The sequence below is a fragment of the Lysobacter antibioticus genome (assembly GCF_000731095.1).
GTDB lineage: Bacteria > Pseudomonadota > Gammaproteobacteria > Xanthomonadales > Xanthomonadaceae > Lysobacter > Lysobacter antibioticus_B.
Genome location: NZ_JMTZ01000043.1, coordinates 1 through 57671, shown reverse-complemented (window position 1 = coordinate 57671; position 57671 = coordinate 1). Strand labels below are relative to the sequence as shown.

Below are 57671 nucleotides of genomic sequence, written 5' to 3'. Positions count from 1 at the left end.
CTGGTGGCGACCACGGTGATCGAAGTCGGCGTCGACGTGCCCAACGCTTCGTTGATGATCATCGAAAACGCCGAGCGCCTCGGCCTGGCCCAGTTGCATCAGCTGCGCGGACGCGTCGGTCGCGGCAGCGCCGCGTCGAGCTGCGTGCTGCTGTATCGCTCGCCGCTGTCGGGTCTGGCGCGGCAGCGCCTGGACACCATGCGCAAGACCCACGACGGTTTCGTGATCGCCGAGAAGGATCTGGAACTGCGCGGCCCCGGCGAACTGCTCGGCACCCGCCAGACCGGCCTGGCCGGCTTCCGCGTCGCCGATCTGGCCCGCGATGCCGACCTGCTGCCGCTGGTGCAGGAATTGGGCGAGCGCCTGCTGAAGACCTCGCCGGAGCTGGCCGAACGCATCGTCTCGCGCTGGGTCGGCGGTGCGGCGAGATACGCTTCGGCCTGATCGCCTCGGCCTGATCGTCGAGGGCTGTCGCGGCGGCGCCTGAGCGCCATCGCCAAGACCGCAAGCCGGGCACAATCGAACACTCCCCGCGACGGCAAACAATGGCATAGTGTCCCGCCAGCTGGAGCGCCCCACCCGGATGCCGGGAGCCCTTCAAAACGCGGCCACGCAATGGTTCGGCCCGGCTTTCGACCGGCTGCACCCCTTGCTGCAGGCGCTGCATCGCAGCGGCGGGACCCTGGGCGGGCAGGTCGCTCTTTCCACCGGAACCGGTCCGGCCGGGTACATCGGCCGCCGTCTCGCCCGACGCCTCGGCATTCCGATCGATCGCGCACGCCGCGGCTTCCGGGTCGACATCGTCCATGACGCGCAGGCCATGCAGTGGCGACGCCGTTTCGACGACGGCAGCGAACTGATCTCGGTGTTCCGTCCGGTCGGCCGTTATCCCGATGGCCATTGGCTGGAAAGCACCGGCCCGGCGCGGATGAAACTCGGTGTCGAACTCGAGGACGGCGGCTGGCGCTGGCGTTTGCGCGGCGTCGAAGTGCGCGGCGTGCCGCTGCCGCTGTTCCTGTTTCCCCGCACCGATGCCTACAAGCGCATCGAAGACGGCGAGCATTACCGCTTCGCCGTCGCTTTCTCCCTGTTTCCCTTCGGCGAGCTGTTGCGCTACGAAGGCGCGCTGCACGCTGTCCCGGCCGACGCGGCCGTTACCGACGAACGAGTGGCTTCATGACTGATCGCATTCCCCTGCTTATCGATACCGACCCCGGCGTGGACGACGCGCTGGCGCTGCTGATGGCGTTCAACGATCCGCGCCACGAACTGGTCGGGCTGACCATCGCCGCCGGCAACGTCGGCCTCAAGCACACCGTCGCCAACGCGCTCAAGTTGTGCGAAGTGGCCGGCGTCGACGTGCCGGTGTTCGCCGGCGCCGATGCGCCCTTGCTGCATCCCTCGCCGGACGCGGGCTATGTGCACGGCCAGGACGGTTTCGGCGACGTCGGCTACGAAGCCGCCCAGCGCCAGGTCGAAGCCGAACACGCCGCGCTCGCGATCATCCGCCTGTCGCACGAACACGCCGGCAAGCTGTTGCTGGTGGCGTTGGGGCCGCTGACCAACGTCGCGCTGGCGCTCAAGCTCGATCCGACCCTGCCGCAGCGCATCGCGCGCCTGGTGGTGATGGGCGGCGCGGTGACCTGCCAGGGCAACATTACCCCGGCGGCGGAGTTCAACATCTACTTCGATCCGGAAGCCGCGCACATCGTGTTCGAAGCCTTCGAACACATCGACCTGGCCGACTGGGAGGCGGTGATTGCCCACGGCCTGCATCACGAACGCGTGCTCACCTGGTTCCAGACCGATTCGGCGCGCGGCAAGTTCTACGAGCGCATTTCCGAGAAGACGCGGATGTGGTCGATCGACCGTCGCGGCGATCATTGGCATGCCGCCGACGCCCTGGCGATGGCGTTCGCGCTCGAACCCGACGGCGCCCAGGACGTGCAATCGCGGCCGGTCTCGATCGAACTTGAAGGCACCCACAGCCGCGGCGCGACCGTGGTCGACTGGCGTCGCCAGGAAGGCCGCCCCGACAAAGTCGCGATTCTCATGAAATATGATCACCAGCGCTTCGAAACCCTGATTCAGAAGGCACTGGCCGCACACCCTCGCAGAGGAGAGTAGGCGTACGGCGAAAGCAGCAGGAGCGCGGAAGGTCATCTCCCGGGCGTCGTAACCAGCGGAGGAGGAACGCGAAAGCTCATCTCCACCGCCCCAGCCCGGCGCAAGCCGGGAAGCAGGGGCCACCAGCGGGCGACGCCCCAAGCCTCGCCCGCGATCGCCGGCCAGGTGCCGCCGAATCAGGCAGGAAGCAGGGTAGGTCCAGCCCCCCCCCGCCTCATTCAGCCTCGCCGCCGCCGATTGGTTTTTCCGGCCAAATGGACTTGCACGCCCCCCAATCCGGCCGCTATACTGCCCGACTTTCCCGCATACCTAAGGTTGAGTGCCATGAAGGCAGGCATCCATCCCGAATACCGTAACGTCGTGTTCCAGGACGTCACCACCGACTTCCAGATCCTGACCCGTTCGACCCTGTCGAGCAAGGAAACGATCAAGCTCGACGGCACCGAGTATCCGCTGATCAAGGTCGACATCTCGTCGGCGTCGCACCCGTTCTATACGGGCAAGCACAAGATCATGGACACCAGCGGTCGCGTCGACAAGTTCCGCAAGCGTTACGCGCAGAAGTAATCGCGTCGCAATCGCTGTGCGCACAACGGCTGCCCGAAAGGGCGGCCGTTTGCGTTTGCGTCGTCATAGGTTCCGGTGAACGACGGTGCAACCGCGACGGTTCGCGCTGCCGCGTCCTGGCGGTGTTTAGCAGCTGCCGGGCCGCGGTGCTCGTCCCGCCCCGGGACACCTTCGTCGCGCGCTGGTTCGAGCCGGCGACCGCCTCGCGACAGGCTTTCCGCCAAGCCGCGACAAGCCCGCCCGCGTGCGCCGGCGCGAGGCCTTCCGGGGCCTGCCTCAGGGCCGAAAACCGGCCTCGGCGATGAAACGCTGCGTGGCCGCCATGCGCCCCTCCCGACCAAAGTCCGAGCTTGGGCTCAAGAAGCGTTGTGCGATAATTCAGCATCGCAGTTCAAATGCGACCCCCGTCCCCCTCCTGCCGCGGCCTTCCCTGCGGCAGGCAGATTGAGGAGTGTTTCGTGTCCGATGATTCCAAAAAAGCTGGCCTCGATCAGGTCACCCTGACCGCCGGCGACAAGAGCGTGATCTTGCCGGTGCAGCACCCGGTGTTGGGCGCTTCCTGCGTCGACATCGCCAAGCTGCCGAAAGAAACCGGGATGTTCACCTACGACCCCGGCTTCACCGCGACCGCCAGCTGCAAGTCGGCGATCACCTACATCGACGGCGATGAGGGCGTGCTGCTGTACCGCGGCTACCCGATCGAACAGCTCGCCGAGAAGTCGAACTTCCTCGAAGTCGCCTATCTGCTGATGAACGGCGAACTGCCGACCGCCGGCGAGTTCAGCAAGTTCGAGCACGAAGTCACGCATCACACGATGATGCACGAAGCGTTTCGTACCTTCCTGTACGGCTTCCGCCACGACGCCCATCCGATGGCGATGCTGGTCGGCATGCTCGGCTCGATGGCGAGCTTCTACCACAACGAACTCGACCTGGAAGATCCGGAACAGCGCCGCCTGGCCGCGATCCGCCTGATCGCCAAGGTGCCGACGATCGCCGCCGCCTGCCATCGTTATTCGATCGGCTGGCCGATCCGCTATCCGAAGAACAGCCTCGACTACACCACGCGCTTCCTGCACATGCTGTTCGAAGTGCCGAGCGAGCCGCTGGAGCTCAACCCGGTCGCCGCCAAGGCGATGGACCTGCTGTTCATCCTGCACGCCGATCACGAGCAGAACGCGTCGACCTCGACCGTGCGCCTGGTCGGTTCGACCGGCGCCAACCCCTACGTCAGCGTCGCTTCCGGCGTCGCCGCGTTGTGGGGACCGGCGCACGGCGGCGCCAACGAGGCCGTGCTCAAGATGCTCAACGAGATCGGCCGCCCCGAGAACGTCAAGGGTGCGATCGACAAGGCCAAGGACAAGGAGTCGGGCTTCCGCCTGATGGGCTTCGGCCACCGCGTCTACAAGAACTACGATCCGCGCGCCGCGCTGGTCCGCAAGATGACCCACGACGTGCTCGGCGAGCTCGGCGTCAACGATCCGCTGCTCGAAGTGGCGATGAAGCTCGAAGAAGCCGCGCTCAAGGACGAGTACTTCGTCCAGCGCAAGCTCTACCCGAACGTCGATTTCTACTCGGGCATCATCTACAAGGCGCTCGGCATTCCGGTCGAGATGTTCACGGTCATGTTCGCGATCGCGCGCACCGCCGGCTGGGTCTCGCACTGGCTGGAACAGCAGAACGACCCCGAGAACAAGATCGGCCGTCCGCGCCAGATCTACACCGGTCACGCGACGCGCGACTACGTCGGCGCCGACCAGCGCTGATCCGCGTCCGCATCCCGGATGCGAAAACGCCCCGCTTCGGCGGGGCGTTTTCGTTTGCGCTTCGGCAACGGCATCGCCGAGGCGGCGCCGTTGTGGCGCGGCGCCTTACTCGATGACGCAATCGGTCAGATTCAGGTACTCGGTGCCGGACGTGAAGCCGACCGTGCAGGTGGCAGTGAAGGCCGTGCCGGGCGGCAACGCGGCCAGCTTTCCGTCCTCGCCGGTCAGGCGCGCGTATTCGACCTCGCCGTCGGCGTCGGTCGCGGAGGTGAGCGAGGTGTCGGCCATCGAGGTGCTCTGTTCCAGCACCACCGCGGTGAAGCGTACGGCCTGATCGTACTCGGGCATCGACAGCGCGCTGTGGCCGGCCTCTTCGTAGCTTTGGTAGAGCTTGGACAGGCTGATCGCCGGTTTGTCGGCGGCGAGGGCGGCCGACGAAAGCGTCGCCAGGCACAGCAGTAGAGTTCCATGAAATCGCATGATGCTTCCTTGGGTGGCTGCGTAAAGAATCGTCATTGTGCCGTTGGTCCGTGGCGGCGTCTCGTTCGTCATCGGGCAAGTTTCACGGAAACCTCGGCTCGGCCGGACGAGGGGCTGCCGTGGAGTCCGGAGGGCGTTGCGCGGCGTACGCTTATTTGAGGTCGGGAAAGCGTTCCAGCGCGCAGTGCGTCAGCCGCTCGGACAGTTGCGGATCGCGTTCCTCGAAATAGTCGGCCATATCGCGTTGCGCGCCTGGGTCGCCGGCTTGCGCGGCGCGCCAACGCAGCGCCCTGGCCAGATCCCGCTCGGTGGACGAGGCTTGGCCGTCTTCGTAGCTGGCGATGGTGCCGTGCAGCTCGGCGAGCTTGTTGTAGCCGGCCGGCGCGCCGCGTTGCAGCAGCCAGGCGACCAATGGCTGGGCCGATTCCCAGTCTTCGCCATGCATCGCCACGTTGAACAGGGTCGCGACCGCGCGCCAGTTGCCCAACTCGGCGGCTTCGATCAGCAAGGGCTCGCCCTCGGCGGCGTACGCACCGATGCTACGGGCCTGGGCGTATTTTTCCCGCGCAGCGGCGGTGATTTTCGGAAGCCCCGCATTGCCGGCATCGCAGGCGAAGTTGTCGGCGACCAGGCGCGCGGCGGGCGTGCGCATCCACGCCTGCTGGTCGCGCATCGCCTTGGTGAGGATCGAGACGACGCGCTTCGGGCTCATCGCCGGGCGTATCCAGGCCGTGCGCGCGGCCAACCGGCGCTTGCGTTCGCGTTCCTTGCGTTCCTCTTCGGCGCTCTGTTCTTTCTGCGCCCGGGTGTCCTCGCGCCGCCCGATTTCGGCGCAGGCCTCGAACCGCGCCGGCGGCAGCAGCCAACAGGCGGCGGCGACCTTGACCGGGAACCGGCCCCAGAGCATTTCCAGAGCGTAGTGCTCCTGGCCGGCCTGCTCGGTCACTGTCACTCGCGCGGAGTCGTCGGCCAGGCCTTGGACGAGGACGGTTCCGTCGGCCAGCTCCCAGCGATAAGGCTCGGCTTGCAGGCGCGCTTCGAGTTGCAGTTGACGCGCGCCGGCAGCGGGAGGCTGTTGCGCGAATGCGGCCGATACCACGCCCAGCGAACACAGCGCGACCGCCATGGCAGACAAGCACGGACGGCCGAGGCGATGGGTCATGGTAGGGCGCTTCCTGCTAAGGATCGATGCGGATTTATACGCGTTACGGCAGCGGCGGGGTGGGGCCGGCGGTCGTCGCTATGGAGTCTTTGCGGCCGCTTGCAGGTCGCGGATGAAATGCGCATATGCGCTGCGGTCGTCGGCGGCGCCGGGCGCGATGCGTTCGCGTTGCGCTTGCGCCTGGCGCATGGCCTGGTCGGCACTGAGGCTGCCGTCGAGCACGCCGTCGCGCAGTTGCCGCATGCGCTGCAGGCTCAGGCCGGAGGCGCGGACGTATTTGTCGTTCTGGGCCAGAAAGAAGCCGATCAGCGCTTGCGGCAGGCGCGCATCGTCGACGATGTCGCGACGGCCGTATTCGTAGATTGTCGCCTGCTTCCACGGGTCGAAGCCGCGGGTGCCGAAGCTGTCGTACTGGCTCAGGAAAATCTGCGTGGTCGGAACCACGATGCGGGTTTCGCCTGGCGTCGTGGGAATGCGCCAGACCGCGACGGTGTGGTTCGCCGTCGGCCAGAACAGGCCGACATTGCGCACGCCACCGCGGCGGGCGAGGAAGGCGTACAGCGCGGACAGCTCGTCGCATTCGGCGGTGGCGGTGATGCCGGTCGGGGTCGCGCTGCGCCGGGCGCGCCATTGGGCCCAGATCGCGTCCGAATTGGGTTCGCGATCGGTGATCGCCCAATGCAGGTTCCAGTAACCGCCGTCGCGAGTGGCTTCGAACAGCAGGCGCAGATAGGCGTAGTCGGCGTAGGGCAGTTGTGCGGCACTCAAGCTCTGGGCGGCGCGCAGGGCGTCGTAGTCGGCGCGCACGGCGGGGCTGGATTGCGATGCCGCGGCCTGCGTACGCAAGCGGGCGACCAAACCGGCGACGGTGTTCGGTTCGGTCGGTGTGCTTGTGTTCGATGCGGTGCGTTGCGCCGGCGGCGTCGCTGCTGCGACGAACGACACGGCCGACAGGATCAATCCGCCGAAGAGCAGGCGAATGCCGGACGCGATGACTTGCATCGCTGCGGGGCCGCGTCGGGGGTGGTCTCGCATGGGTTCGGTCCTTCGAACGGTTTTGTCGGGCTGATACGGTTTCGTATTCGTTGGATCGTATTCGTTTGATGCGCACACGGCCGCATGGCGCTTGGCTCATCTCGTGCCGCTATCCCGCGAAGGCGTGGCCCCTGGGGCTCGGTCGCGACGTGGCTCTGAAGTCTCCGGATCCCCGCCTTCGCGGGGATGACGGCTAGGTAGCGTCGCGAGGGCGTTCAGGCGCGCGGCGATGACCGGGCCGCCGGGTCGGGCGTTCTGTGGGCCGAGGCGAGCCGGAGGGTTCTGCCCGCAACGGCAGCCGCGCTACGGCGCGTTATCCTCGCTCGAACTCGGAAATTTCCTCGTCGGCCAGCAACTGCCGCAATTGCGCCGCCGAGGCGCGTTTCATCGGTTTCTCGTCGACGTTCGACAACGGCGCCTGGCGCAGCACGTCGAGCGGCAGCACGGTCAAGTCGAAGGTCAGGTCCTCGGCACCGAACATCCACACCGGGAAGTCTTCGCTGCGTTCGCGGTCCAGGCGCAGGCGGCGTTCGCGGGCTTCGGCCGGGATCAGATGGTGATCCAGGAACATCGACACGGCTTCGGGATCGTCGCTGTACAGGTGCAGGGCGACCGGGCTGCGTGCGTCGGCGGTGCCGTCCAGCACCGGTCCGACCAGGCGCGGCTCGAATTCGGCGAAGAACTCGAGCGCGCGCAGCGCAGCCTCGCGGCGTTGGCGCAGGCCGTTGAGGTTGTCGCGTTGGAACAGGCGCTGGTACTCGCGCAAGGCGTCCTCGATCTCGCGGTTACGCGGCAGCGAAGCGTCGTCGAAGATGCCCAGGCGTTCGGCGGCCTTGAGCTTGGCCTGGTGGTAGTCGCGGATGCCGCTCTCGGCGATCAGGCGGGCCGCTTCGTGGGCGAGGCGATGGCGACGTTCGCGAATGCGGGTCTGCGCATGCTGATGTGCGTGCTGTCGGGCCTGGTGCATCTCGACCTCCGGGCTGGCACGTCACGGCGAGGGCGCTCGCCGCGGCCGGGTAGGGCTGGCATGACCAAACCTAGCACGTTCGTCGGTCAGGGCAATGTCCATGCGGCCCGCCGTCGCCGCGGCAGGGTGCGAGGCGCCTGATTCAGCAAGATACGACCTGGCAAACGCGACCGGGCAAGACGCCAGGCCAGGCGCGGACGATCCGAGCCGCGCGATGGCGCAAAGAAAAGGCCGCACGCGCTGCGTGCGGCCTTGGCCGGGGCCTTGCCTGGGACAGGCGATCAGAAGATGTCGTAGGACTCTTCCGACGGCGCCGATTCTTCGTTGCCGTAATCGGTATAGGTTTGCATGCGCTCGAGGTCTTCGGCCTTGACCCACTCGATCACGCCGCCGGCGCCGTCGGGAATCAGTGCGCCGTTGCCGGCGACGGAGACCTTGACCATGCCCTGCGGCGGTTCGTTGACGGCGAGCGGCTGATCCTTCAGCGCCACCCGCATGTAGTCGATCCAGATCGGCAGGGCGGCCTTACCGCCGTATTCGCGGTAACCCAGCGACTTGTAGTTGTCGCGGCCGACCCAGACCGTGGTGACGTAAGGGCCGCCGAAGCCGGAGAACCAGGCGTCGCGGTGGTCGTTGGTCGAACCGGTCTTGCCGCCGACGTCTTCGCGGCCGAGCACCTTGGCCGCGGTGCCGGTGCCGCGCTTGACCACGTCGCGCAGCATCGAAACGATCTGGTAGGCGATGCGGTCGTCGATCGCGCGCGGCGCCAGGTTCATGCTCGCCTTCTCGGCCGCAGTCAGCTCCTTCTTCGGCGCGGCCGGCTTGTCCTCGGCCTTCTTGGCCTTCGGATCGGGCTTCTTCGGGTCGGGCTTGGCCGTGTCGCCGGTGCCGCCGGCGGGACCCAGGTCGAAACCGTCGACGACCGTGCTGACCGGTACCGCGACCGAGGTGCCGCCGCGGCCGCCGCATTCGGGGCAGGCGGTGGCCGGCTTTTCCTTGAACACCACGGCGCCGGCGCGATCCTTGACCTCGTCGATGAACCACGGGGTGATGCGGAAACCGCCGTTGGCGAACACCGAATAGCCTCGTGCGACCGACAGCGGCGTCAGCGAGGCGGTGCCGAGCGACATCGACAGGTTGGGCGGCAACTGCTCCGGGTCGAAGCCGAAGTGGCTGATGTACTTGCGGGCGAAGTCGACACCCATGGCGTCGAGCAGGCGCACCGAGACCAGGTTGCGCGACTGCACCATCGCTTCGCGCACGCGCATCGGGCCGGCGAAATTGCCGCCGTCGTTCTGCGGGCGCCACAGGTGGCCGCGGCGGTCCTTGAACACCACCGGGGCGTCGAGGACGATCGAGGCCGGGTTGTAGCCGCGCTCGAATGCCGCCGCATACACGAACGGCTTGAAGCTCGAGCCGGGCTGGCGGCGCGCCTGGGTGGCGCGGTTGAACTTGGCGCCAGCGAAGCTGTAGCCACCGGAGAGCGCGCGCAAGGCGCCGTTGCTCGGCTCCAGCGACACCAGCGCGGCCTGCGCCTGCGGCAGTTGGTCGAGGCGGTAGCTCACCACCGGCGGCTTGGCCGGCGCGGCCGGTACGACCGGTGCGGCCGCCGCGGTGCCGGTTTGAGCGGCCGGAGCGACTACCGGTTCGGTCACGGTCTCGGTGCGCTGGATGCGCACCACGTCGCCACGCTTGACCAGGCTGCCGGGGCTGCGGCCGCCGAAGCCCTGCTTCTCGGTGAGGGTCAGCTCGGTGCCGTCGCCGAGCACGACGTTGGCCTGGCCGCCGCTGCTGCCGAGCACGACCGCCGGCAATAGATTGGCCTGGGCCGGGATGCCGCGCAGGCGCTGGCGCGCGGTCGCGGCGTCCTCGCCCGCGGCGAGATCGAAGTGCTGCTCGACCCCGTGCCAGCCATGGCGGCGGTCGTAGACCGACAGCCCGTCGCGCACGGCCTTGTCGGCGGCGACCTGCAAAGTCGGGTCGATGGTGGTGGTGACGTGATAGCCCTTGGTCAGCGCCTCGGCGCCGTAGCGGGCGATCATTTCCTGGCGCACCATCTCGGCCACGTAGGGCGCGTAGACCTCGACCGGGCGCTCGTGCGGGCTGGCGTGCATCGGCACGGCCTTGGCCTGCGCGGCTTCGTCGGCGCTGATGAAGCGCTGCTCGGCCATGCGGTCGAGGATGTAGTCGCGGCGCAGCTTGGCGCGGTCGGGATTGCTGAGCGGGTTGCCGCTGGACGGGAACTTCGGGATGCCGGCCAGCGAGGCCATCTCGTCGAGCGAGAGCTCGCTCATCTTCTTGCCGTAGTAGAACTCGGCGGCGGCGCCGACGCCGTAGGCGCGGTTGCCGAAGAAGCTCTTGTTCAAGTACAGCTCGAAGATCTCGTCCTTGCTGAGCTCGCGCTCCATGCGCATGGCCAGCAGCATCTCGCCGAGCTTGCGCTTGTAGCTGTATTCCGAGCTCAGGAAGAACTGGCGCGCGACCTGCTGGGTGATGGTCGAGCCGCCCGGGACGCGCTTGTCGTCGGTGGTCGCCAGCAGCCAGATCGCCCGGCCGATGCCCTTGTAGTCGATGCCGTGGTGCTTGTAGAAGCGGGCGTCCTCGATCGCGATGAACGCCTGCTTGAGCCGCTCGGGCACGTCCTCGATGGCGATCGGGTAGCGCCGGGTCTCGCCGAACAGCGCCATCAGGCGGCCGTCGCGGGCATAGACGTACATAGGCTCCTGCAGCTCGACCGTGCGCAGGGTCTCGACGTCGGGAAGCTTGGGGACGATCAGGTAGTACAGGGTGCCGAGCGCGATGGCGCCCAGCAGGACTGCGCCGATGAACGCATAGAGCGCCCAACGCAGCCAACGGCGAATACGGGACATCGAATCGGATTCCGGAGTCGGTGGTCGTGACGGGCAAGTATAGAGGAGCGCGGATGGCGGCCCCGGTTCCGGCGCCAGCCGACCGGCGGTGGGCGACGGAACCCGCCCGGGCGAGTAGGGTGGTGGCGCGACCACGCGCCGCAGGGCGGCCGCGATGGGGGCGATTGGGGGCAATCGGCACGGAACGGGATGACGGGTAGTCGGGCTGGGGAGGGCCCGTGGTGTTGCGCCGTCTTGCACGCAGTCGACAGACTGACGGTGGGGGTCACGTGACGTTGCGGGTCAAAAAAGCACGACTGGGTTGGCAATCGTGAAAGAAGTGGTTGCCAGCCTGTGAAAAGTCCGTTATCTAAGCCGGGGCCACACGAAGTGCGCGTAAGCGCTTGTGGCATGGGGAGATAACTGTGGGACTCATCACGAAAAGCCAGCCGGCATTGGTCGGCGTGGACATCAGTTCGACGGCGGTGAAGCTGTTGCAACTCTCACGAGTCGGCAATCGCTACCGCGTTGAGCACTATGCTGTGGAACCGCTGCCGCCGAATGCGGTGGTGGAGAAGAACATCGTCGAGGTCGAGGCGGTGGGCGAGGCGATCAAACGTGCGGTCGCGAGGTCGGGGACCCGCGTCAGGCATGCCGCTGCGGCCGTCGCCGGTTCCTCGGTGATCACCCGCGTGATCGGCATGCCGAACGACCTGGAAGGGGACGAGTTGGAGTCGCAGATCGAGCTGGAGGCGGCCAACTACGTGCCGTACCCGATCGACGAGGTGAACCACGACTTCGAGGTGCTCGGCCCGATGCCTGGCAGCCCGGACATGGTCCAGGTATTGCTCGCGGCGTCACGTTCGGAGAATGTCGAGGTTCGCGCTTCGGCGCTGGAGCTCGGCGGACTGACGCCCCGCGTCATGGACGTGGAGGCGTTCGCGATCGAGAACGCCTTCGCGCTGCTGGCCGACACCTTGAGCAGCCCGCGCGACGGCCTGGTCGCCCTGGTCGACTCCGGCGCGACCATGACCACCCTCAACGTACTGCGTAACGGCCGCAGCCTGTACCACCGCGAGCAGGTCTTCGGCGGCAAGCAGCTGACCGACGAGGTCATGCGCCGCTACGGTCTGAGCTACGAGGAAGCCGGTCTGGCCAAGCGCCAGGGCGGGCTGCCCGAGAGCTACCAGGCCGAGGTGCTGGAGCCGTTCAAGGAAGCGATGGTCCAGCAGGTCAGCCGTCTGTTGCAGTTCTTCTACGCCGGCAGCGAATTCAACCGTGTCGACCAGATCGTACTGGCCGGCGGCGGCGCTTCGATCCCGCGCATCGCCGAGATGGTCGAGGAGCAACTCGGCGTCCCGACCACGGTGGCCAACCCGCTCGCGCACATGACCCTCGGACCGCGCGTCCAGGCGCATGCGCTCGCACAGGACGCCCCCGCGCTGATGATCGCCTGCGGCCTGGCCCTGAGGAGCTTCGACTGATGGCACGCATCAACCTGCTCCCGTGGCGCGCCGAACGGCGCAAGGCTCGACAGAAGGAATTCGGCGCCATCCTCGGCCTGTCGGCCCTGGTCGCCGTCGCGCTTTCGGTGCTGATCGTTTTCTACTACAGCAGCGAAATCAGCGGTCAACGCAAGCGTAATGCCTTCCTCGATGCGCAGATCGTCGAGGTCGACAAGAAGATCACCGAGATCGAAGAGCTCGACAAGAAGAAGGCCAAGCTGCTCGCCCGCAAGGAAGTGATCGAAAAGCTGCAGTCCAACCGTTCGCAGATGGTCCATCTGTTCGATTCGCTGGTGCGCACCATCCCCGATGGCGCCGTGCTCACCGCGATCAAGCAGGATGCGGAAATTCTGACGCTCGAAGGCCGGGCCCAGTCCAATGCGCGCGTCAGTACCTATATGCGCACGCTGGAAACCTCCGGCTGGATGACCAAGCCCGACCTGACCATCATCGAAGCCAAGGGCAACGAGAAGGGGCTGCCGTACGAGTTCAAGCTCCAGGTCACGCTCGCTAATCCGAACGCGCCCAAGGACGAGGACGGCGACGGCATTCCGGATGCGCCGGTCGCTACGGCCGAGGCTACCGATGCGACCGCCGGAACGGCGCCAGCGGGTGCCGCGCCTGCCGCTGCAGCTACGCCGCCTGCCGCCGCGCCTGCCGGTGCCGCGCAACCGGCCGCCGCGCCGGCCAAGCCGGCTGCTGAAGCCGCTACGCCTGCTGCCGCGCCGGCCAAGCCCGCGTCGGCGCCCACCAAGACAGGAGCCGCGTCGTGAGCAGAAAGGCTTCTATGAAGAACCTCGACATCAACAACATCGGCGGTTGGCCGCGAAAGGCCCAGATCATTTTCTGCGCCCTCGTCGGCGTAGTGATCATCGGCCTGGCCTGGTGGCTGTTCGTCAGTGACAAGCGCGAAGAACTTGAGGGTCTGGAGCGTAAAGAGAGCGATCTTCGCACCACCTTCGAGACCAAGCAGGGCCGGGCCGCCAATCTGGAGCCGCTCAAGCAGCAGCTCGTGCAGATGGAGCAGCAGCTCCAGCAGATGCTGCGCCAGCTGCCGAGCAAGACCGAAATGCCCGACCTGATCGTCGACATCTCGCAGACCGCGCTCGCTACCGGCATCTCCAACGAGTTGTTCCAGCCCGGCGCCGAAGTTCCGAAGGAGTTCTACGCCGAAAAGCCGATCGCCTTGCGCATGGTGGGCACCTACCATCAGTTCGGCGCCTTCGTCAGTGGTGTGGCCTCGCTGCCGCGCGTGGTCATCATGACCATGCACGACATCTCGCTGAAGCCCAAGGGTAAAAACAGTAAGGACGCGGTCGGCGGCATCACGCCGAACAGCCCGCTGGAACTGGCCGGTACGGTCAAGACCTATCGCTATCTGGATGAAGAAGAGATGGCTGCGCAGAATCCGCCGGCCGACGGCGCGGCCGCAGCAAGCGGCAAGGACGGCAAGGCCAATGACAAGAAGGAGGAGGGCTGAGATGCGTACGCACTTCGTTCTCAATCGTTCTTTCGTCGGTGCCCTGTGCGCCGTCGCTATGGCGCTGCTCGTCAGCGGCTGCTTCCGCAGCATCTCGAGTACGCCGGGCGACGCGCCCAACCTCGAGAAGTGGGTGGCCGAGGTCAAGGCCAAGCCCGCGCCGCCGCTGGATCCGTTGCCGGTCATGCAGCAGTTCGAGACCTTCGAATACGCCGCGCAGGACCTGCGCGATCCGTTCAGCACCGCCTTCACCGACGAGGACGACGGCTCCGGCCTGCGTCCGGACAAGGTGCGGCGCAAGCAGTTGCTCGAACAGTTTCCGCTCGACGCTCTGGACATGGTCGGCACGCTCGGCCGCGGTAGCGGTACGGTGGCGCTGGTGATGGCGCCCGACAAAGTGACTTATCGTGTTCGACCCGGTGCGTACATGGGGCAGAACGACGGTCGTGTGACCGCCGTGACTGAGGAGCGCATCGACTTGGTGGAACTGGTGCCGGACGGCGCAGGCGGTTGGCTGGAACGTCCAGCTTCCGTGGCGCTCGAAGATCAATGATTAGGGGATAGCATGATGATCGTACTCAACGCCAAATCCATGCCGTCGGCTCGACGCCCCATGGCTTCCGGTCCGCGCATGGCCGGACTCGTCGTCGGCCTGCTGGCTGGCATCAGCGCCGTCCACGCGGCGCCGCCTGCGGCTGCGACCACGGCACCCGCTGTCCAGGCGCCCACGGTGCAGGTCGCGCCGACGCCGAGCAACGACCCGAGCAAGCAATTGCCGGGCACGATCTCGGTGGCCAACATCGACTTCAAGCGCGGCGACGGCGGCTCCGGCAAGCTGATCGTGCGTTTCAACGGCGACGGTGCACTGCCGGACCTGCGTAACCAGGGCTCCGAAGTCCTGGTCAACGTCGGCAATGCGCAACTCCCCGCTTCGTTGCAGCGTCCGCTCAACGTCAGCGATTTTGCCACGCCGGTACAGCGCGTCGAAGCGCGCACCAGCGGCACCGGGACCCAGTTGGTGCTCAACACCAGCGGCGCCTACGACACCATGGCCTACCAGACCGGTCGCGAATATATCGTCGAGGTCGTGCCGCGCACGGCGGCGGTGGGCAATCGCGCGGTCGGTGCGGCCGGCGCCAAGTCGGCGGCGAGCGCAGCGGGCAGCACCACGGGCTCCACTCAGCCCGGCGTGGTTCGTTCCTACTCCGGTCGTCCGGTGACCTTCAACTTCCAGGACGTGCCGGTACGCACCGTGCTGCAGTTGGTCGCCGAAGAGTCCAACCTCAACATCGTCGCAGCCGATACCGTGCAGGGTAACGTCACCCTGCGCCTGGTCAATGTGCCGTGGGACCAGGCGCTCGACATCGTCCTGCAGGCCAAGGGCCTGGACAAGCGCCGCAGCGGCAACGTGGTGTGGGTCGCTCCGCAGGCCGAGGTCGCCAAGTACGAGCAGGACCGCGAAGACGCGCGCATCGCTCTCGATAACCGCGTCGACCTGACCACCGAATACATCCAGATCAACTACCACAACGCCGCGCAGATTTATAAGGCGTTGACCGAGGCCAAGGGCATCGGCGGCAGTGGCGGCGGCAGTGGTGGCGGGGAAAGCGGCGGCACGCAGGAGAACGGTTTCCTCTCGCCGCGCGGCCGCCTCGTCGCCGACGAGCGCACCAATACCTTGATGATCAGCGACATTCCGAAGAAAGTCGTGCAGATGAAGGAACTGATCCGGGTCATCGACCGTCCGGTCGACCAGGTCCTGATCGAGGCCCGCATCGTCATCGCCACCGAAAGCTTCGCCCGCGACCTCGGCGCGCGTTTCGGCGTCTCCGGCCAGAAGGGCGACGTGATCACCAGCGGTACGCTGGAGAGCATCAACAACTACCGCAACACCGCAGCCCAAAACAGCTTGATCGAAGGCAAGGCCGCGGCACTGACCCGCGACGGTAACGACGCACAGGCCCGCGGCGATGCCGCCGGCGCCACCGCGCTGTTCAACCAGGCCCGTTCGTTGCTGCAGACCCTGACCAACCCGGCCTTCCTTTTCCCGGCCAGCCTCAACAGCAATGTTGGCATCGCCAATCCGGCCGGTGCGCTCGCCTTCACGATCCTCGGCAAGTGGGTCAACCTGGACATGGAGTTCAGCGCGATGCAGACCGAAGGTCGCGGCGAAGTGGTTTCCAACCCGCGTGTGGTCACCAGCAACCAGCGCGAAGCGGTGATCAGCCAGGGCCAGGAAGTCGGCTACGTGACGATCTCGCCGCAGCAGGGCGGCAACAGCATCCCGATCCCGAACGTCCAGTTCAAGGACGTGCTGATGGAGATGAAGGTCAACCCGACCATCACCAACGACGGTCGCGTCTTCCTCAACATGAACGTGAAGAAGGACGAGATCGAGGGCTTCGTCGATACCTCGATCGGTCAGGTGCCGCAGATCAACAAGCGCAACATCAACACCGCGGTGCTGGTCGAAGACGGTCAGACCGTCGTGATCGGCGGCGTCTACGAGTTCCGCGATCGCACCGACCTGTCCAAGGTGCCGTTCCTGGCCGACATTCCCTTCCTCGGCAATCTGTTCAAGAAGAAGAGCCGCAGCAAGGAAAAGGCCGAGCTGCTGATCTTCGTCACCCCCAAGGTGATGAAGGTGACCCAGCGCTGATCCACGGCGTCGAGCGTCCGACCCGAGGACGGGCGGACAGATCAGTCGCATCGCAAAGAGGGCCTTCGGGCCCTCTTTGCATTTCTGCTCGCGGTTCGCACAAGCTGAATGACGGTCGGGACCGCAACCCGGCCGCGGTCGCCTTCGAACCGTCGCGCGAGGATCGCCGCAGCCGGCTTTAAACGGCGGCAATCAAGCACTTGCGTCGTACATCGCGTGGATTCGACGCGGCCAAACCGCGTTCGCGGCTGCTGCGGTTTCGAACCCTTAATCGCGCTTTTTGAACCCCGATGGCGAACTTCGGTCAAAATCGGCCTGATCTCGCCTTCGATCGTCATTGGATACCGGATGGACAGCAGCCTCGATCGCACCCGTGACACCGTTCCCGCGCAGGCCGGCGCCGAGACCGCGCGCCTGCACGATGCCTTCCGCGCCCTGCGCGATGCGCTCGCGCTGGAGATCGTCGGTCAGGCCGAACTGATCGAACGGCTGTTGATCGCCTTGCTCGCCGACGGCCATCTGCTGGTCGAGGGCGCGCCGGGCCTGGCCAAGACCAGTGCGGTGCGTGCCCTGGCCTCACGCCTGGAAGCCGATTTCGCCCGCGTCCAGTTCACGCCCGACCTGCTGCCGGCCGATTTGACCGGCACCGAAGTCTGGCGCCCGCAGGAGGGCAGGTTCGAGTTCCAGGCCGGGCCGATCTTCCACCCGATCCTGCTTGCCGACGAAATCAACCGCGCGCCGGCCAAAGTCCAGTCGGCGCTGCTCGAGGCCATGGGCGAGCGCCAGGTCACGGTCGGCCGTGCGACCTATGCCTTGCCGCCGTTGTTCCTGGTCATGGCGACGCAGAACCCGATCGAGCAGGAGGGCACCTTCCCCTTGCCGGAAGCGCAGCTCGACCGCTTCCTGATGCATGTGCGCATCGGCTATCCGGAAGCCGCCGCGGAAACCGAGATCCTGCGCCTGGCCCGCGAACGCGCCCGCCAGACCTTGCAAACCGCGACCACGCCGGTCGAGAAGATGCCGCAGGCCGACGTGTTCGCCGCGCGCGCGGCCGTGCTCGACCTGCATGTGGCGCCGGCGGTCGAGCGTTACCTGATCGAAATCGTGCTGGCTTCGCGCGACGCCGCGCGCTACGACGCGGCGCTGGCGCGACGCATCGCCTGGGGCGCCAGCCCGCGCGGTTCGATCGCGCTGGAGCGTTGCGCCCGCGCGCATGCCTGGCTCGCAGGCCGCGATTTCGTCACCCCCGACGACGTGCGTGCGATCGCTCCGGAAGTGCTGCGTCACCGCATCCTGCCGAGCTACGAGGCCACCGCCGAAGGCTGGGACGGCGACCGCCTGCTCGGGGAATTGCTCAAGAAGGTGCCGTTGCCTTGAGCGCCGCGATGCGCGAATCGGGATCCGGGATTCGTAACGGCGACATGCGCGCAAGCGGAATGGGCCGATGAGCGAAGGCATCGTTCCGGGGCTGGCGGAACTGGTCGCGCTGCGCGCGGCGGTCAGCGGGCGCCGCAGCGCGCGCCTGGGCCGTCACGGCGTCAGCGGGCAGGCCTTGTCGCCGTTGCGCGGGCGCGGCATGGAATATGCGGAGTCGCGAGAGTATTCGCACGGCGACGATGCACGTCATATCGATTGGCGCCTGACCGCGCGTACCGGCCGCGCGCATACCAAATTGTTCCAGGCCGAGCGCGAGCGCTTGACCTTGATCGTCGCCGACACCGCGCCTTCGCTGTATTTCGGTACCCGCGTACGCTTCAAGTCGGTGCAGGCGGCGCGCGCGGGTGCGGTCGCGGCCTGGGCCGCGGCGCGCGACGGCGACCGCATCGCCGCGCTGCGCGGCAGTCTGCGCGAACCGCCGGTGACGCCGGCTTCGGGCCCGCGCGGCGCCTTGCGCGTGCTCGATGCGATGGTGCGCTGGTATGCGCAGCCGCCGGCCGACGATGCCGGCCTCGAGGTCGCGCTCGATCACGCCGCGCGCTTGTTGCGGCCGGGTTCGCGCTTGATCGTCCTCGCCGACCCGGCCAGCATCGCGGCCTTGCCGCAGCGCCGCTGGCCGGTGCTCGCCCAACATCATGAAGTGATCGTGCTGCTGCTGACCGATCCGATCGAAACCGAGCCGCCGCAGACGGCGTTGCCGTTCAGCCGCGATGGCCAGCGGGTCGAACTCGATCTCGGCATCGATGCGCAACGCAAGCGTTGGCACGATCAGTTCGTCGCGCCGGTACAGGTCGCGCTGGAGAAACTGCCGGCGCGCGGCGTGCGCGTGCAGGCCTTGTCGACCGAGGCGCCGAGCGAATCGTGGTTGCCGCTGTTGGGCCGTTCGCGGCCGTTGGTGGCGTGATGGATGCGACCTTGCCGCTGCGCGATGTCCACCAACCGGATGCGCCGTCCCTGTGGCCGCTGGCGCCGGGCTGGTGGATGCTGATCGCCGTGGTCGCGATCGTCGCGCTGTCGGTATATCTCTGGCAGCGTCGCCGGCAACGGCGGCGGCGCGACATCGCGCGGGTCTTCGATCAGGCACTCGAAGCCGTCGCCACGCCAGCGGCCGAAGTCGCGGCGATGTCGGAGCTGTTGCGTCGCGCCGCGCGTCGCCACGATCGCGAGGCCGATCGCCTGCAGGGCGAGCAGTGGCTGGAGTTCCTCGATCGCGGCAGCAAGCGCAGCGACTTCGTCGACGGCCCCGGGCGCCTGTTGCTCGACGGCGGCTATCGGCGCGAGGCCGATGCGGCCCAGGTCGCGGCCTTGCGCGAACTCGCCAGGCGACGCTTCCTGCGCTGGATGGGGGCGCGTTGATGTCCTTGCTCAGCGATTGGCGCGAGTTGTTCGCCTGGCCCTGGTGGCTGTTGGCCTTGCCGTTGCCTTTGTTTGCGCGTTGGCTGTTGCCGGCCGCGCGCGATGCTTCGGCCGCACTCAAGGTGCCGTTCGGCGAGCGCCTGGATGCGATCGCCGCCGTCGGCGGACGCAGCCTGCGCGGCGGCAGTGCGGGTTGGCTGCTGTGGCTGGCCTGGGCCTTGTTGTGCATCGCCGCGGCGCGCCCGCAGCAGCTCGGCGAAGCGGTGCAGCCGCCGCAGGCCGGTCGCGACATGATGCTCGCCCTCGACCTGTCGGGCAGCATGAGTGAGCCGGACATGGCCCTGAACGATGCGCCGGTGGACCGCCTCACCGCCGCCAAGGCGGTACTCGCCGACTTTCTCGATCGCCGCGTCGGCGATCGCATCGGCCTGATCGTGTTCGGTCGCCAAGCTTACGTGCTTACGCCTTTGACCCTGGACCGCGACACCGTGCGCGACCAGCTCAAGGACAGTGTGGTCGGCCTGGCCGGGCAGGAAACCGCGATCGGCGACGCGGTCGGCCTGGCGGTCAAGCGTCTGCGCGAGCAGCCTTCCGGCCAGCGCGTACTGATCCTGCTGACCGACGGCGTCAATACCGCCGGTGCGCTCGATCCGAACAAGGCCGCCGAGCTCGCGCGCGATCATCAAGTGCGCATCCACACCATCGCCTTCGGCGGCGACGGTTCCTTGTCTCTGTTCGGTTTCAAGATCGCGGTGCCGGGCGGCGATCCGCTCGACGAAACCTCGTTGCGCGCCATCGCCCAGACCACCGGCGGGCGTTTCTTCCGCGCCCGCGACACCGCCGAGTTGGCCGGCATCTACGCCGAGATCGACCGCATCGAACCGGTGCAGCGCCCCGGCAAAGCGGTGCGGCCACGCATCGAACGCTATGTCTGGCCGTTGGCGGCCGCGTTCGCCCTGGCCCTGTTGGCCTTCGCGTGGCCGCGACGGAGGCTGGCATGAACCCGTCGCTGTGGCTGCAGAATCTGGCGCCCTTGCAGTTCTTGCGTCCGCATTGGCTGTGGGCCTTGCTGGCGCTGCCGTTGTTGGCGTGGGTGTGGCGCCGTCGCCGCAATCGCAGCAGCGTGTGGCGCAGCGCGGTCGATCCGCATCTGCTGCCGCATCTGCTCGACGGCCGCGACGGCCGTCGTTCGCGTTTCGCCGCGGCGACGGCGTTGTTCGCCTATGCGCTGGCGGTGCTGGCCCTGAGCGGGCCGAGCTGGCGCCAGAGCGAGCAGCCCTTGTGGCAGGGCAGCACGCCCTTGGTGATCGCGCTGGACCTGTCGAGCCGGACCCTGGCCGGCGACCTGCCGCCGACGCGGCTGGCGCAGGCGCGAGCCAAGCTCGCGACTCTGTTGAAGCTGCGCGATGGCGGACAGGTCGGCTTGGTCGTATACGCCGACGATGCCTATACGGTGGCACCGCTGACCGACGACGCGCGCAACGTCGCGGTGTTCCTGGATGCGCTGTCGCCCGATGTCATGCCGGGCGACGGCCAGCGTAGCGACCGTGCCGTCGAATGGTCCGCGCGCCTGCTCGCCCAGGCCGGTTTCGAACGTGGCGAAATCGTGTTGATGACCGACCGTGCCGACGCGGCCGCGCGCCGCGCCGCGGCGCAGGCCGCCGATCGCGGTTATCGCGTCTCGGTACTGGGCCTGGGCGGCGAAACCGCGACCCCGTTCCAGCGTCCCGACGGCAGCATCGTCAACGTCAAGCTGGATGCCGATTCGCTGCGCGCACTCGCCGCCGACGGCGAGGGTCGTTACGCGAGCATCGGCCGCGGCGATGAAGACTTGCAGACGCTGCGGTTGCTGGCGCCGGAGGTGACCGAGGCCGGCAGCGCGCGCGGCGAGAAGAGCCTGGCCCGCGAAGACAACGGCTATTGGCTGTTGCCGCTGTTGATGCTGCTGGCCTTGTTCGCGTTCCGCCGTCGCAGCGGCGTGGCCTCGGTCGTGCTGGTCTGCCTGTGCTGGCCGGCGATGCAGCCGGCGCAAGCGCAGGGCCTGTGGCAGCGCCCGGACCAGGCCGCGCACGAACGCATGCGCGAAGGCACCCAGGCCTATCGCAAGGGCGAGTTCGAGCGTGCCGGCGAGCTCTATCAGCGCGCGCAAGGCGCCGATGCGCAGTACAACCTCGGCAACGCGCTGGCGCGCCAGGGGCGTTATCCGGACGCCATCGCGGCCTACGATCGCGCGCTCAAGCTGCAGCCCGACATGGCCGACGCCCTGGCCAACAAGCGCGCAGTCGCAGCGGCGATGAAGCGCCCGCCGCCGCCGAAGGGCGGCGGCGACGGCAAAAACTCGAAATCGCAAGACGGCAAGAACGGCCAGAACGACAGCCAAGGCCAGGATTCGCAGAAGGGGGGGCAGCAGGGCGGGCAACCGCAGCAGTCGCCGGCGTCGCCGAAGCCCGTGCCGCCCAAGCCCTCGCAGGACTCCGGCGACCCCGCCCAATCCCAGCCGAAGCCCGGTGGCGAATCCAAGCCGTCCGACCGCGAAGCCCAGCGCAAGGCCGATGCGGCCCAGCGCGAACGCATGCAACGCGAACTCGCGCGCCAGGGCAAGGACCCTGCGCAACAGCCCGCCGCCGGGCGCAAGCCCGGGCAGGAAACACCGGCCGAGCGCGAACGCCGGCTCGCCAACGAAGCCTGGCTCAAGCGCGTCCCCGACGATCCGGGCGGCCTGCTGCGCGAGAAGTTCAAGATCGAATACGAGCGGCGCCAGATGGAAGCGCTGCGAGGGGATTGAAACCGATGTCGCGATGGATGGGCCAACTTGGGTTGTGGTTGTTGCTGGCGACGCTCAGCACGGGCGCGTTCGCGCAAACGCGCGCCTGGCTCGACCGCGAGCGCATCAATGCCGGCGAAACGGTGACCTTGAACGTCGAGACCACCGGCTCGCTCGGCAACAGTCCCGACTTCGCTCCGCTGCGCAGCGATTTCGTGTTGAGCGCCAGCCGCAGCAACAGCGAGATGGTGCCGGGCAAGAACGGCCTGGCCGTGCGCAGCCAATTCTCGGTGCTGCTGCAGCCGCGCCGCAGCGGCCGCATCGCGATTGCGGCGCTGCAAGTCGGCAGCGAGCGCACCCAGCCCCTGGAGTTGGAAGTGCTGGGCGAACCGGCCAGCGCGCCGCAGGGCGCGGGCGGCGACGTCTTCATCGAGAGCGAGGCCGACGACCTCAGCCCCTACGTGCAACAGGCAGTGGGCTGGGTGGTGCGCCTGTACGCGGCGGTGCCCTTGCTGGCCGGCAAGATCGACCAGCCGGTGCCGGAGGGCGCGTCGTTGATGCGGGTCGGCGACGACGCGCAGTACAGCCGCGATATCGCCGGACGCCGCTACACCGTGGTCGAACGGCGTTTCCTGCTGGTGCCCGAACGCAGCGGCGCGCTCAGCGTGCCGGCGGCGCTGTTCGAGGGGCGCAGCGCGCCGAGCTTCATCGACCAGATCATGGGCGGCAGCGGCGACGAACTGCGCGCGCGCGCCCGGCCGCGCAATCTGAACGTGCAGGCGCTGCCGGCCGACGCGCCGCAGCCGTGGCTGCCCTTGCACGACCTGAACCTGCGTTATCGCTCCACGCCGCAGGAACTGCGAGTCGGCAGCGCGGCGACCCTGGTGGTCGAGGCGACGGTCGACGGCGCCAACGCGGCGCAGTTGCCCGGGCTGGAACTGCCGCCGATCGACGGCGTGCAAGTGTTTCCCGAGCCGGTCCAGGCCGACGACGGTTTCGCCGACGGCCGCCCTCGGGTGAAGCTGACGCGCAAGTTCTCGCTGGTGCCCTCGCGCACCGGCCCGACCCGGCTCGACGGCCTGCGCATGGAGTGGTGGGACGTCGCCACCGGCAAGCCGCGCAGCAGCGCGCTGCCGCCGCTGTCGTGGACGATCGCGGCGGCGGGCGGTGCGGCCGCCGCGGCTCCTGCGGCTGCGGGTGCCGCAGGGGCGGCCACGACCCTCGCCGATGCCTTGCCGGCCGGTGCGGCGGGAGCGGCTGTCGGCGCCGCGCCCGCGGGCGGCATCTCCAGCGCTTGGGCCTTGGCGGCGCTGCTGTTCGCGGCGCTGTGGTTGGCGACCTTGGTCTGGGCCTTGCATCTGCGCAGCCATCCGGCCAGCTTGCTGCCGAAACCGGGCGCCGAGGCCACTGCGGAGGCCAGCGTTGCGGTGAAACGCGTGCCGGTCAACGTGCCGGCTTTGCGCCAGATGATCGATCTGGCCGATTTCGACCACATCGCGACCGTGCTGCGTTCGCTGGCGCATCCGCCGGCGGCCGACGACGACGAACTGGTCGAGCGCCTGGCCGATCCGGCCCAGCGCGAGGCGGTACAGGCCCTGCGCCGCGCGCGCTGGGGCGGGGGCGACGGCGTCGCCGCGCGTGCGCAACTGCGTCAGGCCTTCGCCCAGGGGCCGTCGTGGCACGAGGCGGAGCAGACGGCAGCGTCACCGTTGCCGCCGCTGTATCCCCCGCGCAAGCCGTCCTGAGCGAGCCCTGCTTGAGCGAGGCATGTTCGAGCGAGCCATGCTCGAACGAGCCCTCCTAAGCCGGCCGGCGCCCTGAGCGGGCGCCGCGATCGCCGCTCCGCCCGCCGACGCGTGCTCCGCCGGCCTCGGCCGGTATGGCTGCGACGCAGCGAGGCCGCCGCAAGCCCCTGGTGTATCCTGCCCGCTGTTTGGGCCAGGCCGGATTCATGAGCGAAAACCTTAACGCGCGCAAGCCGCTGCCGTTGCATTGGAAGATGGCGATCGGCTTCCTCGCGGGCCTCGTCCTCGGCCTGATCGTCTACGCCGCCGGCATCGGCAGCGTCACCTACGCGCAACTGGCCGGCCAGGTCTGTCCGGCCACCACGGCCGGCGCCGACATCGCCTGGCAGTGCCGCCCGCTGCTCAAGCTGCTCACCGAAACCGTCACCGGCCCGGCCGGCGAAATCTTCCTGCGCCTGATCTTCATGTTGGTGATCCCGCTGCTGTTCTCGGCGCTGGTCATGGGCGTGAGCGAGATGGGCGACATCCGTTCGTTCGGCCGTGTGGGTTGGCGCACGCTCGGCCTGACCGTACTGATGTCGGCGCTGGCGGTGATCCTCGGCCTGGTCATGGTCAACCTGTTTCAGCCCGGCGCCGGCGTCGACCCGGCCCAGGCGCAGTTGTTGATGAGCGAGAACGCCGAGCGCGCGCAGAGCATCGTCCAGGGCAGCGCCAATGCGCCCAAGGGCATTCAGATGCTGGTCTCGATCGTGCCCAGCAACGTCATCCAGGCCGCCGCCGACGACGCCATCCTCGCGGTGATGTTCTTCGCCCTGATGATCGGCGTGGGCATGGTGCTGACCCGCTCCAAGGCCGTGGACACTCTGCGCGAAGGCATCCAGGGCCTGTTCGACATCTCCATGACCCTGATCGGCCTGGTCATCAAGCTGGCGCCGTACGCGGTGTTCTGTTTCATGTTCAACCTGGCTTCGGCGTTCGGCTGGGACCTGTTGTTCAAGCTCGCCAAGTACGTCGCGGTGGTGGTCGCTGCGCTCGCCATCCATCTGTTCGTGGTCTATTCGCTGGCCCTGAAGTTCATCGGCGGCCGCTCGCCGATGGAGTTCTTCAAGGGCGTACAGGAAGCGATGGTGCTGGCATTCTCGACCGCGTCGAGCAACGCCACCCTGCCGACTGCGTTGCGCGTGGCCGAAGACGAGCTGCACTTGCCGCGTCGGGTGTCGCGCTTCGTGTTGACCGTCGGCGCGACCGCCAACCAGAACGGCACCGCCTTGTTCGAAGGCGTCACGGTGATCTTCCTGGCCCAGTTCTTCGGCGTCGACCTGAGCCTGGGCCAGCAGGTGATGGTGATGCTGGTATGCATCCTGGGCGGCATCGGTACCGCCGGCGTGCCCTCGGGCTCGCTGCCGGTGGTGGCGATGATCTGCGCCATGGTCGGCGTGCCGGCCGAGGGTATCGGCCTGATCCTCGGCGTCAATCACTTCCTCGACATGTGCCGGACCACGCTCAACGTCACCGGCGACATCGCCATCGCGGCGATGGTGTCGCGCGGCGTCGCCGATCCGCCGGCCGAAAGCCTGGCGGACTGAGGCCGCTGCCCGAGCGCACGAAAACCCGCCTGAACGGCGGGTTTTTCGTTTGCGCAAGGGCTTGCGCGACCGTCGGCACGATCGGCCCTGCGGGCTTCGTGGCCTAGCGCACCGATCGCTTGTGGCGAGCGTGCCGATCCTGCCCTCAGAGCAGGCCCAGCGCGGTTTTCCGCGCATTTGCAAGCCCGGCGTGCGGCTTTCGGCCAGTGGTTCGGGGCGACACGGCGGCGCCGGGATGGGACAATGGCGGCTCTTCGCCGGTCCCGTCGGGAGCGGCTTCCAAGCCCCCAGCATGCAGACTCCCATGACGACGCACAGCCGCCGCGACCTTGCCAACGCCATTCGTTTCCTCGCCATCGACGCGGTGCAGGCCGCCAACTCCGGTCATCCGGGCATGCCGATGGGCATGGCCGACATCGCCGAGGTGCTCTGGAACGACTACCTGACCCACAACCCGAACAATCCGAAGTGGTTCAACCGCGACCGCTTCATCTTGTCCAATGGTCACGGTTCGATGCTGCAGTACGCACTGCTGCACCTGTCCGGCTACGACCTGTCGATCGAAGACCTCAAGCGCTTCCGCCAGCTCGAGTCCAAGACCCCGGGCCACCCGGAAAACTTCATGACCCCGGGCGTGGAGACCACCACCGGCCCGCTCGGCCAGGGCCTGGCCAACGCGGTCGGCATGGCGCTCGGCGAGAAGCTGCTCGCGCAGCGTTTCAACCGCCCCGAGCTGAGCATCGTCGATCACCGCACCTGGGTGTTCATGGGCGACGGCTGCCTGATGGAAGGCATCTCGCACGAAGCCGCCTCGCTCGCCGGCACCTGGGGCCTGGGTAAGCTGGTCGCGTTCTGGGACGACAACAAGATCTCCATCGACGGCAACACCGACGGCTGGTTCACCGACGACACCCCGGCCCGCTTCGAGGCCTACGGCTGGCGCGTGATCCGCAACGTCAACGGTCACGACGCGGTCGAGATCAAGACCGCCATCGACACCGCGCTCAAGCACGACGACAAGCCCACCTTGATCTGCTGCCGCACCACCATCGGCTTCGGCTCGCCGGCCAAGGCCGGCAAGGAATCCTCGCACGGCGCGCCGCTGGGCAAGGACGAGATTGCCGCGACCCGCGCCGCGCTGGAATGGCCGTACGGCGACTTCGAGATTCCCGAAAGCATCTACGACGGCTGGCGTTCGCGCAGCACCGGCCTGGTCCGCGAGGACCAGTGGAACCGTCTGTTCGACGCCTATGCCGCGCGTTATCCCGACGAGGCCGCCGAGCTGACCCGCCGTTCGCACGGCGAGCTGCCCGACGACTTCCTCGCCCAGGCCAACGCCTACATCGCCAAGCTGCAGGCCGACGGCCCGACCATCGCCTCGCGCAAGGCTTCGCAGATGGCGATCGAGACTTTCGCGCCGCTGCTGCCGGAACTGATCGGCGGTTCCGCCGACCTGGCGCATTCCAACCTGACCCTGTGGAAGGGCAGCAAGTCGGTCGCGACCGACGACCCCAACGCCAACTACATCTATTACGGCGTGCGCGAGTTCGCGATGACCGCGATCAGCAACGGTCTGCAGTTGCACGGCGGTTTCATCCCCTACGACGCCACCTTCCTGGTGTTCAGCGACTACGCCCGCAACGCCGTGCGCATGAGCGCGCTGATGGGCGCGCACGCGATCCACGTCTACACCCACGATTCGATCGGTCTCGGCGAAGACGGCCCGACCCACCAGCCGGTCGAGCACCTGGCGTCGCTGCGCTACATCCCCGACAACGACGTCTGGCGTCCCTGCGACGCGGTCGAGTCGGCGGTGTCGTGGCGTGCGGCGATCGAGCGCAAGGACGGCCCGAGCTGCCTGATCTTCTCGCGTCAGAACCTGATGCATCAGCCGCGCAACGACGAGCAGGTCAAGCAGATCGCGCTCGGCGGCTACGTGCTGCGCGACAGCGAAGGCACCCCGGACGCGATCCTGATCGCGACCGGTTCCGAAGTCGGCCTCGCCACCCAGGCTGCCGACGTGCTTAGCGCCGAAGGCCTCAAGGTACGCGTGGTGTCGATGCCGTCGAGCGACGTGTTCGACCGCCAGCCCTTCGAGTACCGCGAGTCGGTGCTGCCCAATGCGGTGCGCAAGCGCGTTGCGATCGAGGCCGGCGTCACCGGCTTCTGGCGCAAGTATGTCGGCCTGGACGGCGACGTGATCGGCATCGACGGCTTCGGTGCCTCGGCCCCGGCCGAGGCCCTGTTCCCGCACTTCGGCTTCACCGTCGAGCGCGTGGTGTCGGCGGTCAAGAACCTGGCCTGACCGGTCCCGGCAGGCCGCGCCGCCGCTCGGCGGCGTGGGCCTGCAAGGCAAGGTGCGACGACGCTCCGGCGGTCGCACCAACCCATGACGAGGCTCAGGGCCGATCCGGAACCGAGCCGGATGACGCCCTCCGGCGGATCGCGCCGGCGACCGAGTCCTTCCTTAGCTGCCGAGGCCATGACATGGCATGGCACAAGACCTCGACACCGAGCCGCTGCAGTCCCGCTTGCCCCAGTTGGATGCGCTGCGGACTGGCCGCCTTGTATGTGGTGATCTATCACGTCATGGCGATGGCCGATCCCGATCTCGCCGTGCCAGCGGCGCTCCTGCCGTTCGTCGATGGGCGGTCACCCGTGTCGCCCTGTTCTTCGTCATGAGTGCGTTTTCGTTGTCCCTGACCTGGCCGCGCCATGCCGCATCGGGCGTGGCCTTGCGCAGTTTTTATCTGAACCGGTGGTTCCGCATCGCGCCCTTGCTGCTGGCTTTGACGCATTGGCTGGTATTGGCCTGGGGCTGCGTCCTGTTTCAGCTCTGGTTATGCCTGCGCGACAAGCCCGTGCGCATTCGCCGACCGCTCGGCGTTGCTCTGTTGTTGGTCGGCGTGATCGGCAACGCCTTATTGTTCTATCGGATGCTGCCGCCGGTGCCTGGGTTGAGCGGTTGGAACCAGAGCGCCGTGTTCTACGGCGCGATGCTGCTCGGCCTGTTGCTGGCAAATAATCGGCTGCTGGTGAATCGTGCGACCTGTTTCCTGGGTACGATCAGCTACTCGCTTTATCTCGTGCATCCGTTTGTGGTGTCGCTCTTGTATGGCGTGTTCGCACGGTCGCACGAGCACCTTCCGCCGGGAGCGGCGTATGCCGGCTGTGCGGCGATCAGTTTGGCGCTGGCGATTCCGGCCGCGTGGTTGACCTATCGCTTCGTCGAGAAACCGGGCATCCGCCTCGGGTATCGGCTGTTCGCTCGCGTATCGGCGCGTAAGCGGGCGCCCGCGGGCGAGACGCAGGGGGCCTACTGAGGGTCGGCTCTTGCTTGAAGAGCGGAGCCTTGCGAATCCTTCTCCTGTAGGAGCGGCGTCCTACTGGATTTCCTTCGGTCATGAGCCGCGACCGCGGGACGCGCAGAGGCCCCAAAGCCGATGTCATTCATCGACGCGGCGTGCTTTCGCCGGGGTAGGAGCGGCGCAAGCCGCGACCGCGCCGCTGGCGGTTGCGGCGCTTCTTGCCGCAGAGCTATGAAGCAACAGCCACAGCAAGGCTTCCGTCCGCTGACGCGGCCGGGTTACTTTCTTTTGCTAAGCCCAAAAGAAAGATAACCAAAGAAAAGGGCTCTCCTTGACGAAGCTCCCCTGCGAGGTCGGTGCGCGCGCCGGGATTTTTCGATAAGACATCCCTGTCTTATCGAAAAACGCCGCACGTCCTGTGCGGCGCCCTCCGGGTCTCTGGGTGTTCTCGCAAATTCGATCCTGCGCCAAGCTCATCAAGGCAACGGCAACGGCAACGGCAACGGCAACGAATCTGGATGGACTTGCGGCCCGCAGCGCCTCGATTGGTCTACGCTGGACACTAGGCCTGAATAAGCGAGCTCAGCCTTGCCCGTCTTGTGCCAGCGCCCACGACAGCAGTCGCGCCTGCAGCTTGTCGCCGAGGCCGGCCGGTCGTACCAGGTCCATCCGTTGCATGGCCTCGCGGTCGTGGCCGGGCCGGGAGAACAAGGCCCGCAGCACGGTGCGGGCGGTGCCCGCGCGCGTGGTCGTACTGGCCTTCAACAGGCCTAGCGCCTTGACGAGGCGTTGTTCGACTTCGGTGAAGTCGCTGCCGAGCGGATAGTCGGGCAGGGTGCCGTCGGCGCGGAACGGGGCGAGCAGGTCGCGCAAACGTTCCGGGGTGTTGGCGCCGCCGCGTGCGCTCGACGCCGGCTGCGCCGCGCCCGGCGCCAGCTTGCCGGAGGCGCGTGCAGCTTCGCGCAGGGCGCCGGCGAAGCGCGTGTCGGCGATCGCGCACATCGCCTCGATGCAGTCCTCGTCGGTCTTGCCGCGCAGGTGGGCGATGCCGTATTCGGTGATGTAGACGTCGCGCAGATGGCGCGGAATGGTGGCCTGGGCGTAGTTCCAGACCACGTTGGAGCGCACCGTGCCGGCGCTTTCGCGGGTCGAGCGCAGCATCAACACCGAGCGCGCGTTCGGCAACGCATGCGCCATGGCGACGAAGTTGTATTGGCCGCCCACGCCGGACACGACACGGCCGTCGTCGAGCGTGTCCGAGACTGCCGCACCGAGCGCGGTCGCCATCATGCAGCTGTTGAAGAAACGCGCATCGCGGCGTTGTAGGCGTTCGAGTGTCTCGTTGCCGCCGTAGAGTTCGTTGACCTCGCTGATCCGGCGCATGCCGATGCCGCGCCGTTGCTCGTCCGACAAGGTGCGCAGCCACTGGTAGAAGTCCGGCGAGCCCAGATAGAAGCCGCCCTGCAGGAATTCGCCTTCGTCTTCGAGCCGCGCATCGTCTGCGGGGCTTGCGCTGCCGTCGTCGAGCCGGCGCATGAGCTCCAGGTCGTCGACGACCTTGCGCTTGATCACGCCGACTTCGACGAGACGCCGAAACCCTTCGTTGATCATCTCGGAACAGCCAAAAAGCCCAGTGCTAAATGGTCCAAGCGGCGCAACTGGCGCCATCGCGTTACGCCCCAAGCTCAGGTCATTGGCACTAGAAGCAGGTTGTCCAACCGGCGCAACCGGCGCCATCGCGTTACGCCCCAAGCTCAGGTCATTGGCGCTGAAAGCGGTTCGCCCAACCGGCGCACCCGCTTCGTCCACTTCGACCCCCAACGCCTTCACCACCCGCAAGTACGCCGCATTGTCGGTATGCCGCAGCGCCAGCGCATGGCACAGCGCATCGGCCAGGGTGCCGATGCCGATCTGCAGGGTGCCGCCGTCGCGCACCAGGGTGCTGGCGTAGAAGCCGATCGCGTAGTCGGCGTCGGCGACCGGTTGCCGGGGCAGCCCGAACAGTTTCGGATGCGGACCCGGCGGAGTCACCACTGCGTCGAAAAAGCCGGGGTCGACGGCGGCGCTGCCGCCGAGCCAGGGCAGTTGCGGATCGACTTCGGCGATCAGCACCGGCCGCGGCAGGCCGCGGGCGACGATCGCGTCGACCGCATCGCAGGTCAGGTCGGTGTTGCACGACAAGGACAGGCGATCGCCGCCGGGCTCGGCCGCGACCTTCTGCACGATGGCATTGACGCCGCGGTCGGCCAGAGCGCGTGCGACGTGGGTGTAGTTGAGGCTGGCGTAACGGCGCTGGGCGGCGACGGCGTTGAGCAGCGCGCCCGATTGCAGATAGAACTCTTCGATCTCGATATGCGCCGGCAGGGTGTTGCGCTTGAGCGCCTGCACATAGCGCAGGCGCGGGAAGTCGTCGCCGAAATGGCGCTGCGCGAACGGACCGACGAAACGCCCCTCCAAACCCTTGCCGGCTCCTGGCGGATCCAGCGACAGCGCCGTGTACAGATGCAGCGGACGCGCGGTTTCGCGTTCGGCCCGGGCGTACAGCGCATTGAGCAGCCGATGCGGCTTGCCCAGGCCGAGCGGGGCACCGACATGCAGTGGGCCGGGCAGCCGTTCGTAGAGGAAAGCGACGGCGTCGTCGAGGGAATCGAAGCGGGCGGGAGCGGTCATGCGAGCAGTATCGCATTCCGCCGAGGGCGGGCTTGACAGCATCGTTTACAGGCGTAATCTAAATAAAAACTACGGATGTAAACGATGCAGATCAGCGAAGCCGAATCTCTCGTCATGGACGTGTTGTGGCGCCGCCACCCGCAGTCGGCCGAAGAGGTCATCGCCGCGCTCGCCGACAGTCAGCACTGGCAGGAAGCGACGATCAAGACCCTGCTCAACCGGCTGTTGAACAAGGGGGCCGTGCGCGCCGACAAGGACGGCCGCCGTTATCTGTACGCGCCGGTGCTCAAGCGCGAGGACTGGGTGATGGGCGAGAGCCGCAGCCTGCTGGACCGTTTGTTCGACGGCCGCGTCGCGCCCCTAGTCGCGCACTTCAGCGAGCAGCGCAAGCTCAGCCGCAAGGACATCGCCGATCTGCGCAAATTGCTCGACGAGCTCGACGATGACGCGCACTGACGTCGCTGGCAGGCGTGTCGCATCAAGATGCGGCGCCGTGAACGCAACGGCAATCCCCGGCGGTTTGGAGAGCGACTCATGATCATGGGTACGGAATGGACGACCTGGCTGATCGAAACCACGGTGGCGACGAGTCTGGCGGTGTTGTTCGTGTTGGCCGCGCGCCTGCCGCTGCGCCGCGCTTTCGGTGCCGCGATCGGCTATGCCGCCTGGGCACTGGTGCCGCTGCTGATGATCGCGGTGTTGCTGCCGAGGGCAGGGCACAGATTGCCTGCGGTGGTCGCCGGCGCAAGCGCCGCACCGATCCCGCCGCCGTCGATGCAGGCGGCCGCGTCGTCCGATTTCGACCCGATGCCTTGGCTGCTCGCCGTCTGGCTTGCAGGCGCCATCGTCATGGCCGTAGCGACCTTAGGCCAGCAACGGCGTTTCCAACGCGGGCTTGGCCGCGTCGCGCGCCGCGAGGACGGCCTCTATCAAGCCGAAGCGATCCTCGGGTTGCCGGCGGCGCTCGGCCTGTTGCGGCCGCGCATCGTGGTGCAGCGCGATTTCGACACGCGCTACTCGATCGAACAGCAGGCCTTGATCCGCACCCACGAACGCAGCCACATCCGGCGCGGCGATCTGCACGTCAATGCCTTCGTCGTTCTGTTGCGTTGCGTTTATTGGTTCAACCCCCTGCTGCATTACGCCGTGCGCCGTTTCCGCCACGACCAGGAGCTGGCCTGCGATCTGCGCGTGCTCGCCCGGCATCCCCGCTCGCGGCGTACCTACGGCGAAGCGATGTTGAAAACCCTGCTGGCGGCGAACCCTTCGCCGTTGGCATGCCACTGGGCGCAAGCCCATCCTTTGAAGGAGAGAATTCTCATGCTCAAGCAACCTTTGCCTGCGCCGAAGCGGGTCGCAATCGGCGTAGTTGTGCTCGCCCTGGTCGCCTCTGCCACCGGTTTCGGCGTATGGGCCGGCCAACCCGCCGACGCGCCGAAGACCGAATCGGTCTATTTGCACTCGGTGCCCGGCGAACCGATGGTCTCCCTCGCGGCGACGGATGAAATGCCGCGCGAAGTCGCCGGTCGCATCGCCACCCAGGCCGGCCTGATCCTGACCAATCCGCAGGTGCTCGACGACAGCGGCAAGGGCGTCAGCCTGCAGGTCGATCGCATACCGGCGCGCAGTGCCCTGGAGCTCGTCGCCGGCAGTTCGGGCATGAAGCCGGTGTTCCAGGGGCGGTCGGTCACCTTCGTTCCGGTCGACGTCAAGCGCTGACGGCATCGCCGTCGATTCGAAGCATTCCTCCGAACGCTGCGCGCCAGGCTTGCGCAACCGACGCGCTCAGGCACCGACAGTGTGCACCTCGTCGGCGATGCGTCGTACTTCCTCGGGATAGTGACTGACGTAGATCATCGGCAACGCGATCTCGTCGCGTACCCGCTGCAGATAAGGCAACAGTTCGTCGCGGCGGTTCATGTCCAGCATCGAAAGCGGCTCGTCCAGCAACAGGATGTGCGGCTGGGACAAGAGCGCGCGCCCCAGGGCGACGCGCTGGCTTTCGCCGCCGGACAGGCCGGCGGTATCGCGCTCGAGCAAGGGCGCGATGCCGAGCAAGTCGACGATGGCCTCGAAGGCGAAGCGCGGCGAGTGCCGCGCTTCGCCGTGCAGGCCGTACAGCAGGTTGCGGCGCACGTTGAGGTGCGGAAACAGGCGCGCATCCTGAAACACGTAGCCGATGCGGCGGCGATGCACCGGTACGTCGATGCCGCGTTCGCTGTCGAACAGGCAGCGGCCGGCGATCTCGATGCGGCCGCGTTGCGGCCGCAGCAGCCCGGCCACCGCATACAGCAGCGAGGTCTTGCCGGCGCCGGATTCGCCGACCAGGGCGATCACCCGATGGCGGCTGCGAATGCTCACGCTGCGTTCGAAGCTGCCGCGGCGCAGGCTGAAATCGAGGACATGGAGGTCGTCCATGGGCGGATCGCCCACGCTACGGTCGCGATCCGGCTTGGTCTCGGTCATCGGTGGGTCTCGCGTCGCTGCCGTTGCACCAGCCACTCCGAGGCGAACACCGCGGCGAACGAAATCGCCACCGCGACCAGGGCCAGCCGCAGCACGCCGGACTCGCCGTCGGGCACCTGCATCAGCCCGTAGATCGCCGACGACAGGGTCTGGGTTTCGCCGGGGATGTTGGACACGAAGGTGATGGTGGCGCCGAACTCGCCGAGCGCCTTGGCGAACGACAGCACCGCGCCGGCGACCAGCCCGGGCCAGGCCAGCGGCAGGGTCACGCCGAAGAACACCCGCCAGCGGTTCGCGCCGAGGGTCGAGGCGGCCTGTTCGAGGCGGCGGTCGACCGCTTCGATCGACAGGCGGATCGCCCGCACCATCAACGGAAACCCCATGATCGCGCTGGCCAGGGCGGCGCCGGTCCAGCGGAAGGCGAAGCTGAAGTGGAAGTAGTCCGACAGGAAACGCCCGACCGCGCCTTGGGTGCCGAACAGGATCAACAAGGCGTAGCCGGTGACCACCGGCGGCAACACCAGCGGCAGGTACAGCAAGGTGTCGAACAACAGCTTGCCGGGGAAACGGGTGCGCGCCAGCAGCCAGCCCATCGCGATGCCGAGCGGCAGACTGCCCAGGGTCGCGACCGTGGCGACCTTGAGGCTGAGCGCGATCGCGGTCAGTTCGGCCGGGCTGAAGTCGAACATCGTCGCGCGGTCAGTCCAGGGTCGCGAAACCGTGGCGGCGGAAGATGGCCGCCGCGGCCGGGCTCTTCAGCCACTGCGCGAACACCGCCGCACGCGGCTGCCGGCTGCCGCTCACGCGGGCGACCGGGTACACGATCGGCGGATGGCTGTCGGCCGGGAAGGTCGCCAACACGCGCACCTTCGGTTCGGCGCGGGCGTCGCTGGCGTAGACCACGCCGAGCGGGGCCTCGCCACGCGCGACCAGCATCAGCGCGGCGCGCACGTTCTCGGCCTCGGCGACCTTGGGTTGCAGCGCGGTCCAGACGCCGAGCGAGGTGAACGCCGCGCGTGCGTACTTGCCGGCCGGCACGCTGCCGGTCAGGGCCAGGGCGATGCGGCCGTCGCCGAGCAGGGGGCGCAGGTCGACGCCGGGCTTGAGCGCGACCCGTTGGGCGCTACTGGCCTTCGCCGCGATCAGCACCAGGCGGTTGCCGAGCAGATTGCGGCGGCTGCCGGCGTCGATGAGCTTGCGTTGCTGCAGGTAGTCCATCCAGTCCCGGTCGGCCGAGAGGAAGACGTCGGCCGGCGCGCCCTGTTCGATCTGGCGGGCGAGGGCGGAACTGGCGGCGTAGGACACCCGCACCGATTGCCCGCTGGCCCGGGTGTACGCGGCCGCGGCTTCGTCGAGCGATTCCTTGAGGCTGGCGGCGGCGAACACCGTGATCGGTGCAGTCTCGGGCTTCGGCGCGGCGTGCGCCGAAGCGGCCGCGAAAACCGCGGCGAGCGTGCACAAGGCGCCCAGCCAGCGGCGGCGGATCGGGTTCATTGCGGACCTGTCGAGTGTGAGTCAGGACGAGAGTAGCGCGAAGCCGGTTGAGTCGCCTCAGAACCGGTCGAGCGGCAGTTTCAGGTAACGCACGCCGTTGGCCTCGGGCTCGGGCAGGGCGCCGGCGCGCAGATTGACCTGCAGCGCCGGCAGGATCAGCGCCGGCATCTGCAGCCCGGCGTCGCGCTGCTCGCGCAAGGCGACGAACTCGGCCTCGCCGGTGTCGGCGCGCACGTGGATGTTGCTGCGCTTCTGTTCGCCGAGCGTGGTTTCGCAGGCCGGCTCGCGTTCGGGCTTGCCGTAGTCGTGGCAGACGAAGACGCGGGTGGCGTCGGGCAGCCGGTACAGCGTTTGTATCGACCGATACAGCATCGCCGCGCTGCCGCCGGGGAAGTCGCAGCGCGCGGTGCCGCTGTCGGGCAGGAACAGCGTGTCGCCGGTGAACAAGGCGTCGCCGATCAGATAGGCGAGGCTGTCGCGGGTGTGGCCTGGCACCGGGATGGCCCGCGCCTGCAGATCGCCGATGGCGAAACCTTCGTCGTCGGCGAACAGATGGTCGAAGGCCGGGACCGCCTCGGTCTCGGCCAGGCCGAACAGCGGCGCGAACACACGCCGGACCTCGCCGATGCCGCGGCCGATCGCGATCCGCGGCGGCGTCGCGCCGCCAGCGGCGATGGCCTCGCGCAGGGCGTGGGCCGCGCTGAGGTGATCGGCATGGGCATGGGTTTCGAGCAGCCAGTCGATGCGCAGCCCCAGGCGCGCGGCTTCGTCGAGCAGGGCTTGCGCGCTGCCCAGGCCGGTGCGGCCCGAGCGTGCGTCGTAGTCGAGCACCGGGTCGACGATGGCCGCCGCACGCGTCGCCGGGTCGGCGACCAGATACGACCAGGTCCCGGTTTCGCGATGATGGAACGGCACGACCTGCGGCGACATAACCTGCGGCGACATACGAAAAGCTCCTGGCGGCGATCCCGCCCGATGGACGCGGCAGGGGCGGGCCGCCCGTCGATCAGGCCGGCAGGCGGCCGGTGCGCTCAGCGATGCGCGAGCGCGGCGTTGAGGACGCCGGCCAGGTGCGCGCCGCCGAGCCGCAGCTGAGTTTCCGCCACCGGGCGCCAGGTTTCCACATAGGCCGGTTCGAGTATGTGGCCGTCGGGATAGAAACCCGGCTGCAGCACGATCCGGCACGAGGCCTCGGCCCAGGCGGGCGAGGCCGGCGGCAGGCCGAGAGCGGTCGCGGCCGGCGCCGGGGTCTGCCGCAGGTACTTGAGATAAGCCGTGTAGTCGCGCTTGCTCATCGACAGCATCTTGCTGTCCCACAGCGAGTGCAGGTTGGTGCCGTAGCCGTCGACGGGTTCCGGCTCGCCGGGAATCTGCAACTGGTAATCGTTGCCGCCCTTGTCGCGGCCGAAGCCGGCGTGCAGCGGCTGGTGCACGTCGCCGACGAAATGGACCACGAACTTCAGGGCCTGCAGGCGTTTGTCTTGGGACTGGCTGCGGTCGGCGAGGATCGCGGTCTGGGTGCGGATCGCCTCGACCACACAGTTGCCCTTGGGGCAATGGCGCGCGGCGTCGTAATGGCAGTCGTCCTCGGCGAGGTTGACGTAGTGCCACTTGGCGCTTTCTTTGCCGAGTGTGGGGTTGCTGCTGCGCAGGTCGTCGGCCCAATTGGCGATGCCGGGCAGGGACGGGTCGGCTTCGCCTTTGAGCATCTTGGCGATTTCGGCGCGTACGTTCGGACGCAGATCGTCCCAGGCCAGCGCCGCGACGAGGCGATGCCCCTGCGGACCCCAGGCCAGACTGTTGAGCGGCAGCAGAAGCAGCAGCGCCGAATAGCGGCGCAGCGATTTGGAGAAGGAACGCGCACGGATGGAGGTCATGTCGTCCACTTTACCGGAGCCGCGCACCGACTCCGCTGTCCGAACCTGGCGGCGCGGTCGGCCGAAACCGGGACGCGCAAACGGCGGTGCGGTCCGCATTCGCTTGGCGGATGGCCGTGCCGCACGAGTGTGGCAACAATCGCAGGATCGGCCGTGAGGCGATCGCGGCCCGCCGCGATCGCCGATGCGGATCGTCCGCTTAGAACTTCATCACGTAGGCCAGACCGAACACGGTCGGGTCGATGGTGGCCTTGCCGATCTTCTGGTCGTTCAGCTCGACGTCGGTCTGGATGTCCATCCAGCGCGCATCCACGCGGATCGAGCTGCGCTCGGTCAGGATGAAGTCGACGCCGACATGGGCCGCCACGCCGACCGAGTCGTCGAGCTTGAGGCGGGTGCCGCGCAATGCGCCGGTGGTCTTCTCGCTGAAGAAGGTCGTGTAGTTGACGCCCAGGCCGACGAAGGGCGAGACCACGCCGCGGCTGTTCCAGTGGTACTGCAGCGAGAACGTCGGCGGCAGGTGCTTGGTCGTGCCGACCTTGCCGACGCCCTTGATATCGATGTCGTGCTTGAACGGCGTGGCCGCCAGCACCTCGATGCCGAGGTTGTCGCGGATGAAGTACTCGAAGGTGATCGTGGGCTGGACGTTGTCGCCGATTTCCAGCTCGGCCGCTCCGCCTAGCACGCTGCCGTTGTCGGACTTCGGATTGACCTGGTGAGCGCCGATACCCAGGGTGAAGTTGCCGGTCTGCTGGGCAAGGGCGGGCTGGGCCGCGCAAGCCAGGGTGGCGGCGAGGACGCCGCCGATCAGTCGCTGATTCATTCCTTGAGTCCCCTGTGAGGTCGTGAAGAGACCGATTTTGCAGGTTTGCTGAACAGGAGTCTGTCCGCACCGCACTCTAAATACGCCGGAGAACGGTAAACCTAGACCTGCGTTCCATTCTTGTTGCTATGTGCCGCAGAAAGGGCCCTAAAGCCGCTGTGGATGCGGTCACGGGCCGCCATAAGCCGTCGATGGCCCGTCGATGAGCCGTCCATGGGGCCGGACTGCGACCCAGGCGCCGCCTTGCTAGAATGGGGGTTTCCCCACTTGACCCGCCCGGGCGGCTGCAGGAGTTACCTCAATGACGATCAAGGTAGGCATCAACGGCTTCGGCCGCATCGGACGCAACGTCCTGCGCGCGGCCGTGCAGAATTTCGGCAACGACATCGAAATCGTCGCCATCAACGATCTGCTCGAGCCCGACTACCTGGCCTACATGCTGCAGTACGACTCGGTCCACGGCCGCTTCAAGGGCGAGGTCAAGGTCGAAGGCAACACCCTGATCGTCAACGGCAAGAAGATCCGCCTGACCCAGGAACGCGACCCGGCCAATCTCAAGTGGGACGAGGTCGGCGCCGAAGTCGTGATCGAATCGACCGGCCTGTTCCTCGACAAGGTCACCGCGCAGAAGCATCTCGATGCCGGCGCGAAGAAGGTCGTGCTGTCGGCGCCGTCGAAGGACGACACGCCGATGTTCGTCTATGGCGTCAACGACAAGACCTACAAGGGCGAGACGATTGTCTCCAACGCCTCGTGCACCACCAACTGCCTGGCGCCGCTGGCCAAGGTGATCAACGACAAGTGGGGCATCAAGCGTGGCCTGATGACCACCGTGCACGCCGCCACCGCGACCCAGAAGACCGTCGACGGCCCGAGCAACAAGGACTGGCGCGGCGGCCGCGGCATCCTGGAGAACATCATTCCGTCGAGCACCGGCGCGGCCAAGGCCGTCGGCGTGGTGATCCCGGAGCTCAACAAGAAGCTCACCGGCATGTCGTTCCGCGTGCCGACCTCGGACGTGTCGGTGGTCGACCTGACCGTCGAACTGGTCAAGGAAGCGACCTATGCCGAGATCTGCGCGGAAATGAAGGCGCAGAGCGAAGGCGCGCTGAAGGGCGTGCTGGGCTACACCGAAGACAAGGTCGTGGCGACCGACTTCCGCGGCGACGCGCGCACCTCGATCTTCGACGCCGAAGCCGGCATCGCGCTGGACGGTACCTTCGTCAAGCTGGTGAGCTGGTACGACAACGAATGGGGCTACTCGAACAAGTGCCTGGAAATGGTCAAGGTCGTCGCCGGCAAGTAAGAGGCGGTTTTCCCGATCGACGAAAAGCCCCGCGATTGCGGGGCTTTTTTGTTGCGCGGGGTTTGTGGAGGCGATGGGGGCATGTCGTAGCGACGAGGGCTGGAGTCCTTCTGATTCAGCGGCGTCCTGATCTTTGGCGTGTATGGCTGCGTTCTAACGGCAAAGCAAATCCTCCCTTGCCCCCCTTTGGCAAAGGGGGGCTGATTCGGAGGTTGCGTGGTGCGGGCGAGGTGGACGGGTTCGTAGATTGCTGGCGTTAGGTGGCCGGAGTGAAGGCGCAATTACGTAGCGACGGCGCGTTGGATCGCGGCGGCCGCCGCATCGATCGAGTTGTGACCGGCGTCGCCCTGTGCATCGCTGCGTTTGCGACGGCTTGTCGCTAGGATCGCAACACGTGGTCCGGGGAGCGGTTGGACCACGATCCTCCGCGACGCGCGATCGTCGCCAGGCCGTGGCCCTTCCGAATAGATGGGCGACGGCGGCCGCAGGACGCGGAAGGTTTCGCTGGATCGAACTCACAACTCAAGGAAGGATGCATGGATGCACAATCGCGCTCTTTAGCCGATTCCAGATTCGCGCGCTTCAAGCATGCCGTCGACCGGCGCGTCGGCGAGCGCGGCATCGCCGGCATCGTCGATATGCAGGCGGACCTGCAGACCCTGCTGCAATCGGGCGCCATCGCCGCGCGCTTGCGCCAGGAGCTGTCCGATCTGCTCGGCGACGGCGAACAGGCGTTGTTGTGGGAAAACTGGAACCGCGGCGGCCTGTGGAGCCGGCACGGCGTGTTCCTGATGTCGGGCGAGGGCTGGTCGTTGCACCTGTCGCGCTACTTCAGCTCGTCCAGCGGCATCTTCACCCTGTCGCAGTACGCCTGCATCGGCGTCGCCGCCGGCGCCATCGAGCTGAGCACCTACGCCACCGGCGAGAGCTTCCGCAACGCCTACTTCGAACGCGAGCAGAGCGTGCAGCTCAACCGCCGCATCGAACTGGCCAACGGCGAGGCCGTGGCGCTGGGCGTGGACGATGCCGCGTTCAAGGTCGACGTTCGGCAACCGACCATCGTGGTGTTGTTGCTCTCGCAAAGCGCGGTCGATCTGCAATGGCGCTTCGATCCCGAGACGCTGCGTGCCGACAGCTGCATTTCCGCGCGCCTGAGCGACTCCGAACTGGTCTGCATCGGCCAGACCCTGGCCACTATCGACGCGGAGCAGGCGCCGCAGGCCTTGCTCGAACTGAGCCGGCACCCGCGCCATTTCGTGCGCTGGTCGGCCATTCAACTGCTCGGCAAGGTCGATCCGCAGGCCGCGCTGGAGCGTTTGCACGATGCCGTCGACGACGAGCACGACGACATCCGCCGGGCCGCGACGCGTTCGCTCGCCGCCCTGGCCCCGACCGCCTGACCGCTTGAGGACACCGCCATGGCTTATACCTTGAATGCCACCGCGACCACGGTGGCCAGCGAAGAAGAGCTGTTCGATTTCATCTTCAGCCGGGTCGATACGCTCGACCCGGACAGCATCGCCGAAGCCGCGCCGGTGCTCGCCGCCTACGCCAACGACCCGGCCCTGGTCGCGCGCACCATGGCGCGGTCGCTGCGCTCGATCCTCGACGGCGAGCCGCCGCCGTTCGTCGCTCCGCAGTGCTACGTGATCGCGCGGCGCAAGCACGTGATGATCCGCGCCAACGTGTGGTCGCCGCTGAAGCAGACCGGCGCCCTGCGCAAGAACGAGGAGCGCGCGTACTCGTACGACACCGCCCACGACCACAACTTCCATTTCCTCACCGTCGGTTATTTCGGCTCGGGCTATCGCACCCACATCGCCGAGATCGACCCGAGCGAACTGACCGGCGCCATCGGCGACAGCGCGCGCATCCTGGATTCGGAGGTCACGACCCTGCCCAAGGGCAAGATCATGCTCTACCGCGCCCACCGCGACGTGCACCGGCAGGCGCCGCCGGACGAGTTGTCGATCTCGTTGAACGTGCTGTTCAACAATCAAAGCCAGATCGCCAAATGCCAGTACAACTTCGTGTTCGAACAGGAATTCGGGGAAGAGCGCGCGCGCATCCTCAGCTACACCTCGGCGAGCATCCACAGCCGCTTGTCGATGCTGGCGGAAATGGCGGTGCTGGTCGGCGGCGACGAACTCACGCCGCTGTTCGCCGACGTGGTCGACTCGACGGTGCTGCCGCCGCGCATGCGCCTGATGTGCCTGGACGGCCTGCGCGAGGATAGCGACGCTTATCGCGGCGCGCTCGAGCGCCTGTACGCCGACGATTGCGCGATGGTCCGCGACCATGCGAGCAAGGTGCTGCAGACGCTGCAATGAATCTGCGCGGCGTCGCCGGCGCGCCGCGGGATGCCATCAGGCCGGCGAATCAGGAGCAACTCTATGGAAGGTAGTCTGCAAATCCAGGATCTGGATTACGAAGTCGCACCGTTCAGCGTGTCCGGCGCCGACGTCGGCGCGATCGTGCGCTCGGTGGAAAGCTCCGGCCAGCCGGAGCAGTGGAACGTGCTGGCCTACGACGTGATGTAAGGCAAGCGCCCCTTCCGTAGTTCGGAAGGGGCATCGTCGGCGGCGCGATCGCGCCGCCGACGGTTCCGTTCAGTCGGCCATGCTCAGTCGACTTCGGCGGCGACCTGCTCGCGCAGGCCGCGCGCCGACTGCACCATCGCCCGCAGGGCCGAGCGCACTTCCGGCCAACCGCGGGTCTTCAGACCGCAGTCCGGGTTGACCCACAACTGCGCCGGGTCGAGCACGTCGAGCGCCTTGTCGAGCAAGTCGCGCATCTCGGTCTCGCTGGGCACGCGCGGCGAGTGGATGTCGTAGACGCCCGGGCCGATGCCGTTCGGATAGCGATAACGTACGAATGCGTCCAGCAGCTCCATGCGCGAACGTGAGGTCTCGATCGAGATCACGTCGGCGTCGAGCGCGGCCACCGCCTCGATGATGTCGTTGAACTCGGCGTAGCACATGTGTGTGTGGATCTGGGTCGCGTCGCCGACGCCGCTGGCGGCGAGGCGGAAGCTTTCCCCGGCCCAGGCCAGGTAGGCCGGCCAGTCGGCGCGGCGCAGCGGCAGGCCTTCGCGCAGGGCCGGTTCGTCGATCTGGACGATGGCGATGCCGGCCGCTTCCAGGTCCAGCACTTCCTGGCGCAGGGCCAGGGCGATCTGGCGGCAACTGTCGGCGCGCGGTTGGTCGTCGCGGACGAAGGACCACTGCAGGATCGTCACCGGTCCGGTCAGCATGCCTTTGACCGGCCGCTGGGTTTGCGCCTGCGCGTAACGGGTCCAGTCGACGGTCATCGCCTGCGGCCGGACCACGTCGCCGAACAGCACCGGCGGCTTGACGCAACGCGAGCCGTAGCTCTGCACCCAGCCGTGGGCGGTGAAGGCGAAACCGTCGAGCTGCTCGCCGAAGTACTCGACCATGTCGTTGCGTTCGAACTCGCCGTGCACCAGCACGTCGATGCCCAGCGCTTCCTGCTCGCGCAGGCACAGCTTGGTCTCGTTCTCCAGGAAGGTCCGGTAGGCCGCGTCGTCGATCTTGCCGGCCTTGTGCTCGGCGCGCGCGCGCCGCACTTCGGCGGTCTGCGGGAACGAGCCGATGGTGGTGGTCGGGAACAGCGGCAGGCCGAGGCGCTGCGCCTGCACCTTCGCGCGTTGCGGGTAGGGCGAGGCGCGCCGGGTCATCGCCGGTTCGACCGCGGCCAGGCGCTTGCGCACCTCGGCATTGCGCAGCAACGGCGAGGCCAGGCGCGCAGCGCGCGCGCTGGCGGCGGTGGCGAGGTCGCGGTTGGCGTCGGCGCTGCCGGTGAGGGCATCGGCGAGCAGGCGCAGTTCCTCGATCTTCTGCCGCGCATAGGCCATCCAGTGACGCAGCGGTGCGGGCAGCTTGCGTTCCAGTTCCAGGTCGGTCGGCACGTGCAACAGCGAGCACGACGGCGCCAGCCATTGCGCGCGATCGCCGGCGCGGCGGGCCAGGCTCAGCGCGGCGTCGAGATCGGCGCGCCAGATGTTGCGGCCGTCGACCACGCCGAGGCTGAGGACGCGGTCGTCCGGCAACAGCGGCAGCACGCTTTCCAACTGCTGCGGCGCGCGCACCAGGTCGACGTGCAGGCCTTGCACCGGCAGGCGGGCGGCGAGGGCTGCGTTGTCGCCGAGGCCGCCGAAGTAAGTCGTCAGCAAGCGTTGCGGCGCGTCGGCTTCGGCCAGGGCCGCATAAGCGCGGCGATAGGCGTCGCGATCGTCGTCGTCGAGGTCGAGCACCAGGGCCGGCTCATCGAGCTGGACCCAGTCGGCGCCCGCCGCCTTGAGCTTGCCGAGCAGTTCGGCATAGGCCGGCAGCAGGGCATCGAGCAGCTCGCGCGGGTCGCCGCCGTCGCTGCGCTTGCCGAGCTTGAGGAAGGACACCGGGCCGAGCAGCACCGGTCGCGCCTGGATGCCGAGCTCGCGCGCCTGGGCCAGTTCCGCCAGCGGCTTGTCGCCGCGCAGGACGAAGCGTTGGTCGCGCTCGAACTGTGGCACCAGATAGTGGTAGTTGGTGTCGAACCACTTGGTCATCTCGAGCGCGTGCAGGTCGCGACGGCCGTCCTGCAGGCCGCGGGCGAGGGCGAAGTAGCCGGTCAGCGGGTTTTCGTCGTAGACCTCGCGGTACGGCGCGGGGACCGCGTCGAACAGAACGGCGGTATCGAGGACGTGGTCGTAGAGGGAGAAATCGTTGCACGGCACGACGTCGGCGCCGGCCTGCCGCGCCAGTTGCCAATGGCGTTCGCGCAGGCCGTGGGCGGTGTCGTGCAGCGCCTGGGCCGGCGTGTCGCCTTTCCAGAACGATTCGAGGGCCAGCTTGAGCTCGCGCCGCGCGCCTATGCGCGGGAAGCCGAGATGGGTGACGCTGATCATGATGATTACCTGCGATGCGTGGGCATGGCGCAGGGCAACGAAGGAGACCACGGCTGCGCCGGCCCGACGCTCGCGCGCCCGGCTTCGCCACAACCCTTGGTGTCGACCTTCGCCCCCGCGGGCGAACCGGCGCGCACGACGCGGCCCGCGCCGGGACGGGCCCGGACGCAGCGCCGACGCCTTGCGGGCCGGAGTCGGACGGAAGGCGAGCCTTCCGGTCATGGCAGGTCTTCGGGCTTGGGGCATGGAGCACGAGGCGCCTCCTACTGTCCGTCGCTTCCCGGGATCGCTCCCAGTGCCTGACGAAGTTCGTTCCCTATACCGCTGCGGGGCAGCTCCGGAATTGGACGTGGCGTCCGCACCGGATTCCCTCTAACCGCCGCCGGTGCGAACCGGTGGCGATTTGTCACATCGCTTCATCTGCATGAAGCGATGTTCACCATCACGCCGCCAAGCTACGCAGCGCGACCGGCGAAGTCAATCGCCGCGATCGCGATGCGTGGACCCGGTTTGCGATTTGTGGCCGCAGCCGGCGACGGCGCCGCGGCCGGGGTTTCCCCGGCTGCCGTTCATGCGCCGCCGACGATGATGTCGGCACGCTGACGGGCGCGAACGCCATGACCTCCTGCCGTTGAGCTTGGCGGGCCCTGGGGCTAACGTTCGTGCTGTGGCGACGATGCGCGGCGCGGGTCCAGGACGGCCCGCGCGATCCCGACTCCGATGGGTGGAACATGCTTTTCAGAAGGACGTTTGCGCTGACCTTGTGCCTGCTCGGACTGGCGGCTTGCGGGAGGGATTCCGCCGCGCCGCCGCCGGCCCGGTCCGAGCCGGTCACCATGGGCAGCCAGAACGAGTCGCCCAAGGTCGCCGCCGCGGACGCGTCGAGCGAGACCGACATCCTGCAAGGCACCTACTGGCCGCCGGCCAAGCTCGACGGCGGCGTGGCCAAGATCAGCTGCGAATACGACTACCCGCGTTTCGGCGACGGAAAACCGCTGACCGCGCTGGACTTCTTCAGCCTGGTCGACGCCTTGTCGCCGTGCCAGGCCAGCGGCGTGGTGCGCCTGCATTACCAGGGCAAGATCGGCGCCGGCTTCACCGCGCTGGTGCAGCGCGTCGCCGCCATGGCCACGCGCATGGAAATCCAGACCCGCATCCTCGACATCGACTCCAGCGGCGGCCACGTCGAGGAAGCGATCCGCGCCGGCGACTCGATCGCCGAATCGGGCTGGGCGATCTGGGTGCGCGAGGATTCGGTCTGCCACAGCGCCTGCGTCTTGGTGCTGGCCGCCGGCGACACCCGCTCGATCGAAGGCAAGGTCGGCATCCACCGGCTGATGCGCGACCGCTCGACCGCGACCTCGCGCGCCGAACTCAGCCGCGAACTCAAGGCGATCAACCAGCAGGTGCGCGATTATCTGGAACGCAACGGCGTCGCCACCGGCGTCGCCGACCTGATGATGACGATCGCCAACCGCGATCTGCGCGTGTTGACGGTGGACGAGCTCAAGCAGTTCGGCCTCGACGGCACCAACGCCGCCCAGGACGACCTCGACCGCATCCGTCTGACCCGCAAGTGCGGCGAGGACTTCGTCCGCCGCCGCGAAGCCTTCCGCCGCGATTTCGACGCGCAGTGCATGGCCACCGGCAAAAACTTCGCCTCCATGCCGGAATGCGCAAAAGCCTTGCAGGAACAGTTCGGCTTCCCGGACGAGACCTGCCCCTCCGACAGCCCGGCCGATCTGTACGCCCGCGACCTGCGGCGCCTGCCGCTGCCGGACGATGCAGGCGCCGATGCCGACGCGCCGGCCACGGCGGGCGCGTCGAAGAAGCGTTCCAACAAGAGCGCCGAATAGCCGTCGTGCGCGCCGCGCGAGCTCGACCCCGCCGGGCGCTCACCAGCGGCGTTCGATCCGCGCGCCGCCGAACATCACCTGGCGGATGCCGGGCAGAGCGAGGAAATCGTGCGGGAAGCCGAACTGGATCGCGCTGGCGTCGTCGAGCCGACGCTGTTGCGCCTCGTCGAATTCGATGTCGAGCGCGCCGAGGTTCTCCTGCAACTGCGCCAGGGTGCGTGCGCCGATCACCGGCGCCACCGCGCCGGGCCGGCGCAGCAACCAGGCCAGGGCGATCTGCGCCGGCGGCCGTTCGAGTTCGGCCGCGACCGCCTTGACCGTCTCGGCGATGACGAGGGCGCGTTCGGTCAGGGCGCCGTTGCCGATCGCCACCGCGCGGCGGCCTTCGGCGCTGCCGGCATCGAGGTCGGCCTGCGTGTACTTGCCGGTCAATACGCCCGAGGCCAGCGGCGACCAGGCGGTGACGCCGAGCCCGAGTTCGGCCGCCATCGGCAGCAGTTCGCGCTCGCTGTCGCGCTGGGCCAGGCTGTACTCGGTCTGCAAGGCGATCAGCGGCGACCAACCGCGCAGTTCGGCCAGGGTCTGCATGCGCGCGGCCTGCCAGGCCGGAAGGTCCGACACGCCCGCATACAAGACCTTGCCGGCGCGGACCAGATCGTCGAAGCCGCGCATCACTTCCTCGGCCGGCGTGGTCGCATCCCAGGCGTGCAGATACAACAGGTCGATGTAGTCGCTGCCGAGCCGGCGCAGACTGGCTTCGACCGACTGACGCAGGTTCTTGCGGTGGTTGCCGCCGGCATTGGGGTCGCCGGGGTTCATGCACAGCGAAAACTTGGTCGCGATCACCAGCGCATCGCGGCGACCGCGGGCGAATTCGCCGATCAGGCTTTCCGAACTGCCGCCGGTGTAGAGGTTGGCGGTGTCGATGAAGTTGCCGCCGCGTTCGAGGTAGGCGTCGAACACGCAGCGCGCTTCGTCGGCGTCGCTGCCCCAGCCCCAGTCGTTGCCGAAGGTCATCGTGCCGAGGCAGAGCGGGCTGACGCGCAGGCCGGAGCGGCCCAGGGTGCGGTAATCGTCCAGGCGCATGTCGTGATTCCATCGAGGGAGAGCCACGAGTCTAGGCAGCGCCGTGCCGGCGAAATATCCGCAACTTGCTTCCGGGCGCGCGCCGGGTAAGGCTGATGTCGGCCGCGGCTTGCGGCGATGGAGCGCAGATGTCGAAGCAGGAAGCGAAACCGAAACCGAAACCGAAACCGAAGCCGAAGCCGAAGCCGAAGCAAGAAGCAGCCGCGGCCACGAAGGATCCGGTCAGCGAGGATTTCCCGGTGACGATGGCCGAATGGAAGGTCATGACCGTGATCGCGATCGGGGTCGCGGCTATGGTCGCCCTGATCATGACGATGGTGAACCTGGTCGATGGGGGCGGGCCGGTCGCGGTGGAGCCCAGCGGCTTGTGGCGGGCGTGGAACCTGTTGCTGATCGTCGGCCTGGCCGGCGGCGCTTATCGCCTGGGGCGTTGGCCGAGTCTGCGGCCCTGGCGCGTGCTGGCGGCGGGGCCTTTGTTGATGCTGCTGGTGGCGATGTGGATGGCGCTGGGTTGGTCGGTGGACCGCTACAACGCGCGTTGGGGACGCGAGGAGTGGGTGGTCGGCAAGACCGTCAACCTGCATTGGCAGCAGCATTGGAGCAAGAACGGCGGCCCGAGCGTCACGGTGAGCTTCCGCTTCGAGCCGGAGGGCGCGGCCGCTGATGGCGCGGCCGTCGATGGTGCAGATCGCTCGCGCTACATCGAGACCTCGCAGCCCTTGTATTGGTCGCTGCAGCAGAAACCGCGATTGGGGATGCACCTGCTCCGCAGTTGGGCCGGCTTGTCGTATCGCGCGCTGGTGTTGTGCGAGCAGCCCAGCGGCGCCTGCACGGGCACGATCGTGCCTGAGCCGGAGACGCCCGGCACGGCGCCCTGAACGTCCTGGCCGCGCGCCTCAGCGCGCGAGCGGCGGTACCGGCGTGGGCTTGCCGTCGCTGTCGAGCGCGATCATGGTGAAGCGGCCGCGGGTGGCCAACTGCGATTCACCCGAAAGCAGATCTTCTTTGTGCATCTCGACCTCGACCTGGATCGAGGTGCGGCCGGTCTCGACCACGCGCGCGATCAGCTCGACCAACGCGCCCTTCGGCACGGCGGTATGGAAGTCGATCTGCTCCGAACGCGCGGTGACCACCGTGCGACGGGCGTAGCGCGAGGCGGCGATGAAGGCGGCCTTGTCCATCCATGCCAGCGCCTGGCCGCCGAACAGCGTGCCCAGGTGGTTGGTGTGGTCGGGGAAGACGATCTCGGTCATGCGCGCTTCGATCATTTGAGCAGTGAGCTTCGAGGAGTGAGGAGTGAGTTGGAGGAGCGAGGAGCGAGTCAAGGGCCGGAGCCGCTCTACTCACTCCTCTCTCCCAATTTCTCGCTTCTGCTTTAAAACGCTTCGTCGAAGGCGACTTCGCCCTGCACGCCGACCTGGTAGGCCGAGACGCGGCGCTCGAAGAAGTTGGTCACTTCCTGCACGTCCTGCAGGTCCATGAAGGCGAAGGGGTTGGTCGAGCCGAAATGCTTGGGCATGCCGAGCTGGGCCATGCGCTGGTCGGCGCAATATTCCAGGTATTGGCGCATGTCCTTCAGCGACAGGCCGACCACGCCGCCGGACAGCACGTCGCGGGCGAACTGGTATTCGCATTCGACCGCCTCCTCGAACATCTTCACCACCTGCGCGCGCAGGTCGGCGTCGAACAGGTCGGGTTCTTCCTCTCGCGCGGTGCGGATGACTTCGAACGCGAACGCCATGTGGCAGCTCTCGTCGCGGAACACCCAGTTGGTGCCCGAGGCCAGGCCGTTGAGCAGGCCGCGCGAACGCAGGTAATAGACATAGGCGAAGGCGGCGAAGAAGAACAGGCCTTCGATGCAGCCGGCGAAGCAGATCAGGTTGAGCAGGAACTGGCGGCGCTGATCGCGGGTTTCGATGCGCCGCAGGCCCTGGATCGAGTCGATCCAGCGGAAGCAGAACTCGGCCTTGGCGCGGATCGAGGGGATGTTCTCGACCGCATCGAAGGCCTTGGCGCGCTCGTTCGGATCGGGCAGGTAGGTGTCGAGCAGGGTCAGGTAGAACTGCACGTGCAGCGCTTCCTCGTACAACTGCCGCGACAGGTACATGCGCGCTTCCGGCGCGTTGATGTGCTGGTACAGGTTCAGCACCAGGTTGTTGGAGACGATGCTGTCGCCGGTGGCGAAGAACGCGACCAGGCGTTCGATCAAATGCCGCTCGGCCGGGCCGAACTTGTGCTTGAGATCGTTGACGTCCTGGGAGAAATCGACTTCCTCGACGGTCCAGGTGTTGCGGATCGCATCGCGGTACATCTCGTAGAAGTGCGGATAGCGCATCGGCCGCAGGGTGAGATCGAAACCGGGATCGAGGAGCTTGGTTTCGAGTGCAGAGGAGCGAGGAGTGAGTGGGGAAGTCGCTGACATGGACATAAGGGGTTTTCCGATTTTAGGTGTGCGGCGGATGAGTCAACCTCTGTTGTGAGGGAGCAGCCGATGCACTACCAAGTAACTACGATTTGGGACAAGTCCATGAGGCTGGCGGAACAGGTTTGCATCGTTTCGACGCAGCTCCCCGCGATGGAGCGATATGGAATTCGGTTGCAACTGACCCGGTCTGCCGTGTCGGTACCTAGCAATATCGCGGAAGGCTGGACGCGGGAGTCTAAGAAGGAGAAGGCGCAATTCTTGGCCATCGCACATGGTTCGCTATCGGAGCTTCACACCCAAGTATTGATCTGCGAGCGGGTGGGCTGGCTGTTCCCGGCCGATCTCGTCGAAATAAAACGTCTTATCGACGAGACCAGCCGAATGCTTACCGTCCTGCGAAGAGCCTCAAGGTCACTGAAACCGCCTTGACTCACTCCTCACTCCTCTCAACTCATTCCTGCCTCACTGGCAAGCCTCGCAAGATTCCGGGTTCTCCAGCGAACAGGCGATCGCCTCATCCGTGGTGTATTCCGGCTTCGGTGCGCTGACCGCCGGTGCGCTGACCGTGGTCTTGGCGATCTTGGTGGCCGGACGCGAACGCAGGTAATACGTCGTCTTCAGGCCCTTCTTCCAGGCGTACATGTACATCGAGCTGAGCTGGCCGATGTTCGGGCTTTCGATGAACAGGTTGAGCGATTGGCTCTGGTCGATATAGGCGCCGCGCTCGGCGGCCATGTCGATCAGCGAGCGCATCGGCAGTTCCCAGGCGGTGCGATAGACCTGGCGCAGGGCGTCCGGCACTTCGGTCACCGACTGGATCGAACCTTCGGCCATCTTGATGCGGTCGCGCATCTCCGCGGTCCACTGGCCGAGCTTCTTGAGCTCTTCGACCAGGTACTTGTTGACGACCAGGAAGTCGCCCGACAAGGTCTCGCGCTTGAACAGGTTCGACACCTGCGGCTCGATGCACTCGTAGCAGCCGGCGATCGAGGCGATGGTCGCGGTCGGCGCGATCGCGATCAGCAGCGAGTTGCGCAGGCCGTGCTCTGCGATGCGCTTGCGCAGCGCGTCCCAACGCTCGGGCTGCGACGGGGTCACGCCCCAGGCCTCGAACTGCAGTTCGCCGACCGAAGCGCGGGTGTCGGCGAAGGACGGGTGCTTGCCGTGTTCCATCGCCAGCTCGTTCGACGCCGACAGGGCGTGGAAGTAGATCGCCTCGGCGATTTCCTGGGCGAGCTTGCGCGCGGGTTCGGAGTCGAACGGCAGGCGCAGCTTGAAGAACACGTCCTGCAGGCCCATCGAGCCCAGGCCGACCGGGCGCCACTTGAGGTTGGCGCGGCGCGCGGTCTCGATCGGGTAGAAGTTCAGGTCGATCACGCGGTCGAGCTGGCGCACGGCCAGGCGCACAGTCTCGGCGAGTTTGTCGAAATCGAACGCGCCCTTGCCATCCTCGTACATCTCGACGTGGTGCGAGAGGTTGATCGAGCCCAGGTTGCACACCGCAGTCTCGTCCTGCGAGGTGACCTCGAGGATTTCGGTGCACAGGTTCGACAGGTGGATGACGTTGCCGTCGCGCAGGGTCTGGTTGGAGGCGCGGTTGGACTTGTCCTTGAAGTTCATCCAGCCGTTGCCGGTCTGCGCCAGGGTGCGCATCATCCGGCCGTAGATGTCGCGCGCCTTGACCTTCTTGGTCGCCAGGCCGGCCGCTTCGGCGGCGTGATAGGCGCGGTCGAAGGCTTCGCCCCACAGGTCGGTCAGCTGCGGCACCTTGGACGGATCGAACAGCGACCAGTCGGCGTCGGCCTCGACGCGGCGCATGAATTCGTCGGGAATCCAGTTGGCGAGGTTGAGGTTGTGGGTGCGGCGCGCTTCGTCGCCGGTGTTATCGCGCAGTTCGAGAAACTCCTCGACGTCGGCGTGCCACGGCTCCAGGTAGACGCAGGCCGCGCCCTTGCGCTTGCCGCCCTGGTTGACCGCGGCGACCGAGGCGTCGAGGGTCTTGAGCCACGGCACGATGCCGTTGCTGAGGCCGTTGGTCGAGCGGATCAGCGAACCGCGCGAACGGATGCGGGTGTAGCTCAGGCCGATGCCGCCGCTGAACTTGCTGAGCTTGGCCACGTCCATGTAGCGCTTGTAGATCGCTTCCAGCGAGTCGTCGGGCGAATCGAGCAGGAAGCAGCTCGACAACTGCTCGTGGGTGGTGCCGGCGTTGAACAGGGTCGGCGAGCTCGGGATGTAGTCGAGCTGGGCCATGCGCCGGTACAGGGCGAGTGCGTCGCCGACGTCTTCGCTCAGCGCGCAGGCGATGCGCAGGAAGAATTGCTGCGGGGTCTCGATGACGGTGCGCGCGGTCGGATGGCGCAGCAGGTAGCGGTCGTACAGGGTGCGCAGGCCGAAGTAGTCGAACTTGGCGTCGAGGTTGCGGTCGATCGCGTCGTTGAGCTTGCGCGCATTGGCCTGGACGAAGTCGAGCAGGCGCTGGTTGATCAGGCCCAGGTCGAAGCCGCGCTGGACCGACTGCGAGAACGCATGGATCTCGATGCCGGCGACTTCCTTCTCGATCACGCCGGCGAGCAGGCGCGCGGCGAGGCGGCCGTATTCGGGTTCTTCGGCGGTCAGCAGGGCGGCGGTGCGGATCGACAGTTCGTCGAGCTCGCGTGTGGTCGCGCCGTCGTACAGGCCGGAGATGGTGCGGGTGGCCACGCGCATCGGGTCGACGGCGTACAGGTTCTCGCCGCTGCGGGTCACCGCGCGCACGATCTTGTTCAGGTCGACCGGCTCGCGGCGGCCGTTGCGCTTGGTCACGCTCATGGTCAGGTTGGCCGCGGGCGGGGTCAGCGCGAAGCCGGTATCGGCTTGCGGGTCGCGGGCGGGTTTGGCGGCAGTGTCGGCGGCGGGGGAGGCGGCGGACGATTCGGGTGCGAGCGTGGTCATGGCGTAACTCCGGGGCGTGGGTGCACGGGTCGCCGACCTTCCCGCGAAGGGCGACGCGCGGAGAACGCGGACGCGCCAGCGACGACCGGCCGCGCAGCGGCGTCGTCGATGGCACGGCCGTGCCCCCGCGGGCGCGGAACTCGGGAGCTTGCAGGCGAGGTGTCGCGCGGCCCGAGACGGGCGCATCCCGCGTCGGCGCGCGTGGCGGCGCCGCAACGGAACGAGCACGACGGCGGAGCCATCGTGCTGCGACACCGGCCGTCTTCCCCCGAAGACTCCTGGGCCGGTACCGCGCGGTGTGCAACGCGCGGCTGTCGGCAGGTCTTCGGGCTCGGGACACGACGACTCGCGTCTCCTACTGGCTACCGCTTCCCAGACGCGAGGCGCGTCCAGTGCTTGGTAGCGTTCGTTTCCCATACCGCTGCGGGGCAGCGCCGGCTTTGGACGCCGCGCTGGCTGCGTCCTTACCGGCTTCCCTATTGAGCCAATCTCGCGATCGGCACCGACGGGCACAACATAGTGTGGTTTATCGATTCCGTCAACGCGATATGTGGTGAACAAGCTGTGTATAGAATGCGTGAAGCCTTGTCCTTCAAGGCTTGCGGCTTGGTGTAACGTTCGTGACCAAGCGCACGATGCACGGAACAGGGACGGGTGATGGAAGCACTGATCGTTTTAGTGGCACTGGGGTTGTTGCTGGTGCCGATCCTGCTCGTGGTGGCGCTGGTGCAAGTCGCCGGATTGAAGTCGCGCGTGTCCGAGCTCGAGCGTCGCGTGGCGCAGCAAGCCGAGTCGTTGAGCGCTGCGAGATCCGGCCGCCGCGAGGACGAGACCCTGGCCGAGCGGATCGCGCGCGAAGCGCCGCCGCCGGCGCAGGCGGTCCGTCCGCCGCGGCCCGTCGTTCCCGCGGCCGCTCCTCCCACGACCGCGCCACCGCATACCGTTCCGCCGGTCTCGCCGCCGCCGACCGCGAGCGTGCCGCCGCCGATACCGCAAGACGCCGTCGTCGCCCGCCCGGTCGCCGCGCGCGTCGCGCCCGCAGCCGCGCGCGCACCCGCCGCACCGCCGCCGCCGGACGTGTTCACCGTCGCCGCGCGCTGGCTGCGGCGCTGGTTCACCGAAGGCAACGTGCCGGTCAAGGTCGGCATGCTGGTGTTGTTCGCCGGCGTCGCCGCGTTGTTGAAGTACGCGACCGACCAGGGCTGGCTGCACCTGCCGATCGAACTGCGCCTGGCCGGCGTCGCCCTGGCGGCGATGGCCGGGCTGGTGTTCGGTTGGCGCCAGCGCGAACGCAAGCGCAGCTTCGCCCTGAGCCTGCAGGGCGGCGCCATCGGCGTGCTGCTGTTGGTGGTGTTCGCGGCGTTCAAGCTGTACCAGCTGATGCCGGCCGGCGCGGCGTTCGCGCTCAGCGTGGTGCTGGTGGCCGGCGCCGGCGTGCTGGCGGTGAAGCAGAACGCGATGGCGCTGGCGGTGTTCGCGATCCTCGCCGGCTTCCTCGCGCCGATCTGGCTGTCGACCGGTTCCGGCAACCACGTCGCGCTGTTCGGTTACTACGCCGTGCTCAATGCCGGCATCTTCGCCATCGCCTGGTGGCGACCGTGGCGCGTGCTCAACCTGCTCGGCTTCGTCTTCACCTGGGGCATCGGCACCTTGTGGGGCGTGCTCAAGTACCGCCCCGAGCACTTCTCGACCACCGAACCCTTCCTGCTGCTGTTCTTCGCCTTCTATCTGTTGATCCCGGTGCTGTATGCGCGCAAGCGTCCGGCCGGGCGTCGCGACCTCATCGACGGCTGCCTGGTGTTCGGCACGCCGCTGGTCGCGTTCTCGCTGCAGGCCGGTTTGCTCGAAGGCGAGCGCATGCCGCTGGCGTTCTGCGCGCTGGGCTTGGGCGTGTTGTACGCGGCGCTGGCCTGGTGGCTGCGTCGCGACGAACGCTTCCTCGCCCTGTCGACGCCGTATGCCTTGCTCGCCGCGGGTTTCGCCACCCTGGCCATTCCGCTCGCGCTCGCCGCCGAGGCCACCGCCTGCGTGTTCGCGCTCGAAGGCGCGGCGATGGTCTGGCTGGGCCTGCGCCAGCAACGCCGCTTGCCGCAGTTGGTCGGCTTCCTGCTGCAGGGCGCCGCTGCATTTGCCTTCGTCATCGGCGCCAGCGACGCGGTCTGGGATGCCGAAGTGCCGGTGCTCAACGCCAGTTTCGCCGGCGCCCTGCTGATCGCCATCGCCGGTTTCGCCAGTGCCTGGAGCCATCGCCGCAGCGACAGCCCGGTGCCGGCCTTGCCGTATTACCTGTGGGGCCTGGCCTGGTGGCTCGGTGCGGCCGGCAGCGAGATCGCCGACTTCGTCGCCGACCGCCACAGCGCCGATGCGGTGTTGATGCTGACCGCCGCCAGCGGTTGCATCGCCGCCGAAGTGTTCCGTCGCCACGCCTGGAAAGCCTTGTCGCTGACTGCGGTATTCGCATTGTTGTCGGTGCTGCCGTTGCTGTTCCTGCAGACCGAACAGCACGACTACCCGCTGGCCGGATTCGGTTGGCTGGCCTGGGCGCTGTATGCCGTGCTCGGTTGGCGCAACCTGAGCGGCCTGCGCGAACGCGCCGGCGGCGAACTCGGCCTGGGCCATTCGGGCTGGTGGTGGGCCTGGGCGCTGGCGATCGGCATGACCCTGCTGCGCGTGTCGACCTTGTGGGAGCGCAACGGCATTCCCGCGCTCGGCACCGGCTGGACCGTCGCGGCCTTGTTGCTGCCGATGCTGGTCATGGCCGCGGCGATCCTGTGGCGCCCGGGCGTGGTCGCACAGCCCTTGCCGCAACGCTTCGCCGCTTGGCGAGCGCCGCTGATGGCCTCGTTCGCGATCGTGCTGGCGCTGGCGATCGGCTTCACCCTCGCGACCCCGGCCAATCCGCATCCGCTGATGTGGCTGCCCCTGGTCAACCCGCTCGGCCTGATGCAGTGGGCGGTGTTGACGGTGTTCGGCGCGTGGCTGGCGTCGCCGCTGGTCGGCGCTGAACTGCAGCGCCGCCGCGTGCCCTTGCTCGCCGCCGCCGGTTTCGTCCTGATCACGGTCGAAGTGCTGCGCAGCGCGCACTACTGGGGCGGAGTGGCGTGGTCGTCGTCGATGTTCTCGACCAGCCTGGTGCAGACCAGCCTGACCGTGGTCTGGAGCGTGCTCGGCGTGGCCGGCTGGATCGCCGGTTCGCGCCGCGGCCAGCGCGGCCTGTGGCTGGCCGGCGCGGTGCTGATGGCGGTGGTGCTGGCCAAGTTGGTACTGGTCGATCGCGGCCATCTCGGCAACTTGCTCGGCATCGCTTCGTTCATCGCCTACGGCCTGCTGTGCACCCTGGTCGGCTATTTCGCCCCGGCGCCGCCCGGCGCGCCGGCGCCGCCGTACGACGATACCCGCCCCGACCGCCCCGACCGCAGCACTCACGAGGCCCAGGCATGAGCGCGATTTCATGAGCACGATCTCCGGGTTCCGCCGCAGCGCCTGGTTGCTTGTCGCGGTGCCGTTGTTGGCCTGGGCCGGCCCGCGCGAGGACTACGCGCGGCAATGGCCCTTGAACCTCAGCCGCGACGACGGCGGTGCTTATCGCGTCGTGCTCGACGAGAACGTCTATCGGCAGGCGCAGAGCCCGCAGCTGCGCGACGTCGAGGTGCTCGACGGCAGCGGCACGCCGGTGCCGGCCTCGGTGTTCGCGCCCGAACAGCCCCTGGCGCGTGCGCCGCAGCGCGTGGCCTTGCCGTGGTTCGCCTTGCCGGCCTCGCCGTCGGACTCGGCGACCCAGGGTTGGGAGTTGATCAGCGAAGTCGAGACCGACGGCCGCCTGCGCCGCGTCGAAGCGCGCAGCACCGCCAGCGACACCACGCGCTTGCCGCAGACCGCCTTGTTGATCGACGCCAGCCGCTTGCGCCGGCCGATCCTCGCGCTCGAACTGGAATGGGCGCCGGGCGCCGCGCTCGATGCGGCCTACAGCGTCGAGGCCAGCGACGATCTCGATCAATGGCGCAGCCTGAGCAGCAGCGGCCGTCTGGTCGACCTGCAACGCGGCGGCCAACGCCTGCTGCAACGGCGCATCGTCTTCGACAGCGTCGGCGAGCAAGCGCGTTATTTGCGCCTGACCCCGCAAGACCCCAAGGCCGCCGCGCAGATCAGCGCGGTCAAGGCCGAACTGGCCGGTAACGCCGCCGCCGCGCCGCTGCAATGGCGCGAGCTGAAAGGCCGTCGCCTCGAACAGAAGGATGGCAGCGTCGCGTTCGAATACGAACTCGACGGGCGCTTTCCGATTCAGCAGATCGACGTTGCCCTGCCGGGCAACCATGCCTTGGAATGGCGCCTCGACAGCCGCGACGACAGCGAGCAGGGCTGGCACCCGCAGGCCGGCCCGTGGATGGCGTTCCGCGTCGCCGGCCAGGGCGAGGGCGACCGCTCCGCCGCGCGCCAGCTCGCCGCGACCGTGCGCGATCGCCACTGGCGCTTGCGTGCGAACGCCGCGGTGCCCGGCGAACCGGTGCTGCGCCTGGGCTATCGCCCCGAAGTCGCGGTGTTCCTGGCCCAGGGCGCACCGCCGTACACCCTGGTCGCCGGCAGCGCCCGCACTGCCCGGGCCGACTCGCCGCTCGCGCATCTGATCGAAGCCTTGCGTCAGACCCGCGGTAAAGACTGGCAACCGGCCGAAGCCAGCCTCGGCGGACCCGCGGCCCTGGCCGGCCCCGCCGCCCTGGTGCCGCCGGAACCGAAGCGCGACTGGCGCTCGTGGCTGCTGTGGGCGGTGTTGATAGCCGGGGCGTTGATCGTGGCGGGCTTTGCTTTCAGTTTGTTGCGCAGTTCGAAGCCGGTGGATTAAGGGTTCGCGCGGTAGCGTTGCTTTGCCTTTAGCTCCAGCGCCGCATTCGCTACGCCTATGACTTAGTTTTATGTGGCTGTGGCTGTGGCTTTAGTTTTTTGCGGTTGCGGTTGCTGTTGCTGTGCGCAGTGCTGCACTCGCGAAGGCCATAGAAGACCCGGAGGGCGGCGCGCAGGGATGCGCGCCGTTTTTCAT

48 protein-coding genes and 2 riboswitches (1 of these 50 running past the window's edge) are annotated in these 57671 nt (G+C 67.6%); of the genes, 31 read left to right on the top strand and 17 right to left on the bottom strand.

Going from position 1 to position 57671, the window contains the following annotated elements; genetic code table 11:
• From recG to EX88_RS0114120, 5 genes are all read left to right on the top strand, one after another.
• Positions 1–444 carry the 3' end of an ATP-dependent DNA helicase RecG gene (gene recG / locus EX88_RS0114140; protein ID WP_031372639.1) on the top strand. 1674 nt of this gene lie to the left of the window's left edge, so only the last 444 of its 2118 coding nucleotides appear in the window; the start codon falls outside the window, past its left edge; its stop codon occupies positions 442–444.
• A gap of 139 nt (positions 445–583) precedes the next feature.
• Positions 584–1180, top strand: coding sequence for a DUF4166 domain-containing protein (locus EX88_RS24600; protein ID WP_081930988.1), 597 nt, complete (start codon positions 584–586; stop codon positions 1178–1180).
• Positions 1177–2127: a nucleoside hydrolase gene (locus EX88_RS0114130; RefSeq protein WP_031372637.1), complete on the top strand. Its 951-nt coding sequence runs from the start codon at positions 1177–1179 to the stop codon at positions 2125–2127. The genes EX88_RS24600 and EX88_RS0114130 overlap by 4 nt, the downstream gene beginning before the upstream one ends.
• 324 nt (positions 2128–2451) lie before the next feature.
• Entirely contained in the window at positions 2452–2694 is a 243-nt protein-coding gene (locus tag EX88_RS0114125; RefSeq protein ID WP_031372636.1) for a type B 50S ribosomal protein L31, read from the top strand.
• A gap of 458 nt (positions 2695–3152) precedes the next feature.
• Positions 3153–4460 (top strand): citrate synthase, encoded by a 1308-nt coding sequence (locus EX88_RS0114120; protein WP_031372635.1) that lies wholly within the window; start codon positions 3153–3155, stop codon positions 4458–4460.
• A 105-nt stretch (positions 4461–4565) separates the two neighbouring features.
• Here EX88_RS0114120 and EX88_RS0114115 read toward each other — a convergent pair whose 3' ends face one another.
• The 5 genes from EX88_RS0114115 to EX88_RS0114095 form a co-directional block, all read right to left on the bottom strand.
• The gene (locus tag EX88_RS0114115) at positions 4566–4940 is read right to left on the bottom strand and encodes a hypothetical protein (RefSeq protein WP_031372634.1); all 375 of its coding nucleotides are present in this window, start codon (positions 4938–4940) and stop codon (positions 4566–4568) included.
• A 151-nt stretch (positions 4941–5091) separates the two neighbouring features.
• Positions 5092–6102 (bottom strand): hypothetical protein, encoded by a 1011-nt coding sequence (locus EX88_RS0114110; protein ID WP_152566270.1) that lies wholly within the window; start codon positions 6100–6102, stop codon positions 5092–5094.
• A 78-nt stretch (positions 6103–6180) separates the two neighbouring features.
• Complete coding sequence (locus EX88_RS0114105) at positions 6181–7137, bottom strand: hypothetical protein (RefSeq protein ID WP_152566269.1); 957 nt, start codon at positions 7135–7137, stop codon at positions 6181–6183.
• Positions 7138–7450: 313 nt separating this feature from the next.
• Positions 7451–8104 carry a hypothetical protein gene (locus EX88_RS0114100; RefSeq protein WP_031372631.1) on the bottom strand — a complete coding sequence of 218 codons (654 nt, stop codon included), beginning with the start codon at positions 8102–8104 and terminating at the stop codon, positions 7451–7453.
• A 281-nt stretch (positions 8105–8385) separates the two neighbouring features.
• Positions 8386–10974 (bottom strand): penicillin-binding protein 1A, encoded by a 2589-nt coding sequence (locus tag EX88_RS0114095; protein ID WP_031372630.1) that lies wholly within the window; start codon positions 10972–10974, stop codon positions 8386–8388.
• Positions 10975–11378: 404 nt separating this feature from the next.
• Here EX88_RS0114095 and EX88_RS0114090 point away from each other — a divergent pair, with 404 nt between their 5' ends.
• The 14 genes from EX88_RS0114090 (at position 11379) to EX88_RS0114025 (ending at position 28808) form a co-directional block, all read left to right on the top strand.
• Positions 11379–12437 (top strand): pilus assembly protein PilM, encoded by a 1059-nt coding sequence (locus EX88_RS0114090; RefSeq protein WP_031372629.1) that lies wholly within the window; start codon positions 11379–11381, stop codon positions 12435–12437.
• Positions 12437–13231: a PilN domain-containing protein gene (locus EX88_RS0114085; RefSeq protein ID WP_031372628.1), complete on the top strand. Its 795-nt coding sequence runs from the start codon at positions 12437–12439 to the stop codon at positions 13229–13231. The genes EX88_RS0114090 and EX88_RS0114085 overlap by 1 nt, the downstream gene beginning before the upstream one ends.
• Positions 13228–13938: a type 4a pilus biogenesis protein PilO gene (locus EX88_RS0114080; RefSeq protein ID WP_031372627.1), complete on the top strand. Its 711-nt coding sequence runs from the start codon at positions 13228–13230 to the stop codon at positions 13936–13938. Before EX88_RS0114085 ends, EX88_RS0114080 begins: the two co-directional genes overlap by 4 nt.
• A gap of 58 nt (positions 13939–13996) precedes the next feature.
• The gene (locus EX88_RS0114075) at positions 13997–14491 is read left to right on the top strand and encodes a pilus assembly protein PilP (RefSeq protein ID WP_051885112.1); all 495 of its coding nucleotides are present in this window, start codon (positions 13997–13999) and stop codon (positions 14489–14491) included.
• A 15-nt stretch (positions 14492–14506) separates the two neighbouring features.
• Entirely contained in the window at positions 14507–16597 is a 2091-nt protein-coding gene (locus tag EX88_RS0114070; protein WP_430536914.1) for a type IV pilus secretin PilQ, read from the top strand.
• Positions 16598–16945: 348 nt separating this feature from the next.
• Positions 16946–17974: an AAA family ATPase gene (locus EX88_RS0114065; RefSeq protein WP_031372624.1), complete on the top strand. Its 1029-nt coding sequence runs from the start codon at positions 16946–16948 to the stop codon at positions 17972–17974.
• Positions 17975–18041: 67 nt separating this feature from the next.
• Positions 18042–18938 carry a DUF58 domain-containing protein gene (locus EX88_RS0114060; RefSeq protein WP_031372623.1) on the top strand — a complete coding sequence of 299 codons (897 nt, stop codon included), beginning with the start codon at positions 18042–18044 and terminating at the stop codon, positions 18936–18938.
• Positions 18935–19390 carry a DUF4381 domain-containing protein gene (locus tag EX88_RS0114055; RefSeq protein ID WP_161786129.1) on the top strand — a complete coding sequence of 152 codons (456 nt, stop codon included), beginning with the start codon at positions 18935–18937 and terminating at the stop codon, positions 19388–19390. The genes EX88_RS0114060 and EX88_RS0114055 overlap by 4 nt, the downstream gene beginning before the upstream one ends.
• Positions 19390–20391 carry a vWA domain-containing protein gene (locus tag EX88_RS0114050; protein WP_031372621.1) on the top strand — a complete coding sequence of 334 codons (1002 nt, stop codon included), beginning with the start codon at positions 19390–19392 and terminating at the stop codon, positions 20389–20391. Before EX88_RS0114055 ends, EX88_RS0114050 begins: the two co-directional genes overlap by 1 nt.
• Entirely contained in the window at positions 20388–22175 is a 1788-nt protein-coding gene (locus tag EX88_RS0114045; RefSeq protein WP_031372620.1) for a tetratricopeptide repeat protein, read from the top strand. The genes EX88_RS0114050 and EX88_RS0114045 overlap by 4 nt, the downstream gene beginning before the upstream one ends.
• 5 nt (positions 22176–22180) lie before the next feature.
• Positions 22181–23899, top strand: a complete 1719-nt coding sequence (locus EX88_RS0114040) for a BatD family protein (protein WP_031372619.1) — start codon at positions 22181–22183, stop codon at positions 23897–23899.
• A gap of 206 nt (positions 23900–24105) precedes the next feature.
• A complete protein-coding gene (locus EX88_RS0114035) occupies positions 24106–25485 on the top strand; it encodes a dicarboxylate/amino acid:cation symporter (RefSeq protein ID WP_031372618.1) in 1380 nt (459 codons plus the stop codon).
• Positions 25486–25789: 304 nt separating this feature from the next.
• A complete protein-coding gene (gene tkt / locus EX88_RS0114030; RefSeq protein WP_031372617.1) occupies positions 25790–27790 on the top strand; it encodes a transketolase in 2001 nt (666 codons plus the stop codon).
• A 187-nt stretch (positions 27791–27977) separates the two neighbouring features.
• A complete protein-coding gene (locus EX88_RS0114025) occupies positions 27978–28808 on the top strand; it encodes an acyltransferase family protein (protein WP_152566268.1) in 831 nt (276 codons plus the stop codon).
• A gap of 567 nt (positions 28809–29375) precedes the next feature.
• On the opposite strand, the gene EX88_RS27140 is transcribed toward EX88_RS0114025, so the two are convergent.
• Entirely contained in the window at positions 29376–31463 is a 2088-nt protein-coding gene (locus tag EX88_RS27140; RefSeq protein ID WP_031372615.1) for an acetyl-CoA hydrolase/transferase C-terminal domain-containing protein, read from the bottom strand.
• An 84-nt stretch (positions 31464–31547) separates the two neighbouring features.
• Here EX88_RS27140 and EX88_RS0114015 point away from each other — a divergent pair, with 84 nt between their 5' ends.
• On the top strand, positions 31548–31919 hold the full coding sequence (locus tag EX88_RS0114015) for a BlaI/MecI/CopY family transcriptional regulator (protein ID WP_031372614.1): 372 nt from the start codon (positions 31548–31550) through the stop codon (positions 31917–31919).
• A 78-nt stretch (positions 31920–31997) separates the two neighbouring features.
• A complete protein-coding gene (locus tag EX88_RS0114010) occupies positions 31998–33182 on the top strand; it encodes a M56 family metallopeptidase (RefSeq protein WP_051885110.1) in 1185 nt (394 codons plus the stop codon).
• A gap of 66 nt (positions 33183–33248) precedes the next feature.
• On the opposite strand, the gene EX88_RS0114005 is transcribed toward EX88_RS0114010, so the two are convergent.
• The 6 genes from EX88_RS0114005 to EX88_RS0113980 all read right to left on the bottom strand — a co-directional run bounded on the left by EX88_RS0114005 (position 33249) and on the right by EX88_RS0113980 (position 38123).
• Positions 33249–33881 (bottom strand): molybdenum ABC transporter ATP-binding protein, encoded by a 633-nt coding sequence (locus tag EX88_RS0114005; protein ID WP_031372612.1) that lies wholly within the window; start codon positions 33879–33881, stop codon positions 33249–33251.
• 44 nt (positions 33882–33925) lie between these two features.
• Positions 33926–34618, bottom strand: a complete 693-nt coding sequence (gene modB / locus EX88_RS0114000; protein WP_031372611.1) for a molybdate ABC transporter permease subunit — start codon at positions 34616–34618, stop codon at positions 33926–33928.
• A 10-nt stretch (positions 34619–34628) separates the two neighbouring features.
• On the bottom strand, positions 34629–35423 hold the full coding sequence (gene modA / locus EX88_RS0113995) for a molybdate ABC transporter substrate-binding protein (protein WP_031372610.1): 795 nt from the start codon (positions 35421–35423) through the stop codon (positions 34629–34631).
• Between the two features lie 57 nt (positions 35424–35480).
• Positions 35481–36368: an MBL fold metallo-hydrolase gene (locus EX88_RS0113990; protein WP_430536913.1), complete on the bottom strand. Its 888-nt coding sequence runs from the start codon at positions 36366–36368 to the stop codon at positions 35481–35483.
• Positions 36369–36454: 86 nt separating this feature from the next.
• A complete protein-coding gene (locus tag EX88_RS0113985) occupies positions 36455–37300 on the bottom strand; it encodes a S1/P1 nuclease (RefSeq protein WP_051885119.1) in 846 nt (281 codons plus the stop codon).
• A gap of 199 nt (positions 37301–37499) precedes the next feature.
• Positions 37500–38123: an OmpW/AlkL family protein gene (locus EX88_RS0113980; RefSeq protein WP_031372607.1), complete on the bottom strand. Its 624-nt coding sequence runs from the start codon at positions 38121–38123 to the stop codon at positions 37500–37502.
• Between the two features lie 301 nt (positions 38124–38424).
• Between EX88_RS0113980 and gap the strand changes: the two genes are divergently transcribed.
• The 4 genes from gap (at position 38425) to EX88_RS26555 (ending at position 41969) form a co-directional block, all read left to right on the top strand.
• Complete coding sequence (gap, locus tag EX88_RS0113975) at positions 38425–39429, top strand: type I glyceraldehyde-3-phosphate dehydrogenase (RefSeq protein WP_031372606.1); 1005 nt, start codon at positions 38425–38427, stop codon at positions 39427–39429.
• Positions 39430–39965: 536 nt separating this feature from the next.
• Positions 39966–40829, top strand: a complete 864-nt coding sequence (locus EX88_RS0113970; protein WP_031372605.1) for a HEAT repeat domain-containing protein — start codon at positions 39966–39968, stop codon at positions 40827–40829.
• A gap of 18 nt (positions 40830–40847) precedes the next feature.
• Positions 40848–41759 (top strand): hypothetical protein, encoded by a 912-nt coding sequence (locus tag EX88_RS24595; RefSeq protein ID WP_051885109.1) that lies wholly within the window; start codon positions 40848–40850, stop codon positions 41757–41759.
• 63 nt (positions 41760–41822) lie between these two features.
• Positions 41823–41969, top strand: coding sequence for a hypothetical protein (locus tag EX88_RS26555; RefSeq protein WP_161786128.1), 147 nt, complete (start codon positions 41823–41825; stop codon positions 41967–41969).
• Between the two features lie 83 nt (positions 41970–42052).
• On the opposite strand, the gene metE is transcribed toward EX88_RS26555, so the two are convergent.
• On the bottom strand, positions 42053–44335 hold the full coding sequence (metE, locus tag EX88_RS0113955) for a 5-methyltetrahydropteroyltriglutamate--homocysteine S-methyltransferase (RefSeq protein WP_031372603.1): 2283 nt from the start codon (positions 44333–44335) through the stop codon (positions 42053–42055).
• Between the two features lie 205 nt (positions 44336–44540).
• Positions 44541–44747: riboswitch (cobalamin riboswitch) on the bottom strand.
• Between the two features lie 20 nt (positions 44748–44767).
• Here metE and EX88_RS26550 point away from each other — a divergent pair.
• The gene (locus EX88_RS26550) at positions 44768–44938 is read left to right on the top strand and encodes a hypothetical protein (protein WP_161786127.1); all 171 of its coding nucleotides are present in this window, start codon (positions 44768–44770) and stop codon (positions 44936–44938) included.
• 233 nt (positions 44939–45171) lie between these two features.
• Positions 45172–46191: a hypothetical protein gene (locus EX88_RS0113950; protein ID WP_223620257.1), complete on the top strand. Its 1020-nt coding sequence runs from the start codon at positions 45172–45174 to the stop codon at positions 46189–46191.
• A 39-nt stretch (positions 46192–46230) separates the two neighbouring features.
• Here EX88_RS0113950 and EX88_RS0113945 read toward each other — a convergent pair whose 3' ends face one another.
• Positions 46231–47277 (bottom strand): aldo/keto reductase, encoded by a 1047-nt coding sequence (locus EX88_RS0113945; protein ID WP_031372601.1) that lies wholly within the window; start codon positions 47275–47277, stop codon positions 46231–46233.
• A gap of 239 nt (positions 47278–47516) precedes the next feature.
• On the opposite strand from EX88_RS0113945, the gene EX88_RS0113940 reads away from it, so the two are divergent.
• Positions 47517–48155, top strand: coding sequence for a hypothetical protein (locus tag EX88_RS0113940; RefSeq protein ID WP_152566267.1), 639 nt, complete (start codon positions 47517–47519; stop codon positions 48153–48155).
• Positions 48156–48173: 18 nt separating this feature from the next.
• Here the strand turns inward: EX88_RS0113940 and EX88_RS0113935 are convergent, their stop codons facing one another.
• Together EX88_RS0113935 and EX88_RS0113930 are read right to left on the bottom strand one after the other, a co-directional pair.
• The gene (locus EX88_RS0113935; RefSeq protein ID WP_031372599.1) at positions 48174–48545 is read right to left on the bottom strand and encodes an acyl-CoA thioesterase; all 372 of its coding nucleotides are present in this window, start codon (positions 48543–48545) and stop codon (positions 48174–48176) included.
• A gap of 107 nt (positions 48546–48652) precedes the next feature.
• The gene (locus EX88_RS0113930) at positions 48653–49699 is read right to left on the bottom strand and encodes a ribonucleotide-diphosphate reductase subunit beta (protein ID WP_031372598.1); all 1047 of its coding nucleotides are present in this window, start codon (positions 49697–49699) and stop codon (positions 48653–48655) included.
• Positions 49700–49768: 69 nt separating this feature from the next.
• Here EX88_RS0113930 and EX88_RS0113925 point away from each other — a divergent pair, with 69 nt between their 5' ends.
• On the top strand, positions 49769–50131 hold the full coding sequence (locus EX88_RS0113925) for a four helix bundle protein (protein WP_031372597.1): 363 nt from the start codon (positions 49769–49771) through the stop codon (positions 50129–50131).
• Positions 50132–50164: 33 nt separating this feature from the next.
• Here the strand turns inward: EX88_RS0113925 and EX88_RS0113920 are convergent, their stop codons facing one another.
• Positions 50165–52636, bottom strand: a complete 2472-nt coding sequence (locus EX88_RS0113920; protein ID WP_081930980.1) for a ribonucleoside-diphosphate reductase subunit alpha — start codon at positions 52634–52636, stop codon at positions 50165–50167.
• Between the two features lie 299 nt (positions 52637–52935).
• Positions 52936–53158: riboswitch (cobalamin riboswitch) on the bottom strand.
• Positions 53159–53293: 135 nt separating this feature from the next.
• Here EX88_RS0113920 and EX88_RS0113915 point away from each other — a divergent pair.
• A complete protein-coding gene (locus tag EX88_RS0113915) occupies positions 53294–56077 on the top strand; it encodes a DUF2339 domain-containing protein (protein WP_051885108.1) in 2784 nt (927 codons plus the stop codon).
• Positions 56078–56087: 10 nt separating this feature from the next.
• Positions 56088–57476, top strand: coding sequence for a DUF3999 domain-containing protein (locus EX88_RS0113910; RefSeq protein ID WP_051885107.1), 1389 nt, complete (start codon positions 56088–56090; stop codon positions 57474–57476).
• Positions 57477–57671: the final 195 nt, after the last annotated feature.

Bases quoted from the DNA above. Each gene is read 5' to 3' on its own strand.
- EX88_RS0114045 (WP_031372620.1), top strand. From the start codon at position 20,388: ATGAACCCGTCGCTGTGGCTGCAGAATCTGGCGCCCTTGCAGTTCTTG.
- EX88_RS0114065 (WP_031372624.1), top strand. From the start codon at position 16,946: ATGGACAGCAGCCTCGATCGCACCCGTGACACCGTTCCCGCGCAGGCC.
- EX88_RS0113985 (WP_051885119.1), bottom strand. From the start codon at position 37,300: ATGACCTCCATCCGTGCGCGTTCCTTCTCCAAATCGCTGCGCCGCTAT.
- EX88_RS0113920 (WP_081930980.1), bottom strand. From the start codon at position 52,636: ATGACCACGCTCGCACCCGAATCGTCCGCCGCCTCCCCCGCCGCCGAC.
- EX88_RS0114105 (WP_152566269.1), bottom strand. From the start codon at position 7,137: ATGCGAGACCACCCCCGACGCGGCCCCGCAGCGATGCAAGTCATCGCG.
- EX88_RS24600 (WP_081930988.1), top strand. From the start codon at position 584: ATGCCGGGAGCCCTTCAAAACGCGGCCACGCAATGGTTCGGCCCGGCT.
- tkt (WP_031372617.1), top strand. From the start codon at position 25,790: ATGACGACGCACAGCCGCCGCGACCTTGCCAACGCCATTCGTTTCCTC.
- EX88_RS0113930 (WP_031372598.1), bottom strand. From the start codon at position 49,699: ATGTCAGCGACTTCCCCACTCACTCCTCGCTCCTCTGCACTCGAAACC.
- EX88_RS0113915 (WP_051885108.1), top strand. From the start codon at position 53,294: ATGGAAGCACTGATCGTTTTAGTGGCACTGGGGTTGTTGCTGGTGCCG.
- EX88_RS0114085 (WP_031372628.1), top strand. From the start codon at position 12,437: ATGGCACGCATCAACCTGCTCCCGTGGCGCGCCGAACGGCGCAAGGCT.
- EX88_RS0113970 (WP_031372605.1), top strand. From the start codon at position 39,966: ATGGATGCACAATCGCGCTCTTTAGCCGATTCCAGATTCGCGCGCTTC.
- EX88_RS0113950 (WP_223620257.1), top strand. From the start codon at position 45,172: ATGGGCAGCCAGAACGAGTCGCCCAAGGTCGCCGCCGCGGACGCGTCG.
- EX88_RS0114115 (WP_031372634.1), bottom strand. From the start codon at position 4,940: ATGCGATTTCATGGAACTCTACTGCTGTGCCTGGCGACGCTTTCGTCG.
- EX88_RS0114025 (WP_152566268.1), top strand. From the start codon at position 27,978: ATGGCACAAGACCTCGACACCGAGCCGCTGCAGTCCCGCTTGCCCCAG.
- EX88_RS0114005 (WP_031372612.1), bottom strand. From the start codon at position 33,881: ATGGACGACCTCCATGTCCTCGATTTCAGCCTGCGCCGCGGCAGCTTC.
- EX88_RS24595 (WP_051885109.1), top strand. From the start codon at position 40,848: ATGGCTTATACCTTGAATGCCACCGCGACCACGGTGGCCAGCGAAGAA.
- EX88_RS0114010 (WP_051885110.1), top strand. From the start codon at position 31,998: ATGATCATGGGTACGGAATGGACGACCTGGCTGATCGAAACCACGGTG.
- EX88_RS26555 (WP_161786128.1), top strand. From the start codon at position 41,823: ATGGAAGGTAGTCTGCAAATCCAGGATCTGGATTACGAAGTCGCACCG.
- EX88_RS0114050 (WP_031372621.1), top strand. From the start codon at position 19,390: ATGTCCTTGCTCAGCGATTGGCGCGAGTTGTTCGCCTGGCCCTGGTGG.
- gap (WP_031372606.1), top strand. From the start codon at position 38,425: ATGACGATCAAGGTAGGCATCAACGGCTTCGGCCGCATCGGACGCAAC.
- EX88_RS0114125 (WP_031372636.1), top strand. From the start codon at position 2,452: ATGAAGGCAGGCATCCATCCCGAATACCGTAACGTCGTGTTCCAGGAC.
- EX88_RS26550 (WP_161786127.1), top strand. From the start codon at position 44,768: ATGTTCACCATCACGCCGCCAAGCTACGCAGCGCGACCGGCGAAGTCA.
- EX88_RS0114110 (WP_152566270.1), bottom strand. From the start codon at position 6,102: ATGACCCATCGCCTCGGCCGTCCGTGCTTGTCTGCCATGGCGGTCGCG.
- EX88_RS0114070 (WP_430536914.1), top strand. From the start codon at position 14,507: ATGATCGTACTCAACGCCAAATCCATGCCGTCGGCTCGACGCCCCATG.
- EX88_RS0114130 (WP_031372637.1), top strand. From the start codon at position 1,177: ATGACTGATCGCATTCCCCTGCTTATCGATACCGACCCCGGCGTGGAC.
- modB (WP_031372611.1), bottom strand. From the start codon at position 34,618: ATGTTCGACTTCAGCCCGGCCGAACTGACCGCGATCGCGCTCAGCCTC.
- EX88_RS0114100 (WP_031372631.1), bottom strand. From the start codon at position 8,104: ATGCACCAGGCCCGACAGCACGCACATCAGCATGCGCAGACCCGCATT.
- EX88_RS0114060 (WP_031372623.1), top strand. From the start codon at position 18,042: ATGAGCGAAGGCATCGTTCCGGGGCTGGCGGAACTGGTCGCGCTGCGC.
- modA (WP_031372610.1), bottom strand. From the start codon at position 35,423: ATGAACCCGATCCGCCGCCGCTGGCTGGGCGCCTTGTGCACGCTCGCC.
- EX88_RS0114035 (WP_031372618.1), top strand. From the start codon at position 24,106: ATGAGCGAAAACCTTAACGCGCGCAAGCCGCTGCCGTTGCATTGGAAG.
- EX88_RS0114040 (WP_031372619.1), top strand. From the start codon at position 22,181: ATGTCGCGATGGATGGGCCAACTTGGGTTGTGGTTGTTGCTGGCGACG.
- EX88_RS0113935 (WP_031372599.1), bottom strand. From the start codon at position 48,545: ATGATCGAAGCGCGCATGACCGAGATCGTCTTCCCCGACCACACCAAC.
- metE (WP_031372603.1), bottom strand. From the start codon at position 44,335: ATGATCAGCGTCACCCATCTCGGCTTCCCGCGCATAGGCGCGCGGCGC.
- EX88_RS0114015 (WP_031372614.1), top strand. From the start codon at position 31,548: ATGCAGATCAGCGAAGCCGAATCTCTCGTCATGGACGTGTTGTGGCGC.
- EX88_RS0114075 (WP_051885112.1), top strand. From the start codon at position 13,997: ATGGCGCTGCTCGTCAGCGGCTGCTTCCGCAGCATCTCGAGTACGCCG.
- EX88_RS0113925 (WP_031372597.1), top strand. From the start codon at position 49,769: ATGCACTACCAAGTAACTACGATTTGGGACAAGTCCATGAGGCTGGCG.
- EX88_RS0114095 (WP_031372630.1), bottom strand. From the start codon at position 10,974: ATGTCCCGTATTCGCCGTTGGCTGCGTTGGGCGCTCTATGCGTTCATC.
- EX88_RS0113945 (WP_031372601.1), bottom strand. From the start codon at position 47,277: ATGCGCCTGGACGATTACCGCACCCTGGGCCGCTCCGGCCTGCGCGTC.
- EX88_RS27140 (WP_031372615.1), bottom strand. From the start codon at position 31,463: ATGACCGCTCCCGCCCGCTTCGATTCCCTCGACGACGCCGTCGCTTTC.
- EX88_RS0113910 (WP_051885107.1), top strand. From the start codon at position 56,088: ATGAGCACGATCTCCGGGTTCCGCCGCAGCGCCTGGTTGCTTGTCGCG.
- EX88_RS0113980 (WP_031372607.1), bottom strand. From the start codon at position 38,123: ATGAATCAGCGACTGATCGGCGGCGTCCTCGCCGCCACCCTGGCTTGC.
- EX88_RS0113990 (WP_430536913.1), bottom strand. From the start codon at position 36,368: ATGTCGCCGCAGGTTATGTCGCCGCAGGTCGTGCCGTTCCATCATCGC.